This is a genomic window from Mesorhizobium sp. B2-7-3, assembly GCF_006440715.1.
Lineage (GTDB): Bacteria > Pseudomonadota > Alphaproteobacteria > Rhizobiales > Rhizobiaceae > Mesorhizobium > Mesorhizobium australicum.
In genome coordinates this window covers 332,966-388,782 of the sequence record NZ_VFTY01000002.1, presented here as the reverse complement: position 1 = coordinate 388,782, position 55,817 = coordinate 332,966, and the positions used below count along the sequence as shown (strand labels likewise).

The following is a 55,817-nucleotide window of genomic DNA, read 5'->3' as shown; positions in this document are numbered from 1 at the left end:
ACCGACGAACAGACCGAGCCGCTGGGCGTCGCCAAGGTGCTGAAGGGCGTCGTCGATGCGGAACAGCCAGGCCTTGTCATTCTCGGCAAGCAGGCGATCGACGACGATTCCAACCAGACCGGCCAGATGCTGGCGGCCCTGCTCGGCTGGGCGCAGGGCACCTTCGCCTCCAAGGTCGTGATCGAGGGCGATCATGCCAAGGTGACGCGCGAAGTCGACGGCGGCCTGCAGACGGTGGAGCTGAAGATGCCGGTGATCGTCACCGCCGACCTTCGCCTCAACCAGCCGCGCTATGCCTCCCTGCCCAATATCATGAAGGCCAAGAAGAAGCCGCTCGACGAGAAGAGCCCGGCCGATTACGGCGCCGACGTCAAGCCACGCCTCAAGGTCATCAAGACCGAGGAGCCGAGCGGCCGCAAGGCGGGTGTCAAGGTCAAGAGCGTCGCCGAACTGGTCGACAAGCTCAAGAACGAAGCCGGCGTGCTCTGAGATCGGAAGGAACAGACAACATGGCAATTCTCCTCATCGCTGAACACGACAACGCCACCCTTTCCGACCAGACCGCCAAGGCGCTTTCGGCCGCCCTGCAGATCGGCTCGGACGTTCATGTGCTGGTGGCCGGCAAAGGCGCCAAGGCTGCCGCCGACGCAGCCGCCAAACTGAAGGGCGTGAGCAAGGTGCTGCTCGCCGAAGCCGACGAACTCGCCGAGCGCCTGGCCGAGCCGACGGCGGCACTGGTCGTCTCGCTGGCTGGCGCCTACGACACAGTCATCGCGCCGGCGACGTCGGCCGGCAAGAACATCGCGCCGCGCGTGGCGGCCCTGCTCGATGTCGCGCAGGTCTCCGAGATCATCGAAGTGGTCTCGCCCGATACCTTCAAGCGGCCGATCTATGCCGGCAACGCCATCCAGACGGTGCAGTCGAGCGACGCCAAGAAGGTCATCACCGTGCGCACCGCCTCCTTCCAGGCCGCGCCCGACGGTGGCTCGGCTTCGGTCGAGACGGTCAATGCGGCAGCCAATCCCGGCCTGTCCACCTTCGTCGAGAACAAGCTGTCGGAGACCGACCGTCCGGAGTTGACCTCGGCCAAGATCATCATCTCGGGCGGCCGCGCGCTCGGTTCCTCGGAGAAATTCCAGGAAGTCATCCTGCCGGTCGCCGACAAGCTCGGTGCCGCCGTCGGCGCCTCCCGCGCCGCCGTCGATGCCGGGTACGCGCCGAACGACTGGCAGGTCGGCCAGACCGGCAAGGTCGTCGCCCCCGATCTCTACATCGCGGTCGGCATCTCCGGCGCCATCCAGCACCTTGCCGGCATGAAGGATTCCAAGGTCATCGTCGCCATCAACAAGGACGAGGAAGCGCCGATCTTCCAGGTTGCCGACTACGGCCTCGTCGGCGACCTCTTCGTCATCCTGCCGGAGTTGCAGAAGGCGCTTTGACGCTTCCGCGCAACCGTATTAAATTGCGAAGGGTGGGGTAGACGAAGTCGCCCCACCCTTTTAGTTTGCACCGCACAATAAGCAGGCCACAAAGGCTGAAAGCAATTCCAGCAGCAGTGCGCAGGGGTTTTTGCGCCGGGAATTGCGGGAAAACAAAGAGATGGGGCGGTTCGCGATCCAGCGAAAAACGCTCCGGACGGGATCGGGTAATGAGCAAGATCGAGACGATCGGCATCATTGGTGCGGGCCAGATGGGCGGCGGCATCGCCCACGTCTCCGCGCTTTCGGGCTATAAGGTGCTGATCTACGATATATCGCCCGACCGCATCGAGAAGGGCATTGCCACAATCAGCGGCAACATGGCCCGTCAGGTGGGGTCCGGCAAGCTCGACGAGAAGCTGCGCAATCAGGCCATGGCACGCATCGCGTCGGCACCGACGATGGCCGATCTCGCCGGCGCCGATCTGGTGATCGAAGCGGCGACCGAGGACGAAACCGTCAAGCGCAAGATCTATGCGCAGCTCTGTCCGCAGCTCAATCCCGAAGCGATCCTGGCGACCAACACCTCGTCGATTTCGATCACACGGCTAGCTGCCCAGACCGACCGGCCGGAGCGGTTCATCGGCATACATTTCATGAACCCGGTACCGCTGATGAAGCTGGTCGAACTGGTGCGCGGCATCGCCACCGAGGACCAGACCTTCGAGGCGGCCAAGACCTATGTGAAGCAGCTCGACAAGACGATCACCGTCTCGGAAGATTTCCCGGCCTTCATCGTCAACCGCATCCTTCTGCCGATGATCAACGAAGCGATCTACACGCTCTATGAGGGCGTCGGCTCGGTCGATGCCATCGACACCGCCATGCGGCTCGGCGCCAACCATCCGATGGGACCGCTGCAGCTTGCCGATTTCATCGGCCTGGATACCTGCCTGTCGATCATGCAGGTGCTGCATGACGGCCTGTCGGATTCGAAGTACCGGCCTTGCCCGCTGCTGGTCAAATATGTCGAGGCCGGCTGGCTCGGCCGCAAGACCGGGCGCGGCTTCTACGATTATCGCGGCGAGCATCCCGTTCCGACGCGCTGACGTGATTGCCGCTCACGAGGCCGCGGCGAGTGGCTTGGGCGGTTCTGACCTGTCGTCGTCGCTGATCTTGCCGTCCGGCGCCACCGAAACGCATCCCCGGCCGGCGGCCTTGGCCGCGTAGCAAGCGGCGTCGGCCCTTGCGATGATCTCGTCGACTTCGCCGCAATTGGCGCAGATCGCCGTCAACCCGATGCTGGCGCCGATCCCGTGCGGCCGGCCATCCCAGATGAAGTTCAGGCCCGCTATCGCATCGATGATGGAACGCGCCGCGATCCTCGCGCCGGTGATGGAAGCCGATTTCAGGATCACGGCGAATTCGTCGCCACCCAGGCGCGCGACGATGTCTTCAGGACCAAGCACGCCGCGCACGGCGTCAGCGACCCGCTTCAGCAGGGCGTCTCCGGCAGCGTGACCTCCCGTGTCGTTGACCAGCTTGAAATGGTCGAGGTCGATGAACATAAACTGATGGCGACCCCCTGTCGTCGTGCCGTCCTTGCGCGCCTGATCGACCATCCCCTCCATGGCGCGGATGAAGCTCGAGCGGTTGGCAAGGCCCGTCAGTGCGTCGTGCGCGGCGGCATGGGCAAGCTGTCGCTGCAGGGCACGCGCATCGGTGAAGTCCTGGAAGACGATCACCAGACCGCAGAATTCGTTGCGTTCGTTGAGGATCGGCGACACGACCTGGCGGATGCTGCAGCGCGTGTCGTCGCGGCGGATGAGGACCGCGCGGCTGTTCTGGTCGGAGCGCGCCTCTTCGCCTGTCACCGGCCGCGTCATCCCGATCCTGTGGCCCGTCTCCTCGTCGACTGCCCAGTAGACATGGCTCAGCGTCTTGCCCAGCGCATCGTCACTGGAAACGCCGGTCAACTTTTCGGCCACCGGGTTCATGAAAGTGACGCGGTTCGCGGCATCGGTGCAGATGACGGCATCACCGATCGATTGCAGCGTCACCCTCAGCCGCTCCTTCTCGTCGGCCAGCATCGCCGCCGAGACGATGAGCCGTTCTTCGGCCTGCTTTCGCCGGGTAATGTCCATCAAGCTGCCGATCGCTCTGACCAGGTGTCCGTCCGCATCGCGCTCGATGGCCTTGCCGCGGTCGAGGATCCAGATCCAGCGGCCGTCCTTGTGGCGCATGCGGAACTCGGCTTCGAAAAATTCCGTCTCGCCGGCGAGATGGGCGCGATCGGCCTCCGCGACCGTGGCGCGATCGTCTGGATGGATCATCGTCAGCCAGCGATCGGGGTCACCATCGAGCTCGCCATCCCCGTAGCCCAGCATCTTGACCCAGGTGGAGGAATAGGTGGTGCCCCCCTTGCGCATGTCGAAATCCCAGACACCTTGACCGGCGCCGGCCAGCGCGAAGTTCCAGCGCGTTTCGGCCTCTGTGATGCGCGCCTCGGCCTGTTTGCGCGCGTCGATGTCCTCGATCTGCGAGACGAGATAGAGCGGCCGGCCGCTTTTCTCGTCGCGAATAACCGAGCCGGCAAGATGAGCCCAGACGGGTGTGCCGTCCTTCTTGAGATAACGCTTCTCGAAGTGGAAGGCATCGACGGTGCCCGCCTTCAGGCCGGCCATCGTTTCGCTGCCGATCTGCACATCGTCGGGATGCGTGAGCTGGAAGAAGGTCAGCGCCTCGATCTCGTCGCGGCTGTAGCCAAGCATAGCGGCAAAGGCCGGATTGGTCTGGAGAATACGCCCGTCGAGACCGACGATAGCGATGCCGATCGCCGAGTCCTCCATGGCCCGGCGGAACCGCTGCCCGCTGTCCGTGATCTGCCTTCGATCCTCCGAGATTCGACCGATGAACAGATAGGCCGCGAAAAGCGCGCAGACCGTCACAGCGACCGATATTTGGAGGCAAAGTCTGAGGGCTTGCGCGCCAAGGTCCAGTCCTGACAGCACAAGCGAGGCGGCCACTACGGCCAGACCGGCCACAAGCAGCGCCAGAGCTGCATGCTTGTGCCGTCCCGGCCCGATGATACCTCGCAATGTCACGATTCGTGCCACCCCCGTGGGCAATCGCTTTTTCCCGTTAAAACCCTGAAGGATCGATTTTAAGGAAAGGTTGCGCCCAGGGCATAGGCGACATGGAAAACCGGCAAACAATTGCCGGCATGATTAAGGATCGGTATTCACGGGGTGTAGGCGTGAGTATCCTGCTACCAGCGCACGAAAAACCGCCCGCCGAGCGCACCAAGCAAAGCGAGAGCTGCGATGGCGATCGTGTACCAGGTGGCAACGAAAAGCGGCGAATCGTCGAAGCAGTGCGCCGCATAGAAAGTCGCCGCCAGCCCGCCGGCAAGCAGCCCCGCGACCGCGCCGGCAAGCACCGGCCGTGTCGGCGCGCCATAGCGCAGCATCCACAGGAAGATGGCCAGCGGGCCGATGCCGATCAGCGGGATGAAGCCCATGCAGATCATCATGTTCGAGCCGATCATGCGCGTGCTCCACAGGGCCTGCGGCACCATGAAGAGCTCCAGCACCACGGCTAGCGCGACCAGCAGCGGCGCCGCGATCATCGCCGCCATAGCCCGGCCTGTCGCCGCGCCCGGCGTCGACAGGGCACGGATCAGGGCAAAGGCGCTGATGGCGAGCACGATGGTGAAAACGAATTTGGACAGGAAACGCACCGTGTGCGCGGCCACCATGAAATCGGGGCGCGGCCCGATCGTCATCATGAAGACAGCCGCCGCGACCAAGGCGGCCGCGCCAGCCGCCAGCCACCAGGCCGAGCGCAATGGCATCGCCTTGCTGCGGGCATCGGCGTCGAGCGCCTTGATGAGATCGTCGGTCTTCATGTCATTCCCGCCCGAACCGCCCCTGCCCGAATCGCCTGGCTATGGCGGTAAGTCCCCGGTGCAGCGACACCCGCACCGCCGTCTCGCTGATGCCGAACTTAGCCGCCGTCTCCCCGATCGAGCGGCCCTCCACGGATACTGCTGAAACCACGGAACGCTGTGCCGGCGGCAGCCCGTCGAGCGCCCGGTTGATGTCCCGCTCGCTGACGGTTTCCGTTTCGGGCTCGGCGAACGTCTCGGCGATGTCGTCGACATCGATCTCGATGCGCCGTCCGCGCCGCCGGAACGCATCGATCAGCTTGAAACGGGCAATCGCATAGACCCAGGGCAGCACCGGCGCGTCCTGGCGCCAGGTGTGCCGTTTCACATGAATGGCCAGCAAGGTTTCCTGCACGACATCCTCGGGATCGACCCCGCCCTGCACGATCTTGCGCCTGACGAAACCGCGCACCAGCGCGGCAATCCGGTGCAGAAAGTCGGCATAGGCCTTTTCATCCCCCGCGATCGCGGCCCGCATCAGCCGGGAAAGCTCGGCCTCGTCCTTGCCGCTCACAAGAGTTCACTCCCCGATCTTCGCGCCTCGGCACTGATTTGTTACGTGGCCGGCGAAATAATGTCCAAGCCAAACTACGGGCAAATCACGAAAGTTTGCGGGATGGCCCGCTAAATTCCCTGACTGGGTTCTCTGGTTCCCAGCTCATGCGTGAGGAGCGGCGCGGGACAACCTTCGATTGACGTAAGGTAAACCCTTCTGTAGCGTCAAGGGATCGGAGGGCGGCCGAAATGGATTTCATTGAACGCATTTTTGGATTTTCTCCCGACAATGGCTCGGGAACTTTCGAGAGCAGCCTTGTCATTGCGGCCATAGTCCTTGTCGCCGCCGTCTACTTCTACAGAAGACAGGGATCACTGAAGAAATAGCCTCTGGACAACCGGCGGAGACAGGTCCGCCAGGAAAACATTACCGTTGCGTCCTCTCAGCGTGGGAAACACGACATGGCAGGATCTCTGGTCAACCACATCAGAACCGCGGCCTTGCTGTTGTTCGCCGCCGAATTCTGGAAGCGTCTGGCCGCCGGGCTGAAGGTGCTGTTTGCCACGATATGCAGGCTGCTGTGCCGGCTGGCCAAGGACCAGCGGCTGCCCAGCCCGGCGCAGAATGACTGCTGCATCCAGCTACCGCCCGACATCTACAAGCGCGCCGATCCTCTTCTATACGCCCAGTATTATCTGATGGCACAGGGGCTCGCGGTCACCTGGGACAATCCCGACATCGACATTTTCGACGGCACCTTGCCGGTCAGCGGCGCGCTTCAGCCAGCACATGCATATCGCGTTCGCGTGCGCGTCTGGAACGGGTCCTATGACGCCCCAGCGGTGGGCGTCGGGGTGGCACTGTCCTACCTGTCATTCGGCGCCCAGACCATTTCCCGTCCGATCGCCAACGTCGCCATAAATCTCGGAGCCAAGGGCACGATCGATTGCCCTGCCTATGCCGAGTTCAGTTGGACCACGCCCGCCACCGGCGGCCACTACTGCCTTCAAGCACAGCTTTCCTGGGGCGATGACGCCAACCCCAGCAACAACCTTGGCCAGAAGAACGTCAACATTGCCGAGATGCGCTCACCGGCGAAGTTCGTCTTCAGCGTGCGCAACGAGGCCTCGGTCGTCCGGCGTTTCCAGATCGAGGCGGACTGCTACGCTCTGCCGAAGCTGCGGCCATGTATCCCGCCACGCGGCCAGGGTCGAGACGAGCGCACGGACACCCCACAGCCGCGGCTCGCCGAAAGCAAGGCGCGCTGGGCCGAGGCCCTCGAGGAACAGGCGTATGGCCGGTTTCCCGTGCCGGACGACTGGTCGGTCAGGATCGTCCCAAGAACGCTTTTGCTGCAGCCGCGCCAGCTGACCGAGATCGCTGTCGAGATTGAACCGAAGGACTCCGCCTTTCGCGGCTCAAAGACCTTCAACGTCCACGTCTTCACGATCGGCGAGAGCGGATCGCGCACCATGACCGGCGGCGTGACGCTCACCGCCACGAAAGGCTGAGGCGCCCCGATGGCTTACAAGCACTATACGAGCTGCTTTCTCTATTCGGCCGGTGGCAAGCCCTACAACGAGGACGATCGGCTGGCTTTCCTCGCCGGCCAGGCGCTGCAGATCATCGTGATCACCGGGCTGGCGGCCGCCTTCGGCCTGCTGCTGGGGCCGGTCGGTGCGGCACTTGCCGCGGCAATCGCATTTCTGGCGTCCGCTACCGCGACGATCGACAAGGCCGCCGGGGAATGGCTCAACCATCGCCTGGTCTGCCTCGACAAGGACAATCCGAAATGCGCCGTCGGCATCGTCTCCTACAATCCGTTCCGCAGCGATCTCGGCGCCTTCGACAACGACCAGTATTTCGACGTCATACTGATGCCGCATCCGACGACCGAAATCCTCAACGCCGAGACAAACGAGGCGGCCTTGGCGGCGGCCAATCGCTACAATGCCGACGGCACCGTCGTGGCGGAATTCGCCGCCAGCGTCGCGGCCCATCCGGCCAACGATATTCTCAATGACGGCTTTCAGGGTCATGAGCTGCTGTTGCCACGCGACGACCTGAAGACGGATCTGGGCTACGCACCCGCCGACGATCATGCCCGCTGGAGCCTGCACTGCGAGGCCGAGGGCGACTTCTGGATCAAGATGCGCCAATGGGCGCCGGCCATCGTAATCCTGCTGACGGCGGCCCTGGTCGTCACGGTGGCCGCGGCGGCCGCCGGCGCCAGTGCCGGAGCGGCTGTCGGCTGCGCCATAGGATCGTTCTTCCTGGGTGCGCTGGGCTGCGCCATCGGCTCGTTCCTGGGAGGATTGCTCGGAGCGGCCATTGGCGGCGCCATCGGCGGAGCGGCATCCTATTTCGGCGGGGTCAAGCCGGTCCTGCAGGGATTGTTCAACTGGAACCCCGGCAATGTCGAGGACGCCAATGTCGGCGACAAGGCGCTCGGCCCCATCAGGATGGGCGATCATGTCGCCGTCCTCGGCGAACATGTCTATGACGGCTACCACAAGGGCTGGCACGAGTTTCATCCGCTGATGGCGGTGGTCAAATTCGATGCGGCCGCCAGTGTCGACGCGAAACACTATCTGCAGTGGGATCCGGACTTTGCCGACACGGGCACGGTTCCGCCCAAACCGCCGGGCGAGACCACCGACCTGACCGCGCAGGATATCCGTGACGGGCTTGGCAGCGCGGCGTTCCGGACGCGCTGCGACAATCTGCGCAGGACCTGGTGCGCCATGCTGAACGAAGCGTTCGATCCCGAGACCAAACGAACACAGCAGGGGCTGGACCAGCGGTGGACCATTCATCCCATGGTCGATGGCTGCATCCCGCAGGAGCAGCCACCAGCCCCGCATATCGGGTGATGCCATCGGCGTCCGACACGCGAAACCGTGATGATGCCCGTCGTCTTTCAATCTTGACTAGTGTATTCATGAATTGGTACTCGGACGCACCCCAGTGCGGGACAACCCGAGGAGTACCCTTATGAAATCCCCCCTTCTTGCCCTTGCCAGCGTAGCCGCGCTTGCAATCAGCCTCGCCGCTGGTCCGGCGACGGCCGAAGATGCCGGCATCGTCGTCTATAACGCCCAGCATGAAAGCCTGGCGAAGGAATGGGCGGAAGGGTTCACCAAGGAAACGGGGATAAAGGTCACCTTGCGCAACGGCGGTGACAGCGACTTCTCCAACCAGATCGTCGCCGAAGGTGCTGCCTCGCCCGCCGACGTGTTCCTGACGGAAAATTCGCCGGCCATGGTGCTGGTCGAGAATGCCGGCCTGTTCGCGCCGGTCGACGCCGATACGCTGGCTCAAGTCCCGCAAGACTATCAGGCCACCAGCGGCAAATGGGTGGGCGTGGCCGCGCGCAGCACCGTGTTTGCTTATAACACCACCAAGCTCAAGGCAGACCAGCTGCCCAAGTCGATGCTCGATCTCGCCGACCCGAGCTGGAAGGGCCGCTGGGCGGCTTCGCCTTCCGGCGCCGATTTCCAGGCCATCGTGAGCGCTTTGCTGCAGCTCAAGGGCGAGCCCGCCACGGCCGACTGGCTGAAGGCGATGAAGGAGAACTTCACCGCCTACAAGGGCAACAGCACCGTGATGAAGGCGGTCAATGCCGGTGAGATCGAAGGCGGCGTGATCTACCACTACTACTACTTTGGCGATCAGGCCAAGACCGGCGAAAACTCCAAGAACGTCGCGCTGCACTATTTCAAGAACCAGGATCCGGGCGCTTTCGTATCGGTTTCCGGCGGCGGCGTGCTGGCCTCGAGCAAGCATCCCAAGGAAGCCCAGGCCTTCCTGAAATGGGTGACCGGCAAGAACGGCCAGGACGTGCTGAAGAACGGAACCTCCTTCGAATACGCGGTCGGCAAGGGCGCGCAGTCCAATCCGAAGCTGGTGCCACTGGCCGACCTGCAGGCGCCGAAGGTCGATGCCACGACGCTGAACTCCAAGAAGGTCGCCGATCTGATGACAGCAGCCGGCTTGCTTTAGTTGCCGTTCTTCCTAATAAGGACGTCAGATCGTGCTCCCGCGGGAATTCACCTTTCGCGGGAGCGTTTTGTTTCGAGATGCATTCGTCCATGACGACACGCTTCGTTCCTGACCGCGACCGTGGTCCCATGATTGCCGCTGCCGCGTCGCAACGGTATGGCGCCTGAACTGATGCAGTCCGCGGTCGATCTCGCGCATCCCGGCCTGCCGCCCAAGATGCGTCGACGGGCGCAGCGGCGGGCGGCGCCTTGGCTTGTCGCCGCCGCCATATTTGTCTCCCTGCTGGCGCTGCTGCCGCTCGCTTTCATCATCTGGATCGCGGTGCAGACCGGCTGGGAGACGGTCTCGGCACTGGTCTTTCGGCCGCGTGTCGGCGAACTGCTGGTCAACACCGGCCTGCTCGTCCTGCTGGCGGTGCCGATCGCCATCACCTTGTCGGTGACGCTGGCCTGGCTGACGGAACGCAGCGACCTGCCCGGTGCCCGGCTCTGGTCCTGGCTCTGCGTGGCGCCGCTCGCCATCCCCGCTTTCGTGCACTCCTATGCCTGGATCACCCTGGTGCCCGGGCTGCACGGCCTGTGGGCTGGCGTGCTGGTGTCCGTCATCGCCTATTTCCCTTTCCTCTATCTGCCGGTGTCGGCGGCCCTGCGCCGTCTCGATCCCGCTCTCGAGGACGCGGCCGCGGCACTTGGCCATGGACCCTGGCGCGTGTTCTGGCGCGTCGTGCTGCCGCAGCTCAGGCTCGCAATATGCGGCGGCTCGCTGTTGGTCGGCCTGCATCTGCTGGCCGAATATGGCCTCTATGTCTTCATTCGCTTCGACACCTTCACGACCGCGATCGTCGATCAGTTCCAGTCGACCTTCAACGGCCCGGCCGCCAACATGCTGGCCGGCGTGCTGGTGACCTGCTGCTTCGTGCTGCTCGGCCTCGAAGTGCTGGTCCGCGGCGAGGAGCGTTATGCCCGTGTCGGCTCGGGTGCCGCGCGATACCAGCAACGAATGAACCTCGGCCGCGCCACCCTGCCCAGCTTGCTGCTGCTCGCCGTCACCACATTGCTGGCGCTTGGCGTTCCGTTCGTGACCATCGGGCGCTGGCTCGCCGCCGGCGGCGCCGATGTCTGGCGCTTCGACGAGATCGGCCTGGCACTCGGCCAGACGCTGTTCCTGTCCCTCGCTGGCGCCCTGCTTGCCACTGTCGCGGCCATGCCGATGGCCTGGATCTCTATCCGCGCGCCGGGTCCGTTGCAGCGCTTGCTCGAGGGATGCAATTACATCGTCGGCTCGCTGCCCGGGGTCGTGATCGCGCTGGCGCTGGTCACCATCACGGTGCGCATCGCACTGCCGCTCTACCAGACCCTGTTCACCATCCTGGTCGCCTACGCACTGATGTTCCTGCCGCGCGCGCTGGTCAGCCTGCGTGCATCGATCGCGCAAGCGCCGGTCGAGCTCGAACGCGCCGCGTCCAGCCTCGGCCGGCGGCCGCTCAATGCGCTGTGGTCGACGACGATCCGCCTGTCGGCGCCCGGTGCGGCGGCTGGCATGGCGCTGGTGGCGCTCGGCATCATGAACGAACTGACCGCGACCCAGATGCTGGCGCCGAACGGCACCCGCACACTGGCCATGGCGTTCTGGTCCTACAGCAGCGAGATCGATTACGCCTCGGCGGCTCCTTACGCCTTCATCATGGTGGCGATGTCGCTGCCCCTGACCTGGCTGCTCTACGTCCAGTCGAAGCGGATGGCAGGACGATGAGCTTTCTCGAACTCGGTAATCTGCACAAGCACTACGGCCCGGTCGCCGCACTAGCCGGCGTCAACCTGAACGTCGCCAGCGGCAGCCGCACGGCGATCGTGGGACCTTCCGGCTGCGGCAAGACGACCTTGCTGCGGCTGATCGCCGGCTTCGAGGCGCCTGACCAAGGCCGCATCGTACTCGACGGCCAGGAGCTGGCCAATGGCGGCGCCGCTGTCCCGGCGCATCGCCGCGGCATCGGCGTGGTGGCGCAGGACGGCGCCCTGTTCCCGCATCTGACCATCTCGGACAATATCGGCTTCGGCATGGCACGGGACGACGACAGGCGCGCCGAGCGCATCGTCGAACTTGCCTACATCGTGGGACTCGACAAGGCGATCCTCAAACGCCGCCCGCACGAGCTCTCCGGCGGCCAGCAGCAGCGCGTGGCGCTGGCCCGCGCCATGGCGATGAAGCCGCGGCTGATGCTGCTCGACGAGCCGTTCTCGGCACTCGACACCGGCCTGCGCGCCTCGATGCGCAAGGCGGTGGCCGAACTTCTGGAGGCGGCCGGCATCACCACCATCCTGGTGACGCACGACCAGGCCGAGGCGCTGTCCTTCGCCAGCCAGGTGGCTGTAATGCGCGATGGGAAATTTTCCCAGGTAGGCACGCCGCGCGAGCTCTATCTCAAGCCGAAGGACAGGATGATCGCCGAGTTCCTCGGCGATGCCATCATCCTGCCGGCGAGCATTTCGGGCGGCTTCGCCAGTTCGCCGCTGGGCCGCATCGCCGTCGACGCGCCGGACAGCCGCGATGTCGCCCGTATCATGCTGCGGCCGGAACAGATCGGCCTGAAACGCACCTCGCGCGAGGGCATGTCGGGCACATCGGACATGCCGTTCGGCGAGGTGACGGAATCGGAATTCGCCGGCTCGACATGCACGATCGCGGTGCGGCTCCTGAACAATTCCGATCCGCCCGACGCCGCGGCCATCGGCGGCACGCCGCTGATCCTGCGCAAATCCGGCATGGACGCGCCGGCGGTCGGCGAGATCGTGCGGCTGACCGTATCGGGCAAGGCGCACGTCTTCGTTTGAGCCCGACGATTTTAAGCCGCTGAACCCAAGCGAAGTGGCAAGCTTACGCCGTGATGCGTTCGCCGGTTTCGGCTGAATAGATCGGCCATTGCTCGATAAAATCGCAACCGTGCACCACCACGCACACGTTGGCGCTGTCGATGAGGATGACGGCGTAGGACGGCGGCGCTTGTTCGACGATCTCGCTCGATCGCTCGAGAGCAAGCTCGAAGCGGGCATGCAGGCCGCGCTGCGCCGAGAACGGAATGCCGGCAACGGTGCCGGCAATGTCGCGATGCACATGGCCGAAGAAGATATGGCGGACGTTGCCATGGGCCCGCAACAGGCCGAGCAACCGATCGGGCTGTTGAAGCGCCAGCGGGTCGAGTTGCGGCAGGCCGAGCGCGACCGGCGGATGATGCAGGAATATGTAAGCGGGCCGGCCGCCCGACTGTTCCAGCCGGGCTTCGAGCCAGGCAAGCCGCCTCTCGCACAGTTCGCCCTCGATGCGCCCTTCCGCCAGGCAGTCGAGAAACAACAGCACTTCGTTGCCGGTATCGTGGACCGATTGCACGAAGCCGTTTTCGTCGACCGGAACGTCGGGAAACGCAGCGATGAGATTGGCCCGCCGGTCGTGGTTGCCCGGCAGCAGCCTATACGGCACCGACAGCGTGGTCAGGGCAGCGCGCAAATCGGCATAGCTCCGCGGCGCACCGGTCTCCGTCAGGTCGCCGGTGAAGACGCAAAGCGCGGCGTCGGCGTGATGCGCATTGATGTGCGCGATGCACTGATCCAGCCGCTGGTGCAGGTCGGCCCCAAAGCGGCGCTCACCTTGCCGACCGAGATGCACGTCGGTGACCTGGATGATTTTCATGTACGTCTCTTTGGCGGCGCGCGTGCTGGAAATCAAAGCGCTGGCTCTGGCACCGAAGCCTTGAAGACATCGAGACGGGTGCCTGTCTCCGACGAGAAGAAGTGCATGTCGTCAGGCGAGATCTTCAAGCCGACGGTGCTGCCGGGCTCGGGGTGAACGGGCTCCGAGGTCATCACCGAAAACGGCGCGCCGTCGAGGTCGACATAGATCACCCGCCCCGCGCCCAATTCCTCGACCAGGTCGACAGTGGCATGGAGCGCGCCGGCCGTGCCTGGTGCCACCAGCCGGACCGCTTCCGGCCGGATGCCCATCGCCACTTTCGTGCCGACCGGCAGGCCGGCGCGAGCCATCGCCAGGCGCCGGCTGCCGCCGAGCAGCGACAATCCGTCGAGTTCGGCGGTGCCTTCGAGGATGTTCATGGCCGGCGCGCCGACGAAGGTGGCGACGAAGCGGCTGGCCGGGCGGGTGTAGATTTCACCTGGCGTGCCGACCTGTTCGACCCGTCCCCCATTCATCACCACCAGCCGGTCGGCCAATGTCATGGCCTCTACCTGGTCGTGGGTGACGAAGACGGAGGTGGCATTCAGCCGGCGATGCAGCTTGCGGATCTCCGAACGCATCTGCACGCGCAGCTTGGCGTCGAGATTGGACAGAGGCTCGTCGAACAGGAACACCTTCGGCTCGCGGATCATGGCGCGGCCCATGGCGACGCGTTGCCTCTGGCCACCCGAAAGCGCCATCGGCTTGCGGTCGAGCAGTTGCTCGAGTTCCAGTGTGCGGGCCACCGCCTGGATGCGCTGGTTGCGCTCGGCCGAGGGAACACCGGCGACTTTCAGCGAATAGCCGATGTTCTGGGCCACGCTCATATGCGGATAAAGCGCGTAATTCTGGAACACCATGGCGCAGCCGCGCTCGCGCGGCTCGAGTTTGTTGACCACCGTGCCGTCGATGGCGATCGTGCCGTCGGAAATTTCTTCCAGCCCCGCGATCATCCTGAGCAGCGTGGACTTGCCGCAGCCGGACGGCCCGAGAATGACGACGAATTCGCCCGAGGCAAAGTCGAGATCCACGCCGTGCACGACCTGCGTCTTGGCATAGTTCTTCTTGACGCCGCGTATTGCGATGGAGGCCATTTTTTGTCTCCTTGTTACTTCTCGGTGGCGATCAGGCCGCGCACGAACCAGCGCTGCATCAGCACCACGACGATCATCGGCGGCAGCATAATGATGAGAGTACCGGCCATGGCGATATGCCACTCCGGAGTGCCGCCGACATTGGGGATGAGCTGCTTGAGCTCGGTCACCGCCATCGCATGCGACTGGTCGGTGGTGATGAGCAGCGGCCATAGATACTGGTTCCATGCCCACAGGAACATGATGGTCCCGAGCGCCGCCATGTTGTTGCGCGACAGCGGCAACAGGATATCGATGAAGAAGCGCAGTGGCCCGGCGCCATCCATGCGTGCGGCTTCCGTCAATTCGTCCGGCACGGTCAGGAAGAATTGGCGATAAAGGAACGTCCCGGTCGCCGTGGCGACCAGCGGCAGAATTAGGCCGGGATAGGAGTTGAGCAGCCCAACGCTGAGCTGGACCTGCACGCCCGAAACCGTTTCGATCAGCCAGCTCAGGCCGGTCACGTCCAGGATAGCCTGATACGGCTCGAGCACGTTGGCGACCACTGCGTAGGTCGGCACGATGCGCACTTCAAGCGGCAGCATCAGAGTGATGAAGATCAGCCAGAAGATCAGCGTGCGGCCGGGAAATCGGAAGTAGACGATCGCGAAGGCGGTCAGCGCCGAGACGATCACTTTGCCTGCGGCAACGCCGGTCGCAACGATGAAGCTGTTCAGCAGCTTGGGACCAAGGTCGGCCGTCACCCAGGCGGTCTTGATGTTGATCCAGAAATCGCTGCCCGGCAGCAGCGACATCGGCACGTCGTTGACATCCCTGAGATTATGCGAGGCCGCGATCGCCACGATGGCGAACGGCGCCACGCAGAAAACGAAGCCGACGAACAAGATCAGGTGCGTGAAAAAATTGAGGAACGGGGTGCGCTCGACCATATCAGTCTCACCTGTAATGGACGCGCCGCTCGATGAAGCGGAACTGGAAAATGGTCAGCACGATGATGAGCAGCATCAGGATGATGCTCTGCGCGGCGGCACCGGAGTAATCGAGGCCTTTGAAGCCGTCGGAGTAGATCTTGTAGACCATCAGATTGGTGGCATTCGCCGGCCCACCGGACGTCATGATGTCGACGATGCCGAAGGAATCCTGGAAGCTTTCCGTGATGTTGATGACAAGCAGGAAGAAGATGGTCGGGGTGATCAGCGGAAACTGGATGTCCCAGAAGCGCCTCATGACACCAGAGCCGTCCATCGCGGCGGCTTCGATCAGGGAACGCGGGATCGCCTGGAACGCGGCGAGGAAGAAGATGAAGTTGTAGCCGACATACTTCCAGGAAAAGGCGATGATGATCGAAGCCATGGCGTCGGCGCCGTCCAGGCCGGGATCCCAGAAGCCGGGCCAGACCTGGTTGACGACGGCCATGAAGCCGGCTTCCGGCGCCAGGATGAAGCGGAATGCCAGCGCCAGGGCGGGCGCGGCGATGCCATAGGGCCAGATCAGCACCACGCGATACAGCCATGAGCCGGCTAGCTGGCGGTCGGTGAGCGCGGCGAGCACGAGCGCGACGAACATCGCAAGCCCGGTGCTGATGCCGGCAAAGACAAGGCTGGCTGTGATCGAGTTCCAGTAATCGGCGTTGGCCAGGATCGAGCGGAAATTGTCGAGACCGACCCAGATGTTGCCGCCGCCCCAGGGCTGCTGCAGCGTCAGCGACCAGTATACGGCCTGGCCGGCAGGCCAGTAGAAGAAGGTGAAGATCAGCAGGAGCTGCGGCACCGCGAAAAGAATGCCGATTGTCCAACTGCCGAAAGTGACGCGTTTTTCCATCGGTCCGCCGTTGCCGCAGGGTGGTCAGCTTAAAGCAAGCGAGAGATTAATAACGAAATGCCCGCCCGTCGACCCAGGCATGATCCCGAAAACTGGAAACCGGTCTTCGGGATCATGCTCAAATGGGTCGGCGGGCGGTCTGGGAAATCCCTGGATCAGGGCAGGGTCTTGCCTGGATATGTCTGCTGGAAGCGGTCGAGGATGGCGTCGCCGTTCTTGACCAGCGTGTCGAGACCTTCCTGCACGGTGACCTTGTTGGCGAAGATCGCCTGCATCTGGGTGCCGAACTCGGCGCGGATCTGGGTGAAATTGCCCAGGCGGATGCCGCGGGTGATTTCGGTCGGCTCGGAGGCGGTCAGGCTGGCGATCGCGACTTCGCGGCCCTTGTAAGGCGCCTTGTCGTAAAAGCCCTGGCCCTTCATGTAGTCGAAGCCCGACTTGGTCACCGGGATGTAACCGGTGTTGGTCGACCAGAACAGGGCGGTCTTCGGATCGTGGATGAAGTTGAGGAACGCGGCCGCGCCCTTGTATTCAGCATCCGACTTGCCGGAGAGAACCCACAGCGATGCGCCGCCGACGAGCGAGTTCTTGCGCTCCGTGCCGGCATAGACGGGCAGTTCGGCAACGTCCCAGTTCATGCCTTCCTTCTGCGTACGGCCAACCGTGCCGTGATCGCCGACCGAGGTCAGGATGACCTGGCAGGTGCCGGTGGCAAAGGCCTGGACCATATCCTGGCCGAGATCCTTCGACTTGATCTTGATCAGGCCGGCATCATACCACTTCTTGAGGTCGGTGACGTACTGCACGAACTTGGTCTTGTTGACTTCGAGGCGGGCGTCGAGGCCGTCATAGCCATTGTTCTTGGTAGCGATCGGCTGGTTGTGAATGGCGGAGAACTGCTCCATCAGCTGCCAGCTTTCATTGGCGGAGATGTTGATGGCCATCGGGCATTCATAGCCGGCGTCCTTCATTGCCTTGAGGTCGGCGCCGACGTCTTCCCAGGTCTTCGGCGCTTCGGTCTTGCCGATCTTGGCGAAGGCGTCCTTGTTCCAGTACATCAACGCCGTAGACGAGTTGAACGGGAAGGACATCATCTCGCCTTTCGAGGTGGCGTAATAGCGGGCGATGCCGGGGAAATAATCGGCGTAGTCGATCTTGTAGCCGTTTTCTTCCATGAGCTTGTCGGCCGGCTTGTAGGCACCCGACAGCATCATGGTGGCGGTGCCGACGTCATAGACCTGAACGACGGTGGGCTGCTTGCCGGCGCGGAAGGCGGCAATGGTGTTCTGCAAGGTGGCGTCGTAATTGCCCTGGCTGGTGCAGACGACTTCATAGTCCTTCTGCGAGGCGTTGAAATTCTTGCACAGCGTGTCCACGACCCGGGCGAGATCGCCCGAAAGACCAAACCAGAAATCGAATTTTGTCGGTTCCGCGAAGGCAGGCATCGCCAGCGCGGAGCTGAGCACGCCAGCGGCAAGGGCAGCAAAGCCCCGCTTGATGATCGTCATGATTTCTTCCCTCTTGAATGACTGTTGACAAGGGTCTTGCGCAAGTCCTTGCCCGCTCTCTTAGAGAAGGTATGTGACAGTTCTGTTGTGGCCTCCCGGGCCTGTGCACAGCTGGTCTTTTCTCCCCTCCGGCGGCTACAGCGGCATGAAAACGTCACACCGGCGCCTTAGGTAGCTAGGGCGACTTCCAAGGACGTAAAGGCCGTCATTGTTATCCGGCTAAAAGGGATGATGAAATGCTGGTGAAGCAGCTGGCGCACGTGCCCATCACCGACAGGCAGGCGATGCGCGAAGGCCCCCGCGACAGCGCCACGCATTTGCGGCATGCAGCCGCCATTCCGGCTCTTGGCCAGATCGAAATCGGCGGCAAGGCGTCGCGCGCGAACGTCGGCGAGGCCTTGAAGGTGGTGGCCTGGAACGTCGAGCGGCTCCGTCATGTCGATGCCATTGCACGAACGCTTGCCGGGCAGGCCCCCGAAATCGTGCTGTTGTCCGAGGTGGACAAGGGCATGGCACGCTCCGGCAACGGCCATCCGCTCAGCGTGCTTGCCGACCGGCTCGGCCATGCCTTCGCCTATGGTGTCGAGTTCGTCGAACTCGCTGGCGGAAACGAGGCCGAGCGCATGGCAACCGGTGAAGCCGCCAACGCGGAAGGCTTTCACGGCAATGCCGTGACCAGTGGCATGCCGCTGCTGCGACCCTTCCTGGTGCGCCTGGACGCCGCCGGCGGCTGGTTTCGGCCGGAGCGCGGCCAACCGCGCATCGGCGGACGCATGGCGATCGGCGGCCAGGTGCGCATCGGCGACCGGAGGATGACGGTCGTCTCGGTGCACCTTGAAAACCGAACCGATCCGGCTGGCAGGGCCGCTCAGACACGCAAACTCCTCGACGCGATCGACAACTATGATGCGCAAGCGCCGGTACTGCTCGGCGGCGATTTCAACACGCTGACGGCAAGCCACGAGGAGCGCCATGACGACCCACGGGCGTGGATGGCTCGGGTCACGGCCGAACCGGACCGGCTGATCCATGCCGAGCGTCACGAGCCGCTGTTCGCGGCCCTTGCCGAGCGCGGCTATGATTGGCAGGCCGCCAACAATTTGGACCTGCCCACCCAGCGTCGGCCCGCCGGCACCCCGGTTGGCCGAATCGACTGGTTCTTCACGCGCGGCCTCGCGGCCAGCGCGCCGGCGGTTCTTCCGGCGGTGTTGCCGGATGGCAGCCCAAGCTCGGATCATGACGCCCTGACAGTGACCGTCCGCCTGAAATAACCGTCGTCTTCAATCGATGCGGCTGACCTGGCCTGTGCTCTTGCAGTCAGCTTGCGCCGCAAAAGCACGCTATGGTTGCAGGCGGCTTTATCGATCCTTCAACAGCCAAGCATTAATCAGTCATATTTCTTTCTTTATTTCCTGCGGGCCAGGGGGAATAAGATGCTGACGGTCTATAACTGCATCGTGAACCAGCACGATCTGAGGCTGGTTGCACTGGCAGCGCTGATTTGTGGAATTTCCTGTTTTTCAGCCGTCAATCTTCTTCATCACATAGGTCGCTCGACGGATCGAAATCGGCTTGCCTGGCTGACGATCGCCTCCACCTCGACCGGTTTCGGCATCTGGGCAACGCACTTCATCGCCATGCTTGCCTTCACGCCGGGAATCCCCAACGCCTATGATCCCGGACTTTCAGTACTCTCGCTCGCTGGCGCGGTGGCGGTTACGGCGGCCGGCATGTGGGTCGCCACCTTGCGCGACGAGCTTGATTACCATCTGGTCGGCGGCGCCGTTCTGGGCGGCGGTATTGCCGCCATGCACTACATCGGCATGGCGGCATTCGAGGTCGAGGGCCGGATCGAATGGAACCTGCTCCTCGTCGCCGTCTCCTTGCTGGCCGGCGTGACGCTCGCGGCGCTGGCTTTGCGCGTCGTCCTGCGCGGCTCGTCGCTGCCTGCGACGCTTGCCGGTGCGGTCTTGCTGACGCTGGCAATCTGCGGCCTGCACTTCATCGCCATGGCTGCCGTCTCGATCTTCCCGGATTCCTCGATCGCCATATCCCAAAACACCGTCGCACCGACCTCGCAGGCCTTCGCCGCCGCTGCGGCCACTCTGGTGATCCTGGTGCTTTCGGCCACCGCGCTGTGGATCGACCTTCGCTTCCGCCGCCAAAAGCTTGAGGTCGACCGCATGCACGGCTTGGCCAACGCCGCGGTGGAAGGCCTGATCGTCTGCGATGGCAATCGCATCGTCAGTGTCAACGACAGCATGGCCAGGCTGACCGGCATGGTCGCCACGACACTGAACGGAAGGGAACTTGGCGACCTCTTCGATGAGCGCACCGCATCCGACCTGATCAACTTCCAGGGACAGCCGTGGGAGGCGGAACTAAGCAATCGCGACGGGATGAGAATTCCCGTCGAACTGATCGCCAGAAGCATCGACTATTGCGGCAAGCCTCACAATGTCGTCGCCGTCCGCGACATTCGCGAACGCAAGAAGGCGGAACAGGAAATCCTTCGCCTCGCTCATTTCGATCCGCTGACGGGGCTCGCCAACCGCCGTAGCTTTTCCAGCCGGCTTGATACCGAAATCGCCGCCACGAGCCGAGACGCAAAAGCCGGCAAGGGCGCGAGGGGCGGGCATCTTGCGCTTCTGCTGCTCGACCTCGACCGGTTCAAGGAGGTGAACGATCTTTATGGGCATGGCGCCGGCGACGCGATGCTTCAGAAGGTGGCGAACTGCGTCTCCGGCGTTCTTCGCCACGGACAGATGCTGGCGCGCCTGGGCGGCGACGAATTCGCCATCATCGCCCCCAACCTGCCCGACCCGCAGGCGGCGAGCCGGATCGCCGACGCGGTGCTCGCCGCGATGCGCGAGGAGAACCGGCTCTCGGCGGGTGGCGGGCTGGTATCGGGGAGCATCGGCATCGCGCTCTATCCGCTGGACGCGGAAGACCAGGCCAGCCTCATCAGCCATGCGGATACCGCGCTCTATCGCGCCAAGACCGAAGGCAGGGACACCTATCGCTATTTCGAGGCGTCGATGGGCGCCGAGGCTCGCGACAAGCGCGTCATGGAGCACGAACTGCGCCAGGCAGTAGCGCGCGACGAATTCTATCTCGTCTACCAGCCGCAGAAAGAGATCAGCAGCGGCAAAATGGTCGGCTTCGAAGCCTTGATCCGTTGGCGGCATCCCGAACGCGGCGATGTTCCCCCGTCCATATTCATTCCGCTGGCGGAGGACAGCGGCGCCATAGGCCAGATCGGAGATTGGGTGCTGACCGCAGCGTGCCAGGAGGCCGCCAGTTGGGAAAATCCACTGACGGTGGCCGTCAACGTCTCCGCGGTGCAGTTGCACAATCCGAACTTCAGCCGAAAGGTGCACGAGACCTTGCTCAAGTCCGGTCTCGCGGCAGCCAGGCTGGAACTCGAAATCACCGAGACGGCGCTGGTGAAGGACATGCCGCGCGCGCTGGCGAGTTTGCGACAGGTCAAGGCGCTTGGCGTGCGCGTGGCCATGGATGATTTCGGAACCGGCTATTCCTCCCTCTCCAACCTTCGCGCCTTCCCTTTCGACAAGATCAAGATCGACGGTTCCTTCATCAAGTCCGTCGACACCAACGGCCAGGTTGCGGCGATCGTGCGCGCCGTGCTCGGGCTGGGGCGCGGCCTGGGTCTGCCGGTGCTGGCGGAGGGCGTCGAGACGCTCGGCGAGTTGAAGTTCCTCGACGCCGAGGCCTGCGAGATCGGCCAGGGCTATTATCTCGGCAAGCCGGCGCCGATCGAGGCGTTCGGAGACCTGACCGGCCACGGCAAGCGTGTTCGGGCGCGAGGCGCCGACCGCCAGGATGGCAGCCTCGTATTGCTCAAGCCGAGCGTACGCTCGGCCTAGAGCTCTTTGTTTTTACGCAATTCCGGACGGAGAACCGTTACACACTATCCTGGAGGTGCTCTGGCTCACGACCCGAGCGCCGTCTCGACCAGCCGCTTTGCATCGGGGCCGGCCCATTCGGCTGGACCGTTCATGTGGGCGATCAGGCAGCCTTCGCCGTCGATCAGCATGGTGACGGGCAGGCCGAGCGCCAGACCGCGCGTCTTGAGGTCGTTGAACAGTGTCATCGTCGAATCGCGGTAGTAGCCGAGCGTGTGCACACCGGTATCGGCGAGAAACTTCTTCGGTTTCACGTCGTCGCCGGCATCGACGTTGACGGCGACGACCTGAAAGGCGTCGCTGCCTTTCTCCTTTTGCAGCGCATCGAGCGCCGGCATTTCGGCACGGCAGGGCGCGCACCATGTGGCCCAGAGATTGAGCAGCACGGTCTTGCCGGCATGATCGGCGATCGTCATCGGCTTGCCGTCCGGACCGTGGAAGGCGAGGCTCCTCATCGACTGCGGCGGATCGGCCGGCAAAAGTGCCGCGACCTCGCCGGTGGCCGCGGCCGCGACCTTCTTGGCGCGATCGCTCTTGGCGGCGCAGGCGACATCGTCCTTGCTGTCGCCGGCGGCTGCTTGGGGCGCGGCGTTGTTGCCAGACCGGCTCTCGCTGACATATACCGCGACCGCGCCGGCCAGCGCTCCCGCCACCAGGGCGGCGAGGATCAGGCCCCGGGCCGGGAAAAATCTGTTTCCGTCTGCCATATTCTCAAACTGCTCCGAAGCACGGGTTATAGCCATGAGCGACAAGAAGACCAGCAACCAGATGTGGGGCGGACGATTTGCCTCGGGTCCGGCCGCGATCATGGAAGCGATCAACGCGTCGATCTCGTTCGACCGCAAACTCTACGCGCAGGACATAAGAGGCTCGATCGCTCATAGCGAGATGCTGGCGCAAACGGGCATTATTTCGGCGGCCGATCAAGAAAAAATCGCTCACGGTCTGAACACGATCCTGAAAGAGATCGAGGGCGGCAGCTTCGAGTTTTCGACGCGGCTGGAAGACATCCACATGAACATAGAGGCCCGCCTTGCCGATCTCATCGGTCCGGCGGCCGGCCGGCTGCACACCGCCCGTTCGCGCAACGACCAGGTGGCCGTCGATCTGAGGCTCTGGGTCAAGGACGAATGCTTTCGTGTCGCCGAGGCGTTGAAAGGCTTGATCATGGCCCTCCTGGCGCGAGCCGAGGAACATGCGGCGACCGTCATGCCGGGTTTCACCCACATGCAGGCGGCGCAGCCGGTCACTTTCGGCCATCATTGCATGGCCTATGTCGAGATGTTTTCGCGCGACCTGTCACGCGTGCGCGACGCCATCGAACGGATGGATGAGAGCCCGCTCGGTGCCGCCGCCCTTGCCGGCACCAGCTTCCCGATCGATCGTCACCAGACCGCGAGCGCGCTCGGCTTTCGCGAGCCGATGCGCAATTCGCTGGACAGCGTCTCCGACCGCGATTTCGCGCTGGAATTCCTTGCCATGGCGGCGATCAGCGCCACCCACCTGTCGCGGCTGGCGGAGGAGATCATCATCTGGTCGACGCCGCAATTCGGCTTCATCAGGCTGTCGGATAGCTTCTCCACCGGCTCCTCGATCATGCCGCAGAAGAAGAACCCCGACGCGGCCGAACTGGTTCGCGGCAAGACAGGCCGCGTCAACGGCCATCTGGTCGGCCTGCTGACGGTGATGAAGGGCATGCCTTTGACCTACGGCAAGGACATGCAGGAAGACAAGGAATCGGTGTTCGACGCGGCCGAGACGCTCGACCTGATGCTGGCCGCGATGACCGGCATGGTTGCGGACATGACGGTCAATGCCGCCGCGATGAAGAAGGCCGCCGGCTCCGGCCACGCCACCGCCACCGACCTCGCCGACTGGCTGGTGCGTACCTTGGGCCTGCCGTTCCGCGAGGCGCATCATGTCACCGGCCGCGCGGTGGCGCTGGCTGAACACAGGAAGGTCAGCCTGGAAAAGCTTTCGCTGGAGGATCTGCAATCGATCAACCCAGGCATCACTTCCGACATATTCTCGGTGCTGGCGGTGCAGAACTCGGTCAAGAGTCGCACCAGCTTCGGCGGCACCGCGCCATCGGAAGTGAGAAAGCAGATCCGCTATTGGAAAAAGCGTCTCGCCAAGGCGTAATGCCGGATATCGCGATCAGCAATATCCGGGGTGCAATGCACCGAGAACTCGGCTAAAAGCAGCGGCGGACAGAGAGTTTCGGACGGATGGATCGATGACCGGAAGCAGGATTTTGGTGACGCTGACGCTGCTTGCGGCGCTTGCCTTCGTGACCGCCTGCGGCCGCAAGGCGGGCCTGGACACGCCCTATGAGGCGGCTGTCCAGGCGCGCAAGGACGCCGAGAAGGCCCACCAGCCCGTGCCGCCGGAACCGGAAAAACCGGTCGTGGACAAGAAGTTCATTCTCGACCCGCTGATCTAGCTCCGATGAAAGCGGGATTGGTCTTTCCAAACCCGATCGCATCGTGCCTCAACTTCCGGAACCACTCTCGTGAACCATTTCGACTACCGCGACGGCGTGCTGCATGCCGAGGACGTGGCGATCCCTGACATCGCCGCACAGGTCGGCACGCCGTTCTATTGCTATTCGACGGCGACCCTGACCAGGCACTACCGTGTCTTCGTCCAGGCCTTTGCCGGGCTCGATACGCTGGTCTGCTACGCGATGAAGGCCAATTCCAACCAGGCGGTGCTGAGGACCTTGGCCAAGCTCGGCGCCGGTGCCGACGTGGTCTCGGAAGGCGAATTGCGCCGGGCGCTGGCCGCCGGCGTTCCGGCCGGCAAGATCCTGTTCTCGGGCGTCGGGAAGACCGCCCGCGAAATGGACTTTGCGCTCCAAGCCGGCATTCTCTGCTTCAACGTCGAATCCGAGCCGGAACTCGAGCTGTTGTCGGCACGTGCCGTGGCGCTCGGCAAGGTGGCGCCGATCTCGCTGCGCATCAATCCCGATGTCGACGCCAAGACCCACAAGAAAATCTCAACCGGCAAGGCTGAAAACAAGTTCGGCATTCCCTGGCAGCGGGCGCGCCAGGTCTATGCCCGCGCGGCAACGCTTCCGGGCATTAAGGTCACCGGCATCGATACCCATATCGGCAGCCAGATCACCGAGTTGCAGCCCTTCGACGACGCCTTCGCCCTGCTGGTCGACCTTGTCGGAGCGCTGCGCGGCGACGGCCACGCCATCGAGCATGTCGATCTCGGCGGCGGTCTCGGCATTCCCTACCGCGTCGACAACAACCCGCCCCCCTTGCCCGACGCCTATGCCCAGATCGTCCGCAAGCATGTCACCAAATTGGGTCTGAAGGTGATGTTCGAGCCGGGCCGGCTGATCGTTGGCAATGCCGGCATCCTGGTCTCTGAAGTGATTTTCGTGAAGGAGGGCGACGCCAAGAATTTCCTCGTCGTCGACGCTGCCATGAATGACCTGATCCGGCCGACGCTCTACGATGCCTTCCACGAGATCAGGCCGGTCGTGCAGCCGCCGGCCGACGCGCCGCGCATGGTGGTCGACGTGGTCGGCCAGGTCTGCGAGACCGGCGATTATCTCGGCCTCGACCGCGACCTGCCCCGGCTGATGGCGGGCGATCTCGTCGCCGTTTCCACCGCCGGCGCCTATGGCGCGGTCCAGGCCGGCACCTACAACACCCGCCTGCTGGTGCCGGAGGTGCTGGTCGACGGCGACCGTTTCCATGTCGTGCGTCCGCGCCTGACCTATGACGAGCTGATCGGGCTGGATTCGGTGCCGGACTGGCTTGCGTAAGCCGCCCTGCCGCGACGCTATAACCGGTTCTGCGCTATAACCGGTTCTGGATGAGTGCCCTTGCGTCGGCGATCCTGTCCTCGTCGCGGCGGTAGAAGGTCCATTGCCTGATGCGCTTGGTTCTGAGCAGGCCGGCCTGGACGAGCACGCGCATATGCTCGGAAAGCGTCGCCTGAGTGATGCCGAGCTTCTCGGCGATCAGCAGCGCGCAGACGCCGTCCTCGACCAGATCGCCATCCGCCTGTGCCCGGAAATGCGCACGTGGATTCTTGAGCCAGTCGAGAATCTGCAGTCTGCGCTCGTTGGCGATCGCCTTGAAGACATCAACCTCTTGCATTTAGCCATTTTGCCAAGTTACTAATTGCTGTCAATCCCAAGGAGATTTTGATGTCGCAGGGCAACGTCGTCACACGCGGACGCATCGCCGCGATGGAACCGCGCATCCGCCCCTATATCAGGCACACACCGGTTCTGCGCGTCGACATGGCCGACTTCGATCGGGGGCCATTGGCGATCGACCTCAAGCTCGAATGCCTGCAGCATTCCGGCTCGTTCAAAGCCCGCGGCGCCTTCACCAACCTCCTGGAGCGGCCGGTTCCCGAGGCCGGCGTCGTTGCCGCATCGGGCGGCAATCATGGCGCTGCCGTCGCCTACGCCGCCATGCGGCTTGGCCACAGAGCAACCATCTTCGTTCCCGAAGTGAGCCCGCAGGCCAAGCTGGACCGCATCCGGGCCTATGGCGCCGACCTCGTTGTCGGCGGCGCCCGCTATGCCGAAGCGCTGGCCGCCAGCGAACGGTTCGCCGAGGAAACCGGCGCCTTGCAGATCCACGCCTTCAACCAGGAGGAGACGCTGGTCGGCCAAGGCACTCTCGGGCTCGAAATCGAACGCGATCTGCCTGAGATCGACACGCTGCTGGTCGCCGTCGGTGGTGGCGGCCTGATCGGCGGCATCGCCGCCTGGTATGCCGGCCGCATCCGCATCGTCGCCGTAGAGCCCGAGGGTGCGCCGACGCTTCATCGCGCCTTCGAGGCCGGCCATCCGGTGGACGCGCCGGCGGAAGGCATCGCCGCCGATTCGCTGGCGCCGAAGCGGGTCGGCGAGATGATGTTCCCGATCGCCGAAGCCTTCGTCGAACGCTCCATCCTGGTCAGCGACGACGACATCATCGCCGCCCAGAAGGCGCTCTGGAACCGCGTGCGCATCATCTCGGAGCCGGGTGGTGCCGCCGCCTTTGCCGCGATCCTGTCCGGCCGCTACGCGCCGACACCGGGCGAACGGGCCGCCGTGCTGGTCTGTGGCGCCAACGCAAACCCCGCCAATTTCTGATTGCAACCATTTCGGCAGGCTTCACGTTTTCTCAAACTGCCTCGCCTTTGCCGTGTTTACTGGTATTCTTCGAGTCGTGAGGCTTGGGCTATCCTGTCCGCCTCGCCGCATGATCCGAAAAGTGGACTCCAAGTTTCGGAACAGATCATGTCCAAAGAGATAGAAGCCCATTGCGGTCCTTCAGGACGGAACAGGGCTCTAGGAAGGGCCGATGACCGAACGACCCACCTTCAGCAGTGATCGCGGCCTGGCCGGACGCCTGGCCTTGAGCCGGCTGGCGACGCGGGTCTCGATGGCGATCGAGCGTGGCTGGCCGCTGCTGCTTCCGCTCATTATCGTCGTCGGCCTGTTTCTCAGCGTCTCCTGGTTCGGTATTTTTCCCCGGCTGCCGGACGTGGTGCGCATCGGCCTTATCGCCATGTTTTGCCTGGCAGGTCTGGCGGCGCTTTATCCGCTGCGCTTTTTCCGCATACCTGGCGCGGCCGAGATCGATCGCCGCATCGAAGCCGCCAACAGACTGCTGCACAGCCCCGTACAGGTGCAGAGCGACCGGCCCAGCGGCCAGGAAAGCAGTTTCTCGCAGGCGCTCTGGCGCGAGCACCAGAAGCGAATGGCTGGAAAGCTCGACTATCTCGGCGCCGATCTGCCGCGCACGCGCGTGCCGGAGCGCGACCCGTGGGGATTGCGCGCCGTGGCGGCGCTCCTGCTGGTCACTGCCTTTGCCTTCTCCTTCGGGCCGACCGGCGGCCGGCTGACAGATGGGTTCAGCGCACATGGCACGCTCGACGCCGTACCGCCGCGCATCGACGCATGGGTGACGCCGCCGGCCTATACCGGCAAGCCGCCGATCTTCCTGACTGCCGACGCCAACCAGGCGACGCCGACTTTTCATGTCCCCGAGGGAAGCGACGTCTCCCTGCGCGTTACCGGAGGCTCGGGCGAGGAAACGCTTGCCTATGCCGACAAGGACGGCAATGCGCGCGCCATCGACCCCGCAAGCCCGCAAGCCGCCGCCAAGCCGGCAGCAAGCCCGGCGGTGTCGTCCGCCTCGCCTTCGAAGGTGCGCCAGTTCGCCAGCAAGCTGACCGGCGACGGGGCGCTGACGCTGAAATCGGGGGAGGATCAGCTTGGCCGCTGGGCTTTCGCCGTCATCCCGGACAAGCCGCCGCAGATCCGCTTCGTCGGCGAGCCCAAGCGCGCCGCCAACGGCGCCTTCGAGCTCAACTATCAGATCGATGACGATTACGGCGCCGCCACCGCCAAGGCGGTCTTCGCGCTGGCCGACCCGCAGCCGCCGGGTGCGCATCCGCTCTATGGTCCGCCCGAAATGCCGCTGACACTGCCGCGCCGCGGCGGCAAGTTGAATGCCGCCAAGACCACGAAAGACCTGACCGAGCATGTCTGGGCCGGCAGCAGCATCAAGCTGACGCTGGTCGCCACCGACGACGCCGGCCACACCGCCTCAAGCGAAACCAAGACGCTCGCGATGCCCGAGCGGCCGTTCACCAACCCGCTGGCACGCGCGGTGATCGAACAGCGCCGCCTGCTTGCGCTCGACGCCAATGCCAAGCCGCGCGTGCTCGACCTGATGGAGGCCATCACGCTGCGGCCCGAAGACACGTTCGATACCATGTCCCACTACCTCGCCATCATGAGCGCAATGAGCCGGCTGAAGCTGGCGGTGAACGACGATCAATTGCGCAGCGAGGTTGCCTACCTCTGGGAGATCGCGCTTGGTATCGAGGAGGGCAACCTCTCGGCGGCCGAAAAGCGGCTGCGCCAGGCCCAGCAGGCACTGCAGGACGCCATCAAGAATGGCGCCAGCGATGCCGAGATCGAGAAGGCGATGAAGGAACTGCGCGAGGCGATGAACCAGTTCCTGCAGGAGTTCGCCGAACGCGCCAAGCAGAACCCGAACGCGCCGCAGATGCAGCAGAACGGCCAGGAGCTGCGCCAGAGCGACATCGACCGCATGATGGACCAGATCGAAAATCTGGCGAAGTCCGGCGATCGCGACAAGGCCCAGCAATTGCTGTCTCAGTTGCAGGACATGATGAACAACCTCCAGGCCGGCCGCCAGCAGCAGGGGGGCGAGCAGGACAGCCAGATGCGTCAGCAGATGGACAAGCTTGGCGAGATCCTGCGGCGGCAGCAGGAGATGATGAACGACACCTTCCGCATGGATCAGATGCAGCGCGGCGAGCGCCAGCGCGGCCGCAACCGCGACGAGCAGCTTGGCCAGAACGATGAGCAAGGTCAATCTGGCGAAAACGGCAAGCCCGGCGAGAATGGCGAGCCAAAGCCTATGACGCCGCAGGAATTCGCCGATGCGCTGAAGCAGCTGCAGGAGGGCCAGGGCCAGCTGAAGAGCGATCTGGAGCAGCTGAAGAAAGGCCTCGAGGGCATGGGCATGGAGCCCAATGAAGGATTTGGCGAGGCCGGCAAGTCCATGGGCAGCGCCGAGCAGGCGCTTGGCGAGGGCCAGGGCGACGAGGCCGTCGGCCACCAGGGCCGGGCGCTTGAGGCGCTGCGCAAGGGCGCCAAGGACATGATGAAACAGATGCAGGCCATGCAGGGCGATCAGGGCGGCAGCCAGGAAGGCGGCCGCCAGCAGGATGCCGACCGCGACCCGCTCGGCCGGCCGCGCGCCAGCCAGGGTCCCGATTTTGGCGATTCGGTGAAAGTGCCCGACGAGATCGACGTCCAGCGCGCGCGCCAGATCCTGGAAGCGATTCGCAAGCGGCTCGGCAATGCGCTCAGCCCCGACATCGAGCGCAGCTATCTGGAACGGCTGCTGGAGCTGAAATAGGAAGCGGCGAGAGGGGCCAGCTTCATTTCCATGGAGCCGTCTACCTGTTGACGAACGCCTCGCGGATTGCCTCCTGCATGCCGTCGATTGCTTCGCCTGACGCATTCGGGTTGCGATGCATCACCACATTGGAGGAATCGATGTCGCCGAACCCGTCCGCGGACGTTAGCTCTCGGCAATCCGCCGGAATGTTGCTGCGTGAGATCGGCGCGATCGCCAACCCCGAGGTGACGGCAAGCTTCAGGCCGCCATTGGTATCGCTTGTATAGGCGACGCGATAGGCAAGGCCGCGCTGCTCCAGCGATTTGATGGCGAAGTTCTTACACCAGCCGGCGCGGTTGTAGAGCGCGATCGGCACCGGGCGCTCCTCATGCATGTGATGCAGGTTCGACGTCACCCAGACCGTCGGATCATGCATCAGCACTTCGCCGCCGGATGGATCTTGCCATTCGAACACCACGCATAAATCCAGCTCGCCGGCGGCGAGCGCCGCGATCTGCGCCTCCGAATGCGCGTAGCGCACGGTGACCTCAACCTTGGTGTGGCGCTTCGAAAATGCGCCGAGCGCGCGCGACAGGATGGCATGGCCATATTCCTCCGGAATGCCTATGCGCACCGGCCCACCGAGCGGCGCCGCCGCCATCGACGCCGCCGTTTCGTCGAGCAGCGAAACGATACGGCGGGCATTGACGATGAGTTCGCCGCCACGCCGCGTCAGCGCGACGCCGCGTGAACCTCGCTCGAACAGGCTGTCGCCGACCAGCTCTTCGAGCTTCTTCATCTGCATCGACACGGCCGATTGCGTGCGGCCGGCCTGCTCGGCGGCCCTCGTGAAATTGCCGGCCTCGGCTATGGCGACAAAGGTACGCAGGAGATCACTGTCGAGGGTTGGCCGCATGGCATCCATCATAAGCAGATTTGATCGCTGGCATCATTTCAATTCGTTTGCAACATGTCAAACGCCGAACGATAATCGCCTCACCCATTGGATATGCAGTCGCGAAATCGGCTGCGGACCAATCAAGAGTCCTCACTCGTGCCCGCTACCCGAAAACGGTGGCGGGTTCTTTTTGATCTGGTGAGCGTCGCCGGATCGGATGCGCGGGAGCCTGAACGGATGCAGAATAGGATGGTGCGTGGCATCCTGAGCCTGTGCCTGGGCGTGCTGGTCTTCTCGCTGCAGGATCCGCTCGTCAAAGCCGTGTCGAGCGGCTACCCGGTGACCGAGGTGATGGCGATCCGCTCGATCGTAGCCTTGCCGATCCTGATCGTTCTGGTTCACGCCGATGTCGGGCTGCGGGCAATCCTGTCGAAACGGTTCGGCCTGCTGACGATACGCGCCTTCATCCAGTTCACCTCCTACACGGTCTATTACCTGGCCATCGCCGCCCTCCCGCTGGCCGACGCCGTGGCGCTTTATTTCATGGCGCCGCTCTGCATCATGGCGATGGCCGGCCCCTATCTCGGCGAGCGCGTTTCCTGGCGGACGCTGTCGACCGTGCTGATCGGCATGCTTGGCGTTCTGGTGATGCTGCGCCCCGGCGCCGGACTGTTCGACTGGGCGGCCTTGCTGTCGCTGGGCTCGGCCGTGCTCTACGCCTTCTCGCAGCTGATGGCTCGCAAGATCGGCGATACCGAATCGTCCACTGTCATGGCCTTCTACCAGAACGGCGCCTATCTTACCGGCGCGGCCGTCGTCGCCGGCACGTTTCACCTTGCGGGCATAACCCACGCCGTCCACCCGAGCCTCGAATTCCTGGTGCGACCATGGATCTGGCCGACGCTGCCGGATTTCCTCAAGATGGCCGCCTGCGGTTTCGTCGCCTCGGCCGGCATGATCCTGCTCTCGCAAGGCTACCGGCTGTCGCCGGCCAACCGCGTCGCCACCTTCGAATACACCGGTATCCTGTGGTCGCCGCTGTGGGGTTTCCTGTTCTTCGCCGAGGTGCCCAGGTCAGCAACGGTGATCGGCGCGGCGCTCATCATCGGCGCCGGCCTGCTGGCACTCAACACCGAGCGCCGCGCCAGCCCGGCACCGGCGCTTGTCGCCAGGGATCCAGCCTGATCAGGCGAAGCAGATCAGCGCCCGTTCGACGCGAGAGCGAATCTCGGCGAGCGTGAAGGGCTTTTGCACGACATCGAGGATGATGCCGTTCAATTCATCGGCGCGCTCGCGCTGGTCGGCATAGCCGGTCATCAGCATGATCTTCATCGCGGGAAAAAGCGCGGCTGCCGCAACCGCCATCTCGATGCCGTCCATCTCGGGCATGCGTATGTCGGAGACGACGAGATCGTACCCGCCTTTTGCGGCGCGGATCAGCGAAAGCCCCTGCGCGCCATCGGCGGCGATATCGATTGCGTGGCCGGCGCGTTCGAGCGCGCGGGCTGCGAGGGTGCGGACGGACTCATCGTCCTCGACGATCAAAAGCTTTGCCATGGCCGGCATATTTGGTGGCGAAACGTTGACTTTTCCTGAAAACCCAGGCGCTCGCCCAGACTAATTTTCCTGACACCGTTAAGGCCTTTTTCAGGATTCACCGGTGCGAGGCACTCGCCTTACACATCGCCTTTCACCACACCCACGAACGGCAATTCACGGAAAGCATGCGCCACATCCATGCCATAGCCGACGACGAAATAATCGGGGCAGTCGAAGCCGACATAATCGGCATTGAGCGCGGTCTGGCGGCGCATGCGCTTGTCGAGCAGCACGGCGATGGAACAGCTTTTCGCGCCACGCGACAGCATCAGGTCGCGCGTGAAGCTCAGCGTCTTGCCCGATTCCAGAATGTCGTCGATCAACAGCACGTCACGGCCTGCAACCTCGTTGTCGATGTCGCGCAGCACCCTCACCTCGCCACTGGTTGTGCCGGCGCCATAACTGGAGATGAAGATGAACTCGACTTCCGGCGACAGGCCGACATCATGCATAGCGCGGATCAGGTCGGCGGCGAAGATGAACGAGCCTTTCAGCACCGAAATCACCAGGAGATCGTGATAATCGTGCCCGGCGATCTCCTTGGCAAGTTCGAGATTGCGCCGCGCGATCGCCGATGCCGAAAACAGGACTTCGATGTCCTTGCCGCGCACGTTTGGCATTTCTCGCCCCCTCCAGTTTTTTTCCGAAACGCCTTCACACCGAGCGTGTGTTGAGAGTCAGGTCAGACCGAGCCGAAAGCAGTGGTTTCCGAGAACCGGAGCGGAGCGTACGTGAGCACCGGAAGCGCAGGGAACCACCGTTTGCAGGCCGGCTTCACCTGAATATCGACACACGCTATTCGGCGAAGGTGACCAAAACGGTCCTTACCCCGTTCTTAGGCACGTCGAGCCGGCTGGCAAAGCCGAATCTTTCGCCCGATGCCAGCGAATGGCCAGATGTCCCCAGCGTATAGCGGGTTGTCCGGCCGTCATTGCCCGTCACCCGGATTTCGAGTGGCGGCATTGTCGCGGGCCTCGTCCCGTCATTGGCGGCCTCGCCGTCGACGAACAGCACCGGATTGGCGCCGGAGGCATCGATGCGTGACGTCACGCCTGAAATGGTCAGCGCCGACGCTCGCGCGCCGGGCAGGAACGGTGCCTGGCGCACCAGCGCATGGCCGCCCGAGACCCAGAAGGCGGCAAGGGCGGCGCCGATGCCGGCGATCCAGAAGATCGGACCGCCGCGCGAGGCCGGCGGCCGTTCCGCTGGCATTTCCGGCTTGCGCAGCATGTCCATGCCTTCGATGGCCGGGGGGACAATCGCACGCGGCAGCGGCGTCACATTTCCGACTGGTGGGGCCGGCCGCGGCAACACCATATAATCCGCATCGATGATATCAGCCGCCGGGGCGCGCAAGATCCGGTCCGCCGCGGCAATTGCCGCGGGATCGGTCATGATTTCGCCGGAAACCGGGCGCGCGGTTCGTTCGTCAGCCATCATGGCCCCAGTATTGCGCGTGCTTTTCGTTTCTTTTGCGTAAACACAAATGGTTAACGCTTCCCCACCGGAGCCCTCTTGAAGAGCCTAAACGAGCCAGGAATTAACCGCCGGTTAACCATGCCGGCCGATGGTCTTTTCACAAAACAGGCCGGTTCGCCGCGGCCAGGAAATTCAGGTCGTCGAAATTGATTCGCTTCGAAAATGTCGGCCTCCGCTATGGCATGGGTCCGGAAATCCTCCGCGACATCTCCCTGCACATACCGGAGCGCTCCTTCCAGTTCTTGAGCGGGCCTTCGGGTGCCGGCAAGACGACATTGCTGCGCCTTTTGTTCATGTCGCTGAAACCGACGCGTGGACTGATCACCATCTTCGGCAAGGACCGCTCGCGCATCTCGCGCACCGAACTGCCGCATCTGCGCCGCCGCATCGGCGTGGTGTTCCAGGACTTTCGCCTGCTCGACCACATGACCACCTATGAGAATGTCGCGCTGCCGCTGCGCGTGCGCGGGCGCGAGGAAGCGAGCTACCGCACCGATGTCACCGAGTTGTTGAAATGGGTGGGGCTGGGCGAGCGCATGCATGTGCTGCCGCCGGTCCTGTCCGGAGGCGAGAAGCAGCGCGCCGCGATCGCGCGCGCCCTGATCGAGCAACCGGAGATCCTGCTCGCCGACGAGCCGACCGGCAATGTCGATCCGCCGCTGGCGCGGCGGCTGCTGCGGCTGTTCATCGAGCTCAACCGGCTTGGCACCGCCGTTGTGATCGCCACGCATGACCTTGGCCTGATGGAGCAGGTCGACGCGCGCCGCATGATCCTGGCTGGCGGAAGGCTTGATATCTATGACTGAGCTGTCGGCCGACCATTTCGAGGAGCAGGATGCCGAGGCGGTGGAGGCGAGGCCGCGCGCGCAACGCAAGATGGCGCCGATCGTGCCGGCGCAAAACATTGCCGGCCGCGCGCTGGTGCTGGTCATCGCCATCATGACTTTCCTGTCCTGCCTGACCTTCGGCGCGGTGACCCTGGTGCGCGACACAGCCTCGGTTTGGGAAAACCAGATCTCGCGCGAGGCGACGATCCAGATCAAGCCGGCCGACGGCCTCGACATGGAGGCGGCGCTTACCCAGGCGTCACGGATCGCCGGTGAATTCCCTGGCGTGAAGTCGACCCGGATCATCGACCGCGAAGCGACCGCAAGGCTGCTGGAGCCCTGGCTGGGTTCGGGCCTCAACATCGACGACCTGCCCGTGCCGCGCCTGATCATCGTCACCATCGACGAGAGCAGCCCGCCTGACTTCGCCGCCATGCGCGCCGCGATCACGCCGAAACTGCCGAGTGCATCGCTCGACGACCACCGCACCTGGGTCGACCGGCTGGTGGCCATGGCCCGTACCACGGTGACCATAGGCGTTGCCGTTCTGGCCTTGATGCTGTCGGCGACGGTGCTGACCGTGGTGTTCGCGACCCGTGGCGCCATGGACGGCAACGGCCACATCATCGAGGTGCTGCATTTCGTCGGCGCCGAGGCGCGCTTCATCGCACGCGAATTTCGCCGGCATTTCTTGGTCACCGGCATGAAGGGCGCAGCCGCCGGCGGAGCGGCGGCGGTGCTTGTCTTCATCGTGTTTTCCTGGTGGTCGTCACGCAACATAGCAACGCCGCAGGCCGATCAGGCGACTGCTTTGTTCGGTAACTTCGCCATCGGCTCGGCGGGTTACGCAGGTGTCGTCCTGATGGTGCTGGTGATTGGCGCGCTGACGGCGGCAACCTCGCACGTCACCGTCGTTGCCTATCTCAGCGACATCGACGTTCGCCAACCCGATGCATGAAAGGACCTCGTCTTGGCTTGGACGGAAACAGGGCGATCACGGAGAAAGAATTCGCGTAACGCAAAGTGCGTCTTTTACCTATCAAAGGCCGCATTTGAGGATTAACTATATGACCATGGACGTGCGGGATTCGACCGGGACGGCTGGACAGTTGCCAGTGGTGGTTGACCGTTGGCGCGGCCGTGGCAGGGTTAGCCATCTAAGGACCGCCCTGCGCTTCTCCGCTCTCTCCCTGCTTGTGCTTGCAACAGTGTTCGCTGGCGGCTTTGGCTGGTTCGCCAGCAAGGTCAGTCATCTGACCACGCCCGCCAACCCGGCCAAGGCCGACGCCATCATCGTGCTGACCGGCGGCCAGTCGCGCCTCGACGCCGCGATGGAGCTGCTCGCATCCGGCAAGGGCGAGCGGCTCTTGATCAGCGGCGTGCACCCCTCGGCCAGCCGGCGCCAGCTTCAGGCGGCGACCGGCGGCGACAAGAAACTGTTTTCCTGCTGCGTCGACATCGATCGCGCCGCGCTCGACACGATCGGCAATGCCGAGGAAAGCGCCAAATGGGTGGAAAACCATGCCTATGGCACGGTGATCCTGGTGACCAACAATTATCACATGCCGCGCAGCCTTTTGGAGATGGGCCGGCTGCTGCATGGCGCCAAGCTCGAACCCTACCCGGTGGTCAATTCCAACCTGGATAATGGCAGTTGGCTGACCAAGCCACGGGCAGTGCGCGTGCTGTTCACCGAATACACCAAGTACCTGCTGGCGCTGGCTCGCGGGTTTATCCCGGTGAAGCCGACGCCTGAGGGAATCGCCCTGGCCGAGACCGCCGCCGGCGGCTGAGCCGCGTCATTGCTTGGCGACAGCCCCTGAAACGCCCTTGAGGCGCGCGATCTCTTGTTCAAGGTCTTGGATGCGCCGGTCGCGCTCGCCAAGCGCGGCTGCCACATCAGCCGCCTCGAAGCGCTGCGGTATATGTTGCGGGCAATTGGCATCCCATGCCGAGACGGTGAACAGGATGATCTGCTCGGGACGCGCCTTGTAGTCCGGCGGCATCAGCCTCGCCGTCAACTCGGCATCGTCCTCGACAACGCGCGCCGTACCCCAGATCTTGATGCGCTGGCGCATCATGTAGTCGATCAGGAACAGGAAGGCCCTCGGATTGTCGGCCAGATTGCCCTGCGTGATGAATTGCCTGTTGCCGGAAAAATCCGCGAAGCCGATCGTCTTCTCGTCGAGCACCTTGAGAAAGCCGGCAGGGCCGCCGCGGTGCTGGATATAGGGCTGGCCGTCGCCATTGGCCGTCGACAGGAAGATGCTGGTCTGCATTTCGATGAATGCGGCGAGGTCCGGTGTGATCGCCGACTGCCAGCCGCCGCGCTCCTCGACGCGGGCGTAGGACTGGCGCGAGCCCTTGCGCGCCTGGATCGCCTTGACCGTCGGCGTGAAGGCGACATCGCTGGTAAAAGCGTGTGCGTTCATCGAAACCTCCTTTGCCTGAATGCTTCTAAAGACCGAGCTCCGACAGCGTCGGATGGTCGTCCGGCCGCCGGCCGAGCGGCCAGTGATATTTGCGCTCGGCCTCGGCGATCGGCAGGTCGTTGATGCTGGCGATGCGCAGCCGCATCAGCCCGTGGTCGTCGAATTCCCAGTTCTCGTTACCGTAGCTGCGGAACCATGAGCCGCTGTCGTCGCGCCATTCATAGGCGAAGCGCACGGCGATGCGGTTGCCGTGGAAGGCCCAGACCTCCTTGATCAGCCGGTAGTCGAGTTCGCGGCTCCATTTGCGCGTCAGGAACGCCTGGATGGCATCGCGGCCTTGCAGGAACTCGGCGCGGTTGCGCCAACGGCTGTCCGCCGTATAGGCGAGCGCCACCCGCGCCGGATCGCGCGAGTTCCAGGCATCCTCGGCCATGCGCGCTTTCTGGGCTGACGTCTCGGCGGTGAAGGGCGGAAGCGGCGGGCGGCTCTCAGACATGGGATTTCCTCTGCGGCATGAAGGGTGGGGACCGGCGGGCATCGCCGCTCCTATCCGGATTCAGGCAGCATTGCGGGCGGAAACAACCGGAAAATCGATCTCGGTCTGGGCAACCTCATTGATATAGTTGGTCCAGACGTTCAGGGCGACATGCTGGACAATCTCGATGATCTCTCCGTCGTCATAGCCCGCGAGCCTGACAGCGGCGATATCCTCCTGGGCGACATGTCCGCGGCTTTGCGCAACCCGGGCGGCAAAACCCACCGCCGCGGCTGCCTTGGGGTCCATGGAGCCGCCATGGCGATTGGCCATCATCTCGGCATCGTCGAGGCTTGCGAGCGTCTTGCCGAGATAGGTGTGCGCGCACAGGCAGTAGTTGCAGCCATTGATCTCGGCGATCGCCAGCGCGATGCGCTCGCGCGTCGGCGCCGGAAGCCGGCCCTTGGCCAGCGCGCCCATCATGCCGAGATAGCCTTCCAGCGCCGCCGGACTGTTGGCGACCATCCGAAACAGGTTCGGCACGACACCAAGCTGTTTTTCCACCACTTGCAGCATGGGCTGCGCGGCGGCGGGAGCGGCAGCGATGGACGAAGGCGTAGCGATGCGGGGCATAGAGATTTCCTGGTTGAGGTGTGCCCCCGTTATATGCAGCCTTCCATGTTGCGGATGTAGATGCCATATTTGCAACCAACCCTTCCATTTTCTGGAAGAAATGATGGATCGTCTCGAAGCCATGTCCCTTTTCGTCGCGGCGGCGGAGGGCGGCAGCCTTTCCGCCGCCGCGCGCCATTCGGACGTTCCGTTGGCAACAGTCAGCCGCAAGGTCTCCGAACTGGAGCGGTACCTGAAGACACGCCTGTTGAACCGCTCGACGCGGCGGCTGACACTGACCGACGCCGGCCATGCCTATCTCACTGCCTGCCGCCGCATCCTCGACGAGGTCGGCGACGCCGAACGCACCGCCGGCGGCGAATACAGCGCCCCGACAGGGGAATTGATCGTCACCGCGCCGATCGTCTTCGGCCGCCTTCACGTGCTACCGGTCGTCACCGACTTCCTCGCCGCCTATCCCCTGGTGGATATCCGCCTGACGCTCGGCGACAGGATAAGCCAGTTGGCCGAGGATCATATCGACCTCGCCGTCCGTATCGGCAGGCTGCCGGATTCGCGCATGGTCGCCATCAGGGTCGGTTCGATCGGTCATGTTGTCTGCGCGAGCCCTGCCTATCTGGCCGGACGCGGCATTCCAGAAATTCCAGGAGATCTCGAGGCGCACAGCTGCATTACCTTCGAGGGCCTTGGCTCGCTCGCCACCTGGACCTTCACCGTGGACAAGGCTGATTTTGTCGTGCCGGTCCGATCAAGGCTCCGGGTCAACACCGCCGAGGCGGCGATTGATGCGGCGATCGCCGGTGTCGGAGTGACACGGGTGCTTTCCTACCAGATTGTCGCCGCCGCACGCTCGGGAACACTGCGCCCCGTGCTCAGGGATTTCGAACCCGAGCCTTGGCCGGTAAACCTGGTGCATGCGGGCCAGGGCCGGCTGCCGGTGAAACTGCGCGCCTTCCTCGACTTCGCCGCCCCCCGCCTGAGGGAACGCCTGGCGCAGGCGACCTGGTAGGACGGGCAGTATCGCACCGTTTCCTTTTTCTCCGCGCTTGGTGTAACCAACGCACACTTCCTCACCGGACCTCCCCCATGCTCTATGTCAGATCGCTGGCGTTCAATTTCGTCTTCTACGTCAATCTGATCGTCCAGATGATCCTCTGGACCCCGTACTATTTCCTGTCGCCCCGCCACCGCGCCTGGTTCGTGCCGAAATTCTGGTCGCGCACCTCGATGTGGCTCTATGACAAGATCGCCGGCACCAAAAACGACATCACCGGGCAGGAAAACCTGCCCGAGGGCTCCTTCATCCTGGCGCCCAAGCACCAGTCGTTCTGGGACGCCATCGCCTTCTTCCCCTTCCTCCAGGACCCGCTCTACATCCTCAAGCGCGAGCTGACCTGGATCCCCTTCTTCGGCTGGTACATCTTGAAGATGCGGATGATCCCGGTGCATCGCGGCAGCCGCTCCAAGGCCTTGAAGGCGGTGGTTGCGGCGACCAAGGAAGAAATGGCGCGCAACCCGCGCCAGCTGATCATCTATCCCGAGGGCACCCGTCGGGCGCCGGGCGACGAGCCGGCCTACAAATACGGCATCGTCGAAATCTATTCGCAGCTTGGCGTTCCGGTCGTGCCGGTCGCCCATGTCGCTGGCCTCTATTGGCCGCGCCGCAAGTTCCTGCGCTATCCCGGCACCGTCAAGGCGCGCTTCCTGCCGCCTATACCGCCTGGCCTAGGCAAGGACGAGTTCATGGCGCGGCTGATCGGTGAGACCGAAGCTGCCTGCGACCAGCTTCTCCTCGAGGCATCTCGCGCATCCAACCCGCCGGCCCTGCCGCCAACGGCGGTGAAACGGCTTCGGGAGCTCGGCGCGAAGGCCTGAAGCCTCCTGACCACGGGCCGTCAGCCGTACACCGCCAGCACCGTGGTCAGCACCAGCGTCGCAGCCTCAGGCGCTGGCCTTGTCGAGTTCGGCCATATCGTCCGCGGACAGCTTCAGCGACGCCGCGCGGATCAGGCTGTCCATCTGCTCAGGCTTGGTCGCACTGGCGATCGGCGCGGTGACGCCGGGCCGCGCGATAACCCAAGCAAGCGCCACTTCCGCCTGTTTGGCCGAATGCCTGGCCGACACCGCGTCCAGCGCCGCCAGGATGCGCATGCCACGCGCATTGAGGTAGTCTTTCACCCCGCCGCCGCGCTCGCTTTGGCCGAGATCGGCCTCGCTGCGGTACTTGCCGCTGAGAAAGCCCTTGGCCAAGCTGAAATAGGTGATGACGCCGATATCCTCCGCCACGCAGAGATCGCGCAGTGGGCCATCGAAGGAGGAGCGGTCATAGAGATTGTATTCCGGCTGCAGCACCTCGTAGCGCGGCAGGCCGCGCAGGCTTGCCACGTCAAGTGCCGCGCGCAACTGGCCGGCGTCGAGGTTGGAACAGCCGGCATAGCGGATCTTGCCCTTGGCGAGCAGTTTCTCATAGGCGCCGAGGGTTTCCTCATAGGGCGTGGTCGGATCCGGCCAGTGCGACAGGTAAAGGTCGATGAATTCGGTCTGCAGCCGCTTCAGCGATGCATCGACAGCCTTTTCGATATAGGCGGCCGACAGGTCCTTGTGGCCCTGCCCCATGTCTGAGCCGACCTTGGTGACCACCACGACCTTGTCGCGATTGCCACGATCCTTCATCCATTTGCCGATGATGGTTTCCGATTCACCGCCCTTGTTGCCGGGAACCCAGCGCGAATAGGCGTCGGCCGTGTCGATGGCATTGAGGCCGGCTCCGACAAAGCGATCGAGCAGATCGAAAGAAGTCTTCTCGTCGGCGGTCCAGCCGAAGACATTGCCACCCAGAACCAGCGGCGCGATGGAAAGGTCGGTGCGACCGAGACGGCGTTTCTGCAAGACGGATCTCCGTGGTGATTGGGACCGGGCGGATGCCGCCCGCTGGCTGGGTTCGGAGCCTAACCTAGGTCTTGCCGCATCGAGGTCAAAGGCCTGGCTACCCTTTTCCGCGGAGCCAGCGCTTCACAAAGTCGCTATCCGGTGCGCCACATCCTCCAGCCAGTGGTCGCGAATCTTGAGCGCTTCCAGATGCTTCAGCGTGCTCAGCACATAATCCTCGTTGTCACCGGATCGGCCGACCGCGCCGCGCACCACGGCCGCCGCCTCCGCCGCGTCCAGCGCGCCCGCATATTGCTCATGCTTGCGGTCGACGACGTAGGCCACGGCTTCCACCGTGCCACCGGCGTCGAGGCGAACCTTGAGCGTCCGCTCGAGATAGACGCTGGTGACGAGTTCGCGCTCGCGCAGATAGGCAATGACCTCGTCGCGCAATTCGCCAGGGACGCGGTACGCAAGGCCGACGCAGGAGCCGCCATGGTCGAGGCCAAGCACCAGTCCGGGCCGCTGGCGCGTGCCGCGATGCACGAAGGAATAGACGCAGAGCGAGCGGCGATAGCCATGCAGGCGGGCGCGTCGTGTCTCGACATGAGCGAAACCCGGCCGCCAGATCAGCGAACCGTAGCCGAACACCCAAAAATCGCCCATATCACCGCGCCTGATTGCAAAAAGAATGGCAGCACCGCACCGGTAACCGGTGTTTTTTCCATCCGTCTCTGTCTACCTAGTGTTCGGAACCTGAGAATCCGTCCACACCATCCATGCGTTAATGAGAGCCAAAGCATGACGTCAAGTGACGAACGCCAACCGGGTAACCGTCGCCGTCTGTGGTGGCTTGCCGCGTTCATCCTCGTGCTGTTCGCCATTTACAGCGCCGGCTGGTTCTATCTGGCCAACAGGGTCCGGTCCGAGGCCGACAAGGCGGTTGCCACGCTCAACAAGAGCGGCATCGAGGCCGGTTGCGCCAACCTCCAGGTCGGTGGCTATCCACTGAGCTTTGCCGTCTCTTGCGACAACCTCGCCTACGAGGACGACGCCAAGAGCATTGCTGCCTCGGCCGGCTCCTTCAACGCCGTCGCCCAGATCGTCCAGCCCTTGTCGCCTGTTGCCAATCTACGCGGTCCACTCCGGACCTCCGTCCCCGGCATGATGCCGCTCTGGATCGACTGGGACAATCTGCAGGCCAACGTCAAATTGTGGTACCCGCTGCCCCGGCGTGTAGCGCTGCAGGCCGAGGGCCTGTCGGGCCAGACCGACCCGGCCGACGACACCGATCCGGTGGAACTGTTCAGTGCCGGCAAGGCGTCAGGCCAATTGCAGCCCAACAACGGCGATCTCGATTATGTCGGCAGCTTTGGCGATCTCGAGATCGATGCCGACGCGATCGGCGGGCGGGTGTTGCCGGCGCTCGATGCCAGCGGCGACGTGACACTGAAGAACGGCGTGGCGCTGATCGGCACGCAGGTGAAAAGCCTGCGCGGCCAGCGGATCGAAATCCGCAACCTCGATCTGTCGTCCGGCACGGCGCGCGTCACCGTTTCCGGGCCGCTGTCAGTCGATGCCGAGGGTCTCGTCGACGCCGACCTGATGATCAGGATCAAGGATCCCAAGGCGGTGGCATCTATTCTTGCCGGCGCCATACCCGAGCAGAAGAATGCGATCGAGCAGGGTTTTGGCGCCCTGGCGCTGCTTGGCAGCGAACCGTCCATGCCGCTGAAAGTGGTCAAGGGCAAGGCTTCCCTCGGCTTCATTCCGCTGGGCAAGATCAAGCCGGTCAACTAACGGATGGCGGGGCCGGCAAAGCTGCTGAGCGTCGGCGCACTGACGCTTGACACCATTCTTCGTGTCGAATCACTGCCCACGCATCAGGGAAAATTCATCGCCTCGGACGGCATCCAGATCGCCTCGGGCATGGCGACGAGCGCGGCCTGCGCCGCGCATCGCCTGGGTGCCGAGGTGTCGCTATGGGCTAGCGCCGGCGACGATCCGGTCGGCGATCTGCTGATTGCCGGGATAGAGGCCGAGGGCGTCGATTGCAGCCATGTACGCCGCGTCAGCGGCGCCCGCTCGGCACTGGCCTCGATCCTGGTCGATGCGCATGGCGAGCGGATCATCGTGCCTTTCTACGACGCGCGCGCGCAGGCCGATCCCGAGGTTTTGCCGTTCACCGACATAACGGCATTCGACGCCGTACTGGCCGACGTGCGCTGGCCGGGCGCCGCGGCGCTTGCCCTTAAGGCGGCGCGCGCCGCCGGCCGCCCAGCCATACTCGATGCCGATACCGCGCCCCTGGCGGTACTGGAGCGATTATTGCCGCTCGCCTCGCACATCGTCGCCTCGGAGCCGGCGGTCCGCATCATATGCGGCCACGCGCTGGATCTGGAGACCGCCTGCACCGATTTGGCGTCCCGCACCGATGCGTTCGTCGCGGTCACCGGCGGCGCGGCGGGTACCTGGTGGTTCGACCGAAGCGCCGGATCATCCCGCCATGTCGAGGCACCGAGGGTCAAGGCGGTCGACACGCTGGCCGCCGGCGATGTCTTTCATGGCGCCTTTGCCGTCGGGCTGGCGGAAGCCATGGCGGTCGAGCACGCACTGCGCTTTGCCAGCGCGGCCGCCGCGCTCAAGTGCCTGCGCTTCGGCGGCCGGCTGGGCGCGCCGGATCGGGCGGAGACGCTCGCCATGATGGCAACCGCCTGGCCGGTTGAAATCACCTAGCTCTTTGCCGGATGCTCGACCGCCTGGCGGCCAAAATCGGGCGCGTCGATATCCTGGCCCGCCTCGATGATCGAGCGGCGCACGGCGCGGGTGCGGGTGAACAGGTCGAAGAGCTTGTCGCCGTCGCCCCAGCGGATGGCGCGCTGCAGGAACGCCAGGTCTTCCGAGAACCGCGCCAACATTTCCAGGATGGCATCCTTGTTGTGCAGGCACACGTCCCGCCACATGGTCGGATCGGAGGCAGCCAGACGCGTGAAATCGCGAAAACCGGAGGCGGAATATTTGATCACTTCCGTCTTGGTCACCGATTCCAGATCGTCGGCGGTGCCGACGATGTTGTAGGCGATGATGTGCGGCAGATGCGAGACGATGGCCAGCGTCATGTCGTGATGCTGCGGGTCCATCGTGTCGATGTTGGCGCCGCAGCGGCGCCAGAATTCCGACAGCCGTTCCAGCGCTTCCGGATCGGTGCCCGGCACCGGCGTGAAGATGCACCAGCGGTTGTCGAACAGGTCGGCAAACCCGGCATCCGGGCCGGATTTTTCGGTGCCCGCCAGCGGATGGCCAGGAATGAAATGGACGCCTTCAGGCACATGCGGCTGCATCTGCGCGATGACCGAGGCCTTGGTCGAGCCGACATCGGTGAGGATCGCCCCCTTTTTCAGCGCCGGCGCGATTTCCACCGCTACAGCGCCGGATGAGCCGACCGGCACCGAGACAACGACCAGATCGGCATCACGCACCGCGTCCCCGGCATCGGTGGTGTAGGAATCGCCAAGGCCCAGTTCCTCGGCTCGCTTGAGCGTTGCCGCACTGCGCGTCGAGATGGCGACATGGCGAGCCAAGCCCTCGCGTCGGATGACGCGGGCCAGAGACGAGCCGATCAGGCCGATACCGACCAGCGCGATCTTTTCGAACATCGGTGATGCCATGGTGTTCCAGCTCTTTAGACGTTCTAGCTTTTCAGGAATGTCGTGAGCGCGGCGACAACGCCGCGATTGGCCTCTTCAGTGCCGACGGTCATGCGAAGCGCGTTGGGAAAGCCGTAACCTGAAACGCGCCGCAGAATATAGCCGCGCGCGCTCAGATAATCGTCAGCCGCCGCCGCGGAATGCTTCTGATCGTCGGGAAAATGAATGAGCAGGAAATTGCCAACGCTCGGCGTCACGCGCAGCCCGAGCCCGGTCATTTCGCCGCTCAGCCAGGTGAGCCAGGTCTCGTTATGCGCCACGCTGCGCTCGACATGGGCACGGTCGCGGATCGCGGCGATGCCGGCCTCGATCGCTGTCGCATTGACGTTGAAGGGGCCGCGCACACGATTGATGGCGTCGATGATATGCAGGGGACCATACATCCAGCCGATGCGCGCGCCGCCGAGCCCGATCTTGGAGAAGGTGCGGGTCATCACCACGTTCTCGGCGCTGCCGGCCAGCTCGATGCCGGCTTCGTAGTCGTTGCGGCGGACATATTCGGCGTAGGCCGCGTCGAGCACCAGCAGCACGTTTCCCAGCAGTCCGGCATGAAGGCGGCGCACCTCCTGGAACGGCACATAGGTGCCGGTCGGGTTGTTGGGATTGGCCAGGAACACGATTTTCGTGCGCGGCGTGACGGCCGCCAGCATCGCATCGATGTCGGCGCGCTCGTCGGTCTCCTTGACCACGACCGGGGTGGCGCCTGCCGACTGGATGTAGATCTTGTAGACCATGAAGGCGTGTTCGGTGAACATAGCCTCGTCGCCGGGCGCGAGATAGGTCTGCGCCAACAGGCCGAGGATTTCGTCCGACCCGTTGGAGCAGATGATGTTTTGCGGGTTGAGGCCATGCACCTCGGCGATTGCCTCGCGTAACCGCCTGGCGGTGCCGTCGGGATAGATGTCGAGCTTGCGGGCGACCTCGCGCGCGGCCTCGATCGCCTTCGGCGAAGGCCCAAGCGGATTCTCATTCGACGACAGCTTGTAGACCTTGGCGACACCGGCGGGCGCCGAGCTTTTGCCGGGCACATAGGCCTCTATGTCCATGATGCCCGCGCGCGGAGTTGGACGTGCCTGATCCGGTGTCTGGTTCATATCTTGCAAAATCCATCGAAAACGCCTCCATCCGGAGGCCGCTGCGGAAATACAAGCCATGGCACGCAATGTCGAGAGTGGCAGTGGTGCCAGCCGCCGCCATTGACGGCGAGGCAGGCGGGTTCTAGAAAGACGATTGACAGTTCCGTGGTGATTTGGCCGGTCGGCTTGCAGCCACGTTAAACAATTCGCTAAAGGGCCGTTTGCGTGACGTAACCGGCTTTGCGAAGGCAATGCCGGTTTTTTGTTGTCCGCGACCGGCCGGACGGACGCATCGGCGGCGGAGATCGGCAACGATTTCCACGAGCGCACGGTGCAGCAAGAGAGACGTGATGGCCGCTCTGCGTGCAGGAAAGACCAACAACGAGGCCGACCAACCGTCGAGCCCGGTGTTGCGTTTCGGACCCGACAAGCCGCTCAAGCTCGACGCCGGCACGCTGCTGTCGCCGTTCCAGATCGCCTACCAGACCTATGGCACGCTGAATGATGCCCGCTCCAATGCCATCCTCGTCTGCCATGCGCTGACCGGCGACCAGCATGTCGCCAGCACCAATCCGGTAACCGGCAAGCCCGGTTGGTGGGAAGTGCTGATCGGACCGGGCAGGATCATCGATACCAGCCGTTTCTTCGTCATCTGCTCCAATGTCATCGGCGGCTGCCTGGGTTCCACCGGTCCGGCCTCGACCAACCCGGCCACCGGTAAACCCTATGGCCTCGACCTGCCGGTCATCACCATCCGCGACATGGTGCGCGCGCAGCAGATGCTGATCGACCATTTCGGCATCGAGAAACTGTTCTGCGTGCTCGGCGGCTCGATGGGCGGCATGCAGGTTCTGGAATGGGCGTCGAGCTATCCCGAGCGCGTGTTCTCGGCGCTGCCGATCGCCACCGGGGCGCGCCATTCGTCACAGAACATTGCCTTCCACGAAGTCGGGAGGCAGGCCGTGATGGCGGATCCGGACTGGCATGGCGGCAAATATTTCGAACACGGCAAGCGCCCGGAGAAAGGGTTGGCGGTGGCGCGCATGGCCGCCCACATCACCTATCTGTCGGAAGCCGCCTTGCATCGCAAATTCGGCCGCAATTTACAGGACCGCGAAGCGCTGACCTTCGGTTTCGATGCCGATTTCCAGATCGAGAGCTATCTGCGCCACCAGGGCATGACCTTCGTCGACCGCTTCGATGCCAACTCCTATCTCTACATGACGCGGTCGATGGATTATTTCGACCTCGCCGCCGACCATGGCGGCCGGCTGGCCGACGCCTTCGCCGGCACGAAAACCCGCTTTTGCCTGGTGTCCTTCACATCGGACTGGCTGTTCCCGACCGAAGAGAGCCGCTCCATCGTCCACGCACTCAACGCCGCCGGCGCCTCGGTATCCTTCGTCGAGATCGAGACCGATCGCGGCCACGACGCCTTCCTGCTCGACGAGCCGGAACTGTTTGCCGCCATCAACGGCTTCATCGGCTCGGCCGCGCGCGCCAGGGGGCTCAGCGCATGACCCCGAAAAGTTGCAGACGTTTCGGATCAAGCTCGTGCGCCAAACAGAACGGCGAAGCCATGACCCCGAAAAGTTGCAGACGTTTCGGACCAAGGCCATGCGCCGTCCACGAGGCGAAGCCATGAGCGTCAACGGCAGCCAACGCGTCGACCTCGAGGTCGTCGCCAACCTCATCCCGCCGCAATCGCGTGTGCTCGACGTCGGCTCGGGCGACGGCTCATTGCTCGAATTGCTGCAGGACACCAAGCAGGTCGACGGTCGCGGACTCGAGCTGTCGCAGCGTGGCGTCAACGAATGCGTGGCGCGCGGTCTCAGTGTCATCCAGGGCGACGCCGACACCGATCTCGAATTCTATCCCGACAAGGGCTTTGACTTCGTTGTCCTGTCGCAGACCCTGCAGGCCACCCGCAACCCGAAGCTGGTGCTCGACGAGCTGCTCAGGATCGGCAACCGGGCAATCGTGTCTTTCCCCAATTTCGGTCACTGGCGGGTGCGCCTGTCGCTGTTCGTCAAGGGCCGCATGCCTGTGACCAGCGACCTGCCCTATTCCTGGTACGACACGCCCAACATCCACTTCTGCACGATCCGAGACTTCGTCAATTTGTGCGAAGAGCTTGGCGCGACAGTGGAGAAGGCGACCGCGCTCGACGCCAACGGCCAGAAGATCGGCCTGTCGATGCCATGGTGGTTCTGGAATTTCTTTGGCCAACAAGCAGTGTTCCTGCTGAAGCGATAATGAAATGGGCGCCGCCCGCAGGCGCGACTGCCAATCCTTGAGGGTGGCCGCGCGTCTTTCAGCAGGTGCGAAAGTGTTGCAGTTGAAGCGCCATGAGCTGGAATTCATCATGCCTGGTCGGTCGAACGACGGCACGACGGGGTGACATGGCAGGTTGTTTTTTGTAGCGTCGCACCGAATCCGATGAGGCCCATCCAGGGGGAAGTCCGATCCATTTAGCCATCCCGATGATCAAAGGACCTGGCGCGAAGGGTGTTTACGCGCTGGAGGCGACCGACGTGATATGATCGGGAAGACCGAACAGGCGCCCCTCGTCACGGTGATCACGCCCACTCACAACCGGCGCGAAACGGTGCTCCGCGCCGTCGAAAGCGTGCTTTCCCAGAGCATGCCGCGATTTGAACATATCGTCGTCGACGATGGTTCGACGGACGGGACCGAGGCGGCGCTCGCCCGCATCCATGACCCCCGGCTGATCTATGTCGGCGCGAAGTGGCGCGGCGCCAATGCCGCCAGGAATGCCGGCATCGAGCTAGCCCGGGCGCCCGTGGTGACTTTTCTTGATTCGGACGATCTCTTCCTGCCGCACCGGCTCGAACGGACGCTGGCATGGTTCGACGACAATCCAGCGCTCGAAGTCCTGCTCTCCTCATATGTCTCGGTGAAGGGTGGCCGCGGCACCGCCTGCGTTAACCGCGGCGCTTTCCTGAACCCGCCAATGCTGGAGCGGGCGGTGGTCGCGCAGACGGCCTTCATAGCCGGATCGGCTATAACAGCCAGACGCGAGGCTTTGCTGGCCATCGGCGGCTATGACAGCGACATTCCCCGGATGCAGGACCGCGAGCTTCTGCTGCGCTTCGCACAGCGCTTCGGCGCGCAATTATCGGAAGATATCGACTGGACGAAGCACAATTCGCAGAATTCGATTTCAGGCCGCAGGGACGGCTATGTCGAAGCCTACGCGATCCTGATGAGTAAGCATCCGCACATCGCTCGCTCCTACCCCCATGTCCCTCCCTTTATGATCACGCGGCAGATCATCGCCGATATTCTCCGGGGGCGAATACCACAGGCATTTGCAGGATACATGGCCAACCGCTCGTCTGATGCGCTTGGTTATTCATTGCCGGAACTGATCAACGGTTATCTCCACGGCCGCCGCTGGCGGCGCGACCTCTACGACGAAGTTCGTGGCAAGTTTGGAATTCCACCGGCCTGACCGGCGACAGCTCAGCGATCGAGCACGGCGCGTTGCAGGGCGCATTCCTTCTCGTCCCGCAGCGAGATGCCGACCGCAGGGCCTTGGCGGCCAGGCAACGGGCCGCAACGGGGGAAAAACTGCTACTTCCTGTGGTGGAGGCTTGCCGCGGCTGGCGGCGGCTCGATGGCACCCGCCCTGACGCGGGCAGGTTTCAGCGCGGGCGCGTCGGAATCCTTAACGATCGTCAGGGAACGCGGGAAGAACTGATTGTTGTGCTGGCCGCGCCCGATGTTGATGATCGCGGCGCCGGGCAGGCGCTTCTCCAGCAGCGACAGCACGCGCCGCAGCGAGGGTCCGTCGAACGCATCCATGGCTTCGTCGATGATCACCCATTTTGGCTGTCGCAAGGCGAGCCTGGCCACGCCCAGCAATCGCTGTTCGTCATCGCCCAACTCATGGTCCCAGCGTCCGACGCGGTCGAGCGACGACGACAGCCGTCCAAGACCGACCTCGGCAAGCACCGCTGAAATGTCGGCGTCGTTCGCCGGCGCATGCCCGTTCGGGTGATTGAGGACCTCGCGCAGCGTGCCGGCCGGCAAATAGGGCACACGCGGCACGAAGATGATGGTTTCCCCCGCCGGCAGGCCGATCCGCCCGCTGCCCCACGGCCACAGCCCGGCAATGGCGCGGAAGAACAGCGTCTTGCCGGCGCCCGGTTCACCGGTGATCATGACGCGCTCGCCGGCATGGATTTCGACATGCTGGTCGGCGAGCTTGGTGCATCCGTCCGGCGATGCCACCTGAAGCTTCTCGAACGTCAGGTTGCCATTGGCGTTGTCGGCGAATTCGATGCGCTTCTCCTTGTCGTGCAGCACATCGGTTTCATCGAGCGCGATGCGGAAGTCGGCGACACGCATCAGCGTGGCGCGCCAGTCGGCAATGCTGCCGATGTTGTTGATGAACCAACGCAGGGAGGAGTGGACCTGGTTGAAGGCCCCGACCGCCATCATCAGCCCGCCAAAGCTGATATCCCCCGAGAAATAGACCGGCGAGGCGACCAGGATCGGCGCCACGACCGTGATCCAGCCATAAGTATCGGTTACCCAGGACAGATTGATCTGGGCGGTGTAGATGCGCCGCATGGCGCCCAGCACCGTGCCGAGGTCGAGTTGCAGCCGTCGCTTGGCGTCATCCTCCCCACGGTACAGCGCGATGGCATCGACATTCTCGTTGACGCGCACCATCGAGGAGCGCAGTTCCGCTTCGCGCGTATAGCGGTCGCTGTTGAGGCTGATGAGCGGCCGCCCGACCAGCCAGCTCAGCCACGAGGCGGTACCGGCATAGAGGAACGCGGCCCAAACCATGTAGCCCGGTATCGCCAGCGACCAGCCGTTGACGTGGAAGACGAAGCCCGAAGACAGTTCCCACAGCACACCGACAAAGGACACGAGCAGGATGAACGACTGCAGCAGGCCGACACCAAGATCGGTCGACAGGTCCGAGAGATGCGCGGCATCCTGTTGCATGCGCTGGTCGGGATTGACGCCGATGGCGCCGGCATTGGCCAGCCGGAAGGCGCGCGCCGGCCGCATCCATTGGTCGATCAGGTCCAGCGTCAGCGCCTCGCGCAACTTCAGCCGGATCATCTGGTTGAGCCAGGTCTGGCCGATATTGAGCACCAGCAGTCCGCCGGCGATCATGGCAAAGACCATCAGCTGATGCAGGAAGGCCGCCATGTCGCGGCGCGCGAGGGCATCGTAGAACGGCTGGTTCCAGCGGTTGAGCAAGACCTGGCCGATCGACGTCGCGATAATGACGCCCATGATGCCGAGCAACGTCCACAGCAACCACTTGCGAACCGGTGATCCGATCAGCGCCCGCTTGATCGTCGCCACCTGATCGCGCAGGCTGCTGGCGACGGCGACCGGCTGAATGGTGGCCTGATTGTCCAATTGATCAGCCATGGCCGAGGTCCTTGCGTTCAGTAGCGAAGCTGAAACCGGATGAAGGGAGCCGACGGCGGCAGCCCCTCAACCACTCCGCGAGCCCAGCACGACAGATAGGTCGGAAAGACGCGGCGCGATGCAAGTTTCCATCGCGATCACGAAGGTGTCACTTGCCGGGGCGATGCCACACCCCTTGCCTCGGCCCGCCGGCCGAGCCGTGTCGCGCCATGCGGCGACAGCACCGGCACGAAGACGCGGCGGGACGCACGCTGGGCCACCGGCACGCCTTGATAGAGCCGTTTCTGCGCTTCGACGACAATGACGCCGGAAAAGATCGGCCACAGCCTCCGGCCGGCGCGCTCCAGCACATTGTGGAAGCGCATCATGAAACGCCGCCGCGATGGCGGGAAGAACAGCGCATCCGACCAGGCGGCGGGCGTGAAATTCGCCTCACGCAGCAATTCGGTGAGCTGCCCGCGTGAGAAGGGCCGCCCATTGCCGAACGGCGTATGTTCGAAGCGCGCCCAGACACCGCGCCGGTTTGGCACGACGATGACGACGCGCCCGGCCGGCGACAGCACCCGCCAGATCTCGTTCAGCGTTTCACGCGGGTTTTCGACGTGTTCGAGCGAATGGACGAGCAGCATGCGGTCGATGCAGGAATCGACCAGTGGCAGTTCCTCGTCGAACACCAGGGCCGTCGCCGTTGGCCCGGCCGCCGGCCAGACCACGGCGCCCTGGGTCGCCGGCATGAAGGCGAAGACCCGCTCCGCGTCGGTGCCGAAGCGTTCCAGCCAGGGCAAGGTATAGCCCAGGCCGACCAGCCGCTCATTGGGCACCGCGGCCCATATCGACGACAGCGCCATGGTGATCGAGCGCTCGGCGAACCGGCCGAGCGTTGTCGAATAGAAGGAACGAAGGTCGACGATGTCGGAATGCATGTCAGGGATGTAGCCGTGATGTCAGCCGGATTCAACAAAAGGCCAAAGCGGCCGGCACGGCGGATGTCAATTTGACATCCCACGATAACATTCGCTTTGCTCGCCATCCGGGATGACATTCGCTTTCTCATCCGGGATGACATTCACGCAGCGGCGCCCTATGTCTGCGGCGGCAAATGGAGAAATGCGATGCCGGTCGAAATCGAACAGTTCATGTGCCGCACCGACAATTTCGGCGTGCTGGTGCATGACCCCGAAAGCGGCCAGACCGCGATTATCGACGCGCCCAAGGAAGCGCCGATCCTGGCCGCGATCAAGCGCACCGGCTGGACGCCGACGATGATCCTGACCACGCATCATCATATGGATCACGTCGAGGCCAATCTGGCGCTCAAGGAGCGCTTCAAGCTGCGCATCGTCGGCCCGGAGGCGGAAAAGGCCAAGATCCCCGGCATCGATGAAACCGTCGAAGAAGGCTCCGTCCTGCATCTCGGCCATGAGCGCATCGAAGTGATCGCCACGCCCGGGCATACCGCTGGCCATGTCTCCTACCATCTGCCGTTATCGAAAGTGGCGTTCACCGCGGATACGCTGTTTGCGCTGGGTTGTGGGCGGCTGTTCGAATGCAAGCCGCCGGTGATGTACGAATCGCTGAAGAAGCTCGCGGCTCTTCCCGCCGAGACGACAATCTATTGCGGCCACGAATACACGCTCGCCAATGCCCGTTTTGCACTGAGCGTCGACCCCACCAATTCGGCGTTGAAGGAGCGCGCCGCGCGGATCGAGGCGCTGCGGGTCGACAACATGCCGACGCTGCCGACGACGATCGGCGAGGAACTGTCGACCAATCCCTTCCTGCGCTGGCACGATCCGGCAATCCGCAGGCATCTCGGCATGGAAAAGGCCGGGGATGCCGAGGTCTTCGCCGAAATCCGCAAGCGCAAGGACAATTTCTGACCACCATGCCAGCTATCTGCCGATGACCAGTTCCGCGGAAATCATAGCAACGCTCGCCCTGAAGCCGCATCCGGAAGGCGGCTGGTACGCGGAAACCTTTCGCGACGAAGCCGGCGGTGCGCGCGGCCATTCGACCGCCATCTATTTCCTGCTGGAACAGCATCAGGTTTCGGCCTGGCATCGGGTCAGGGACGCCGCCGAGCTTTGGCACTTTTATGCCGGCGCGCCTCTGGCGCTGTCGATGTGGGAAGAAAGCGGCGCCATTATCGAGCAGGTGCTCGGCATCGAGCTCGCGGCGGGTGAACGGCCGCAGATCGCCGTGCCGGCGGGCTGGTGGCAATCGGCGCGCACACTGGGCGAATGGACGCTGGTCGGCTGCACGGTGGCGCCGGGTTTTGATTTCGCCGCCTTCGAACTGGCCGAGCCGGGCTGGCAGCCGAAGCCGATTTAGCCCAGCAGGAATCCCAGCGTGACCGCCAGTTGGGCGGCATAGTACAAAACCCACACGGTGAAACGCATCCAGGCGCGATGCTGCGAGACGGCCGCCACTAAAAATTTCTCCATGGCGAGCAGCCCGTCCGATGCCATGAACAGCACGGCGCCACCGATCACCCAGACGTTGCTTGTCGTTAGCGCCGACATGCCCATCGCCAGGATCGCCACGACATAGACGGCGATCGGTATACGCAAGCCGGGACCAACGCGGCGCCAAAGCGCCGCCAGCATGACGATCGCGAACACCGCCATGGCCAGCGCGATCGCGCTGCGCCAGGGCTCGGCGCCAAGCAACTCCAATCCGGCACCGCTGCGCAGCAACAACGCGACATAGACGATGTGGGCGACGAGAAAACTGGCCAGTCCACCCAGAAAGGCTTTTTCGCCGTCGCGCGACAAGAAGGCATCGCCAATGGCGCTCAGCGCAAGGGCGGCGACCAGCAGCAGCGGCCCGCTTTGTATTGCGGCGAGTACGGCGAGCATCGCAACGGCAATTGTCTTTGCCGCCGAGCGGGCCAGCGTCGGCGGCATGCCAAGCGTGAAGGCATAGATCACCGCCGCCACCAGCGAAAAGATCAGCGTCGCATTGGCGTTGGCGTCGATGCCCCCAGCAAACGGCATCGTCATGCCCTGGCTTCGCCTTCGGATGCCCTGGCTCCGTCTTCGGATGCCCTGACTCCGCTCTCCGTGGCCGGCTTGCGCAGGAACAGCGATTTTGCCGCTAGCGCCGCGCCGCCGGTGATGAGCACACAGGCGGCCAGAATGCGCAGCGACGGTTCGGCGACGCCGGCCGCGATCAGCACCAGCGTCGACAGCAGCGGCGCCGCGTAACTCGCGGCACCCAGCACCTGGATGTTGCCGCGCTTGACACCGATGTCCCAGGCATAGAAGGCCGCGCCCACCGGCATCAGGCCGAGCCCGAGCACGGCCAGCCACTGGCCGGCGCCGTCAGGCAGAACCGTTTGTTCCAGCGCCAGGTGGCAGACGAGCGACAGCACGGCGGTTGCCGCGCAGAACCAGGTGACGATGCTGGTCGGCACCGACGGGAAACGTCGAGACAGCAAGGAATAGGACGACCATAGCAGGGCGCAGACGGCGGCCATGGCGTAACCGAAGGCGTGGCGCGCATCGAAAGCCAGGCCGCCGCCCTTGGTGACGATCAGCACGGTGCCGGCAAGGCCGAGCAGCGCGCCGACGACATGGTTCCAGGCCAGCTTCTCGCCCGGCATCAGCGCCGAGCCCAGCACGATCAGCAACGGCCAGAGATAGGCAATCAGGCTCGCCTCGACCGCCGGCGCGTTGCGCAGCGCGGTGAAGTAGAAGAAGTGGTAGCCGAAGAGGCCGGCAATGCCGATCACCCAGACCTGAGGAGGGATCTTTTGGCTCCTGTCGGTGGCCGGCATGAACAGTCGCGCGACAAACCCTACGCCTGTGCCGATCGAGAAGGTGATGGCCGACAACAGGAATGGCGGCACCTTGCCGGACGCATCCGTCAGCAACGCCAGCAATGCCCACATGGCGACCGCCGAAAAGCCGATCAGTGTTGCGCGCCCCATTTTGTCTCCAGTGGCGCGCCCGTTCTGTCCCCGGTGGCGTGCCTTATTGTACCGCTTCGAACCGTCTGGCGCTGATGGTCAAGGTGCCGATCTGCGTTCCGACCGTGGCGTGGATCGGCGCATATACGCCGGTTTGGCCGAGCGGTGCAAACGTCACCATCATGCGGCTTTTGTTCTTGAGATAATTGAGCGCCTTGCGGCCCTTGCGATAACCCGCCACCGGCTCGAAACCCATCTGGCAGGTGACGGTGTCGCCCTTGTAGCCCGGCACCGAGATCGTTCCTTTCGAGGCGTAGGTCAGCGTCAGGTCGGCGCGCATCTCACCATCGTAGAACTTGACCTTGCGGCCACAGACCTGGTCGAGGCTGTCGGCATGGATGACGGTCGCCGCCATCGGATCGAGCACCGATGCCAGGTCGCCGGCGCCGAGTGGCACCCAGGCCTTGGGATCGCGCTTGCCCGGAGCGGGGATAACCCGCGTCGAGGTCACGTTGCCATTGCTAAAGCGAATGTCGATCGAAGACGCCTTCTTGCCGGAAGTGTAGTCGGCCCGAAACGCCTGCGGCACCATTTTCTGGCCCGAAATCGTGCCTTTTGACGAGATCGTGCCCCGCGTGTCGTCGAACAGCTTGGCCA

54 protein-coding genes and 1 riboswitch (2 of these 55 running past the window's edge) are annotated in these 55,817 nt (G+C 63.8%); of the genes, 28 read left to right on the top strand and 26 right to left on the bottom strand.

Translation table 11 applies throughout. The features are described 5' to 3' along the window. The 3 genes from FJW04_RS05905 to FJW04_RS05895 all read left to right on the top strand — a co-directional run. Positions 1–489, top strand: partial view of an electron transfer flavoprotein subunit beta/FixA family protein gene (locus FJW04_RS05905; protein WP_140662808.1) — the 3' portion only. It extends 261 nt beyond the left edge of the window; 489 of the gene's 750 nt are visible here — the last part of the coding sequence; its start codon lies off the left edge, out of view; the stop codon is at positions 487–489. Between the two features lie 20 nt (positions 490–509). After that, positions 510–1,439: an electron transfer flavoprotein subunit alpha/FixB family protein gene (locus FJW04_RS05900; protein WP_140662810.1), complete on the top strand. Its 930-nt coding sequence runs from the start codon at positions 510–512 to the stop codon at positions 1,437–1,439. 209 nt (positions 1,440–1,648) lie between these two features. After that, positions 1,649–2,527: a 3-hydroxybutyryl-CoA dehydrogenase gene (locus tag FJW04_RS05895; RefSeq protein ID WP_015315562.1), complete on the top strand. Its 879-nt coding sequence runs from the start codon at positions 1,649–1,651 to the stop codon at positions 2,525–2,527. A 12-nt stretch (positions 2,528–2,539) separates the two neighbouring features. Here the strand turns inward: FJW04_RS05895 and FJW04_RS05890 are convergent, their stop codons facing one another. From FJW04_RS05890 to FJW04_RS05880, 3 genes are all read right to left on the bottom strand, one after another. Next, entirely contained in the window at positions 2,540–4,522 is a 1,983-nt protein-coding gene (locus FJW04_RS05890; RefSeq protein WP_181172886.1) for a PAS domain S-box protein, read from the bottom strand. Positions 4,523–4,686: 164 nt separating this feature from the next. Beyond that, on the bottom strand, positions 4,687–5,325 hold the full coding sequence (locus tag FJW04_RS05885; protein WP_140712900.1) for an NrsF family protein: 639 nt from the start codon (positions 5,323–5,325) through the stop codon (positions 4,687–4,689). A gap of 1 nt (position 5,326) precedes the next feature. Continuing rightward, positions 5,327–5,878, bottom strand: a complete 552-nt coding sequence (locus FJW04_RS05880) for a sigma-70 family RNA polymerase sigma factor (RefSeq protein WP_015315559.1) — start codon at positions 5,876–5,878, stop codon at positions 5,327–5,329. Between the two features lie 443 nt (positions 5,879–6,321). Between FJW04_RS05880 and FJW04_RS05875 the strand changes: the two genes are divergently transcribed. From FJW04_RS05875 to FJW04_RS05855, 5 genes are all read left to right on the top strand, one after another. Continuing rightward, positions 6,322–7,371 carry a hypothetical protein gene (locus tag FJW04_RS05875; RefSeq protein WP_140712898.1) on the top strand — a complete coding sequence of 350 codons (1,050 nt, stop codon included), beginning with the start codon at positions 6,322–6,324 and terminating at the stop codon, positions 7,369–7,371. Positions 7,372–7,380: 9 nt separating this feature from the next. Further along, positions 7,381–8,733, top strand: coding sequence for a hypothetical protein (locus FJW04_RS05870; RefSeq protein WP_140712896.1), 1,353 nt, complete (start codon positions 7,381–7,383; stop codon positions 8,731–8,733). A 121-nt stretch (positions 8,734–8,854) separates the two neighbouring features. Next, positions 8,855–9,862 (top strand): iron ABC transporter substrate-binding protein, encoded by a 1,008-nt coding sequence (locus FJW04_RS05865; protein WP_140712894.1) that lies wholly within the window; start codon positions 8,855–8,857, stop codon positions 9,860–9,862. Between the two features lie 171 nt (positions 9,863–10,033). Beyond that, positions 10,034–11,614: an iron ABC transporter permease gene (locus FJW04_RS05860; protein WP_181172885.1), complete on the top strand. Its 1,581-nt coding sequence runs from the start codon at positions 10,034–10,036 to the stop codon at positions 11,612–11,614. Continuing rightward, positions 11,611–12,693, top strand: a complete 1,083-nt coding sequence (locus FJW04_RS05855; RefSeq protein WP_140712890.1) for an ABC transporter ATP-binding protein — start codon at positions 11,611–11,613, stop codon at positions 12,691–12,693. The genes FJW04_RS05860 and FJW04_RS05855 overlap by 4 nt, the downstream gene beginning before the upstream one ends. 43 nt (positions 12,694–12,736) lie before the next feature. Here FJW04_RS05855 and FJW04_RS05850 read toward each other — a convergent pair whose 3' ends face one another. The 5 genes from FJW04_RS05850 to FJW04_RS05830 form a co-directional block, all read right to left on the bottom strand. Further along, positions 12,737–13,546, bottom strand: coding sequence for a phosphodiesterase (locus FJW04_RS05850; protein WP_140712888.1), 810 nt, complete (start codon positions 13,544–13,546; stop codon positions 12,737–12,739). A 32-nt stretch (positions 13,547–13,578) separates the two neighbouring features. After that, positions 13,579–14,679: a sn-glycerol-3-phosphate import ATP-binding protein UgpC gene (locus FJW04_RS05845; RefSeq protein WP_140712886.1), complete on the bottom strand. Its 1,101-nt coding sequence runs from the start codon at positions 14,677–14,679 to the stop codon at positions 13,579–13,581. A 14-nt stretch (positions 14,680–14,693) separates the two neighbouring features. Beyond that, positions 14,694–15,608 carry an ABC transporter permease subunit gene (locus FJW04_RS05840; RefSeq protein WP_140712884.1) on the bottom strand — a complete coding sequence of 305 codons (915 nt, stop codon included), beginning with the start codon at positions 15,606–15,608 and terminating at the stop codon, positions 14,694–14,696. Positions 15,609–15,615: 7 nt separating this feature from the next. Further along, a complete protein-coding gene (locus FJW04_RS05835; protein WP_015315549.1) occupies positions 15,616–16,500 on the bottom strand; it encodes a sugar ABC transporter permease in 885 nt (294 codons plus the stop codon). 155 nt (positions 16,501–16,655) lie between these two features. Further along, on the bottom strand, positions 16,656–18,008 hold the full coding sequence (locus tag FJW04_RS05830; RefSeq protein WP_140712882.1) for an extracellular solute-binding protein: 1,353 nt from the start codon (positions 18,006–18,008) through the stop codon (positions 16,656–16,658). A 236-nt stretch (positions 18,009–18,244) separates the two neighbouring features. Here FJW04_RS05830 and FJW04_RS05825 point away from each other — a divergent pair, with 236 nt between their 5' ends. Together FJW04_RS05825 and FJW04_RS05820 are read left to right on the top strand one after the other, a co-directional pair. Further along, on the top strand, positions 18,245–19,279 hold the full coding sequence (locus FJW04_RS05825) for an endonuclease/exonuclease/phosphatase family protein (RefSeq protein ID WP_140712880.1): 1,035 nt from the start codon (positions 18,245–18,247) through the stop codon (positions 19,277–19,279). A gap of 162 nt (positions 19,280–19,441) precedes the next feature. Beyond that, a complete protein-coding gene (locus FJW04_RS05820; RefSeq protein ID WP_140712877.1) occupies positions 19,442–21,895 on the top strand; it encodes an EAL domain-containing protein in 2,454 nt (817 codons plus the stop codon). Positions 21,896–21,960: 65 nt separating this feature from the next. On the opposite strand, the gene FJW04_RS05815 is transcribed toward FJW04_RS05820, so the two are convergent. After that, the gene (locus tag FJW04_RS05815; protein WP_140712875.1) at positions 21,961–22,641 is read right to left on the bottom strand and encodes a TlpA disulfide reductase family protein; all 681 of its coding nucleotides are present in this window, start codon (positions 22,639–22,641) and stop codon (positions 21,961–21,963) included. A gap of 34 nt (positions 22,642–22,675) precedes the next feature. On the opposite strand from FJW04_RS05815, the gene argH reads away from it, so the two are divergent. From argH to lysA, 3 genes are all read left to right on the top strand, one after another. Further along, on the top strand, positions 22,676–24,076 hold the full coding sequence (gene argH, locus FJW04_RS05810) for an argininosuccinate lyase (protein ID WP_140712873.1): 1,401 nt from the start codon (positions 22,676–22,678) through the stop codon (positions 24,074–24,076). Between the two features lie 94 nt (positions 24,077–24,170). Continuing rightward, positions 24,171–24,377 (top strand): lipoprotein, encoded by a 207-nt coding sequence (locus tag FJW04_RS05805; RefSeq protein WP_023770782.1) that lies wholly within the window; start codon positions 24,171–24,173, stop codon positions 24,375–24,377. 69 nt (positions 24,378–24,446) lie between these two features. Next, on the top strand, positions 24,447–25,715 hold the full coding sequence (lysA, locus tag FJW04_RS05800; RefSeq protein WP_140712871.1) for a diaminopimelate decarboxylase: 1,269 nt from the start codon (positions 24,447–24,449) through the stop codon (positions 25,713–25,715). A gap of 34 nt (positions 25,716–25,749) precedes the next feature. On the opposite strand, the gene FJW04_RS05795 is transcribed toward lysA, so the two are convergent. Then, complete coding sequence (locus FJW04_RS05795; RefSeq protein ID WP_015315541.1) at positions 25,750–26,052, bottom strand: metalloregulator ArsR/SmtB family transcription factor; 303 nt, start codon at positions 26,050–26,052, stop codon at positions 25,750–25,752. A 50-nt stretch (positions 26,053–26,102) separates the two neighbouring features. Between FJW04_RS05795 and FJW04_RS05790 the strand changes: the two genes are divergently transcribed. Together FJW04_RS05790 and FJW04_RS05785 are read left to right on the top strand one after the other, a co-directional pair. Then, complete coding sequence (locus FJW04_RS05790) at positions 26,103–27,044, top strand: threonine/serine dehydratase (protein ID WP_140712869.1); 942 nt, start codon at positions 26,103–26,105, stop codon at positions 27,042–27,044. Between the two features lie 211 nt (positions 27,045–27,255). Then, complete coding sequence (locus FJW04_RS05785) at positions 27,256–29,853, top strand: TIGR02302 family protein (RefSeq protein ID WP_140712867.1); 2,598 nt, start codon at positions 27,256–27,258, stop codon at positions 29,851–29,853. A gap of 40 nt (positions 29,854–29,893) precedes the next feature. On the opposite strand, the gene FJW04_RS05780 is transcribed toward FJW04_RS05785, so the two are convergent. Beyond that, positions 29,894–30,751: a LysR substrate-binding domain-containing protein gene (locus FJW04_RS05780; RefSeq protein ID WP_140712865.1), complete on the bottom strand. Its 858-nt coding sequence runs from the start codon at positions 30,749–30,751 to the stop codon at positions 29,894–29,896. Between the two features lie 219 nt (positions 30,752–30,970). On the opposite strand from FJW04_RS05780, the gene FJW04_RS05775 reads away from it, so the two are divergent. Continuing rightward, the gene (locus tag FJW04_RS05775) at positions 30,971–31,918 is read left to right on the top strand and encodes a DMT family transporter (protein ID WP_140712863.1); all 948 of its coding nucleotides are present in this window, start codon (positions 30,971–30,973) and stop codon (positions 31,916–31,918) included. Here the strand turns inward: FJW04_RS05775 and FJW04_RS05770 are convergent, their stop codons facing one another. From FJW04_RS05770 to FJW04_RS05760, 3 genes are all read right to left on the bottom strand, one after another. After that, entirely contained in the window at positions 31,919–32,290 is a 372-nt protein-coding gene (locus tag FJW04_RS05770) for a response regulator (RefSeq protein WP_015315536.1), read from the bottom strand. A gap of 119 nt (positions 32,291–32,409) precedes the next feature. Further along, positions 32,410–32,952: a hypoxanthine phosphoribosyltransferase gene (hpt, locus tag FJW04_RS05765; protein WP_015315535.1), complete on the bottom strand. Its 543-nt coding sequence runs from the start codon at positions 32,950–32,952 to the stop codon at positions 32,410–32,412. 175 nt (positions 32,953–33,127) lie between these two features. Next, positions 33,128–33,772 carry a cadherin-like beta sandwich domain-containing protein gene (locus tag FJW04_RS05760; protein WP_140712861.1) on the bottom strand — a complete coding sequence of 215 codons (645 nt, stop codon included), beginning with the start codon at positions 33,770–33,772 and terminating at the stop codon, positions 33,128–33,130. A 185-nt stretch (positions 33,773–33,957) separates the two neighbouring features. Between FJW04_RS05760 and ftsE the strand changes: the two genes are divergently transcribed. The 3 genes from ftsE (at position 33,958) to FJW04_RS05745 (ending at position 36,431) form a co-directional block, all read left to right on the top strand. Then, the gene (gene ftsE, locus FJW04_RS05755; protein ID WP_010911739.1) at positions 33,958–34,617 is read left to right on the top strand and encodes a cell division ATP-binding protein FtsE; all 660 of its coding nucleotides are present in this window, start codon (positions 33,958–33,960) and stop codon (positions 34,615–34,617) included. Next, the gene (locus FJW04_RS05750; RefSeq protein ID WP_140712859.1) at positions 34,610–35,596 is read left to right on the top strand and encodes an ABC transporter permease; all 987 of its coding nucleotides are present in this window, start codon (positions 34,610–34,612) and stop codon (positions 35,594–35,596) included. The genes ftsE and FJW04_RS05750 overlap by 8 nt, the downstream gene beginning before the upstream one ends. A 109-nt stretch (positions 35,597–35,705) precedes the next feature. Further along, positions 35,706–36,431 carry a YdcF family protein gene (locus FJW04_RS05745; RefSeq protein WP_140616823.1) on the top strand — a complete coding sequence of 242 codons (726 nt, stop codon included), beginning with the start codon at positions 35,706–35,708 and terminating at the stop codon, positions 36,429–36,431. 6 nt (positions 36,432–36,437) lie between these two features. Here FJW04_RS05745 and FJW04_RS05740 read toward each other — a convergent pair whose 3' ends face one another. Genes FJW04_RS05740 through FJW04_RS05730 form a run of 3 tightly spaced genes read right to left on the bottom strand, consistent with a single transcriptional unit; the run spans position 36,438 to position 38,178 of the window. Then, positions 36,438–37,070: a pyridoxamine 5'-phosphate oxidase family protein gene (locus FJW04_RS05740; protein WP_140712857.1), complete on the bottom strand. Its 633-nt coding sequence runs from the start codon at positions 37,068–37,070 to the stop codon at positions 36,438–36,440. Between the two features lie 25 nt (positions 37,071–37,095). Continuing rightward, positions 37,096–37,566: a DUF1348 family protein gene (locus FJW04_RS05735; protein WP_015315530.1), complete on the bottom strand. Its 471-nt coding sequence runs from the start codon at positions 37,564–37,566 to the stop codon at positions 37,096–37,098. 60 nt (positions 37,567–37,626) lie between these two features. Next, positions 37,627–38,178 carry a carboxymuconolactone decarboxylase family protein gene (locus FJW04_RS05730; RefSeq protein ID WP_140712855.1) on the bottom strand — a complete coding sequence of 184 codons (552 nt, stop codon included), beginning with the start codon at positions 38,176–38,178 and terminating at the stop codon, positions 37,627–37,629. A 103-nt stretch (positions 38,179–38,281) separates the two neighbouring features. Between FJW04_RS05730 and FJW04_RS05725 the strand changes: the two genes are divergently transcribed. Further along, on the top strand, positions 38,282–39,187 hold the full coding sequence (locus tag FJW04_RS05725; protein WP_015315528.1) for a LysR family transcriptional regulator: 906 nt from the start codon (positions 38,282–38,284) through the stop codon (positions 39,185–39,187). Positions 39,188–39,264: 77 nt separating this feature from the next. Further along, a complete protein-coding gene (locus tag FJW04_RS05720) occupies positions 39,265–40,053 on the top strand; it encodes a 1-acyl-sn-glycerol-3-phosphate acyltransferase (RefSeq protein ID WP_015315527.1) in 789 nt (262 codons plus the stop codon). A 66-nt stretch (positions 40,054–40,119) separates the two neighbouring features. Here FJW04_RS05720 and FJW04_RS05715 read toward each other — a convergent pair whose 3' ends face one another. Together FJW04_RS05715 and FJW04_RS05710 are read right to left on the bottom strand one after the other, a co-directional pair. Beyond that, positions 40,120–41,067, bottom strand: a complete 948-nt coding sequence (locus tag FJW04_RS05715) for an aldo/keto reductase (protein WP_140662851.1) — start codon at positions 41,065–41,067, stop codon at positions 40,120–40,122. Positions 41,068–41,190: 123 nt separating this feature from the next. After that, entirely contained in the window at positions 41,191–41,712 is a 522-nt protein-coding gene (locus FJW04_RS05710; RefSeq protein WP_140712853.1) for a gamma-glutamylcyclotransferase, read from the bottom strand. A 135-nt stretch (positions 41,713–41,847) separates the two neighbouring features. On the opposite strand from FJW04_RS05710, the gene FJW04_RS05705 reads away from it, so the two are divergent. Beyond that, positions 41,848–42,846, top strand: coding sequence for a DUF2125 domain-containing protein (locus tag FJW04_RS05705; RefSeq protein WP_140662853.1), 999 nt, complete (start codon positions 41,848–41,850; stop codon positions 42,844–42,846). Between the two features lie 3 nt (positions 42,847–42,849). Further along, positions 42,850–43,782: a sugar kinase gene (locus tag FJW04_RS05700; protein ID WP_015315523.1), complete on the top strand. Its 933-nt coding sequence runs from the start codon at positions 42,850–42,852 to the stop codon at positions 43,780–43,782. Here FJW04_RS05700 and FJW04_RS05695 read toward each other — a convergent pair. Both FJW04_RS05695 and hisC read right to left on the bottom strand, forming a co-directional pair. Beyond that, positions 43,779–44,714 carry a prephenate/arogenate dehydrogenase family protein gene (locus tag FJW04_RS05695; protein ID WP_181172884.1) on the bottom strand — a complete coding sequence of 312 codons (936 nt, stop codon included), beginning with the start codon at positions 44,712–44,714 and terminating at the stop codon, positions 43,779–43,781. The two genes, FJW04_RS05700 and FJW04_RS05695, sit on opposite strands and share 4 nt — an antisense overlap. 23 nt (positions 44,715–44,737) lie before the next feature. Further along, the gene (gene hisC / locus FJW04_RS05690) at positions 44,738–45,847 is read right to left on the bottom strand and encodes a histidinol-phosphate transaminase (RefSeq protein WP_140712849.1); all 1,110 of its coding nucleotides are present in this window, start codon (positions 45,845–45,847) and stop codon (positions 44,738–44,740) included. Between the two features lie 137 nt (positions 45,848–45,984). After that, positions 45,985–46,062: riboswitch (SAM riboswitch) on the top strand. Between the two features lie 117 nt (positions 46,063–46,179). Here hisC and FJW04_RS05685 point away from each other — a divergent pair. The 3 genes from FJW04_RS05685 (at position 46,180) to FJW04_RS05675 (ending at position 49,304) form a co-directional block, all read left to right on the top strand. Further along, positions 46,180–47,349, top strand: coding sequence for a homoserine O-acetyltransferase (locus FJW04_RS05685; RefSeq protein ID WP_015315520.1), 1,170 nt, complete (start codon positions 46,180–46,182; stop codon positions 47,347–47,349). Between the two features lie 121 nt (positions 47,350–47,470). Then, on the top strand, positions 47,471–48,085 hold the full coding sequence (gene metW / locus FJW04_RS05680) for a methionine biosynthesis protein MetW (RefSeq protein ID WP_015315519.1): 615 nt from the start codon (positions 47,471–47,473) through the stop codon (positions 48,083–48,085). Between the two features lie 283 nt (positions 48,086–48,368). After that, positions 48,369–49,304, top strand: coding sequence for a glycosyltransferase family A protein (locus FJW04_RS05675; RefSeq protein WP_140616813.1), 936 nt, complete (start codon positions 48,369–48,371; stop codon positions 49,302–49,304). A gap of 122 nt (positions 49,305–49,426) precedes the next feature. Here FJW04_RS05675 and FJW04_RS05670 read toward each other — a convergent pair whose 3' ends face one another. Beyond that, positions 49,427–51,250, bottom strand: a complete 1,824-nt coding sequence (locus FJW04_RS05670) for an ABC transporter ATP-binding protein/permease (protein WP_140712847.1) — start codon at positions 51,248–51,250, stop codon at positions 49,427–49,429. Between the two features lie 137 nt (positions 51,251–51,387). Then, positions 51,388–52,173, bottom strand: coding sequence for a methyltransferase domain-containing protein (locus FJW04_RS05665; RefSeq protein WP_015315516.1), 786 nt, complete (start codon positions 52,171–52,173; stop codon positions 51,388–51,390). A gap of 189 nt (positions 52,174–52,362) precedes the next feature. On the opposite strand from FJW04_RS05665, the gene gloB reads away from it, so the two are divergent. Beyond that, positions 52,363–53,130, top strand: coding sequence for a hydroxyacylglutathione hydrolase (gloB, locus tag FJW04_RS05660; RefSeq protein WP_140712845.1), 768 nt, complete (start codon positions 52,363–52,365; stop codon positions 53,128–53,130). 22 nt (positions 53,131–53,152) lie between these two features. Next, positions 53,153–53,581: a cupin domain-containing protein gene (locus FJW04_RS05655; protein ID WP_140712843.1), complete on the top strand. Its 429-nt coding sequence runs from the start codon at positions 53,153–53,155 to the stop codon at positions 53,579–53,581. Here FJW04_RS05655 and FJW04_RS05650 read toward each other — a convergent pair. The 3 genes in view from FJW04_RS05650 to FJW04_RS05640 are tightly spaced (at most 43 nt apart) and all read right to left on the bottom strand, a layout consistent with a single transcriptional unit that may run on beyond the window. Next, positions 53,578–54,252, bottom strand: coding sequence for a lysoplasmalogenase family protein (locus tag FJW04_RS05650; protein ID WP_140712841.1), 675 nt, complete (start codon positions 54,250–54,252; stop codon positions 53,578–53,580). The two genes, FJW04_RS05655 and FJW04_RS05650, sit on opposite strands and share 4 nt — an antisense overlap. Then, positions 54,249–55,181 carry an EamA family transporter gene (locus FJW04_RS05645; protein WP_140712839.1) on the bottom strand — a complete coding sequence of 311 codons (933 nt, stop codon included), beginning with the start codon at positions 55,179–55,181 and terminating at the stop codon, positions 54,249–54,251. Before FJW04_RS05645 ends, FJW04_RS05650 begins: the two co-directional genes overlap by 4 nt. Positions 55,182–55,224: 43 nt before the next feature. Continuing rightward, positions 55,225–55,817 carry the 3' portion of a DUF3108 domain-containing protein gene (locus tag FJW04_RS05640; protein WP_015315511.1) on the bottom strand. 196 nt of this gene lie beyond the right edge of the window, so 593 of the gene's 789 nt are visible here — the last part of the coding sequence; its start codon lies beyond the right edge, outside the window; its stop codon occupies positions 55,225–55,227.

Excerpts from the sequence above, each read along its gene's own strand:
- FJW04_RS05760 (WP_140712861.1), bottom strand. The coding sequence starts at position 33,772 with ATGATGGCTGACGAACGAACCGCGCGCCCGGTTTCCGGCGAAATCATG.
- FJW04_RS05895 (WP_015315562.1), top strand. The coding sequence starts at position 1,649 with ATGAGCAAGATCGAGACGATCGGCATCATTGGTGCGGGCCAGATGGGC.
- FJW04_RS05670 (WP_140712847.1), bottom strand. The coding sequence starts at position 51,250 with ATGGCTGATCAATTGGACAATCAGGCCACCATTCAGCCGGTCGCCGTC.
- metW (WP_015315519.1), top strand. The coding sequence starts at position 47,471 with ATGAGCGTCAACGGCAGCCAACGCGTCGACCTCGAGGTCGTCGCCAAC.
- FJW04_RS05835 (WP_015315549.1), bottom strand. The coding sequence starts at position 16,500 with ATGGAAAAACGCGTCACTTTCGGCAGTTGGACAATCGGCATTCTTTTC.
- hpt (WP_015315535.1), bottom strand. The coding sequence starts at position 32,952 with ATGCCAAACGTGCGCGGCAAGGACATCGAAGTCCTGTTTTCGGCATCG.
- FJW04_RS05865 (WP_140712894.1), top strand. The coding sequence starts at position 8,855 with ATGAAATCCCCCCTTCTTGCCCTTGCCAGCGTAGCCGCGCTTGCAATC.
- FJW04_RS05795 (WP_015315541.1), bottom strand. The coding sequence starts at position 26,052 with ATGCAAGAGGTTGATGTCTTCAAGGCGATCGCCAACGAGCGCAGACTG.
- FJW04_RS05770 (WP_015315536.1), bottom strand. The coding sequence starts at position 32,290 with ATGGCAAAGCTTTTGATCGTCGAGGACGATGAGTCCGTCCGCACCCTC.
- FJW04_RS05675 (WP_140616813.1), top strand. The coding sequence starts at position 48,369 with ATGATCGGGAAGACCGAACAGGCGCCCCTCGTCACGGTGATCACGCCC.
- FJW04_RS05705 (WP_140662853.1), top strand. The coding sequence starts at position 41,848 with ATGACGTCAAGTGACGAACGCCAACCGGGTAACCGTCGCCGTCTGTGG.
- FJW04_RS05665 (WP_015315516.1), bottom strand. The coding sequence starts at position 52,173 with ATGCATTCCGACATCGTCGACCTTCGTTCCTTCTATTCGACAACGCTC.
- FJW04_RS05860 (WP_181172885.1), top strand. The coding sequence starts at position 10,034 with ATGCAGTCCGCGGTCGATCTCGCGCATCCCGGCCTGCCGCCCAAGATG.
- gloB (WP_140712845.1), top strand. The coding sequence starts at position 52,363 with ATGCCGGTCGAAATCGAACAGTTCATGTGCCGCACCGACAATTTCGGC.
- FJW04_RS05825 (WP_140712880.1), top strand. The coding sequence starts at position 18,245 with ATGCTGGTGAAGCAGCTGGCGCACGTGCCCATCACCGACAGGCAGGCG.
- FJW04_RS05785 (WP_140712867.1), top strand. The coding sequence starts at position 27,256 with ATGACCGAACGACCCACCTTCAGCAGTGATCGCGGCCTGGCCGGACGC.
- FJW04_RS05845 (WP_140712886.1), bottom strand. The coding sequence starts at position 14,679 with ATGGCCTCCATCGCAATACGCGGCGTCAAGAAGAACTATGCCAAGACG.
- FJW04_RS05775 (WP_140712863.1), top strand. The coding sequence starts at position 30,971 with ATGCAGAATAGGATGGTGCGTGGCATCCTGAGCCTGTGCCTGGGCGTG.
- FJW04_RS05805 (WP_023770782.1), top strand. The coding sequence starts at position 24,171 with ATGACCGGAAGCAGGATTTTGGTGACGCTGACGCTGCTTGCGGCGCTT.
- FJW04_RS05790 (WP_140712869.1), top strand. The coding sequence starts at position 26,103 with ATGTCGCAGGGCAACGTCGTCACACGCGGACGCATCGCCGCGATGGAA.
- FJW04_RS05780 (WP_140712865.1), bottom strand. The coding sequence starts at position 30,751 with ATGCGGCCAACCCTCGACAGTGATCTCCTGCGTACCTTTGTCGCCATA.
- FJW04_RS05900 (WP_140662810.1), top strand. The coding sequence starts at position 510 with ATGGCAATTCTCCTCATCGCTGAACACGACAACGCCACCCTTTCCGAC.
- FJW04_RS05850 (WP_140712888.1), bottom strand. The coding sequence starts at position 13,546 with ATGAAAATCATCCAGGTCACCGACGTGCATCTCGGTCGGCAAGGTGAG.
- FJW04_RS05855 (WP_140712890.1), top strand. The coding sequence starts at position 11,611 with ATGAGCTTTCTCGAACTCGGTAATCTGCACAAGCACTACGGCCCGGTC.
- FJW04_RS05820 (WP_140712877.1), top strand. The coding sequence starts at position 19,442 with ATGCTGACGGTCTATAACTGCATCGTGAACCAGCACGATCTGAGGCTG.
- FJW04_RS05815 (WP_140712875.1), bottom strand. The coding sequence starts at position 22,641 with ATGGCAGACGGAAACAGATTTTTCCCGGCCCGGGGCCTGATCCTCGCC.
- FJW04_RS05720 (WP_015315527.1), top strand. The coding sequence starts at position 39,265 with ATGCTCTATGTCAGATCGCTGGCGTTCAATTTCGTCTTCTACGTCAAT.
- FJW04_RS05695 (WP_181172884.1), bottom strand. The coding sequence starts at position 44,714 with ATGGCATCACCGATGTTCGAAAAGATCGCGCTGGTCGGTATCGGCCTG.
- FJW04_RS05745 (WP_140616823.1), top strand. The coding sequence starts at position 35,706 with ATGACCATGGACGTGCGGGATTCGACCGGGACGGCTGGACAGTTGCCA.
- FJW04_RS05725 (WP_015315528.1), top strand. The coding sequence starts at position 38,282 with ATGGATCGTCTCGAAGCCATGTCCCTTTTCGTCGCGGCGGCGGAGGGC.
- FJW04_RS05870 (WP_140712896.1), top strand. The coding sequence starts at position 7,381 with ATGGCTTACAAGCACTATACGAGCTGCTTTCTCTATTCGGCCGGTGGC.
- FJW04_RS05700 (WP_015315523.1), top strand. The coding sequence starts at position 42,850 with ATGGCGGGGCCGGCAAAGCTGCTGAGCGTCGGCGCACTGACGCTTGAC.
- FJW04_RS05685 (WP_015315520.1), top strand. The coding sequence starts at position 46,180 with ATGGCCGCTCTGCGTGCAGGAAAGACCAACAACGAGGCCGACCAACCG.
- FJW04_RS05830 (WP_140712882.1), bottom strand. The coding sequence starts at position 18,008 with ATGACGATCATCAAGCGGGGCTTTGCTGCCCTTGCCGCTGGCGTGCTC.
- FJW04_RS05750 (WP_140712859.1), top strand. The coding sequence starts at position 34,610 with ATGACTGAGCTGTCGGCCGACCATTTCGAGGAGCAGGATGCCGAGGCG.
- FJW04_RS05650 (WP_140712841.1), bottom strand. The coding sequence starts at position 54,252 with ATGACGATGCCGTTTGCTGGGGGCATCGACGCCAACGCCAATGCGACG.
- argH (WP_140712873.1), top strand. The coding sequence starts at position 22,676 with ATGAGCGACAAGAAGACCAGCAACCAGATGTGGGGCGGACGATTTGCC.
- FJW04_RS05645 (WP_140712839.1), bottom strand. The coding sequence starts at position 55,181 with ATGGGGCGCGCAACACTGATCGGCTTTTCGGCGGTCGCCATGTGGGCA.
- FJW04_RS05885 (WP_140712900.1), bottom strand. The coding sequence starts at position 5,325 with ATGAAGACCGACGATCTCATCAAGGCGCTCGACGCCGATGCCCGCAGC.
- FJW04_RS05730 (WP_140712855.1), bottom strand. The coding sequence starts at position 38,178 with ATGCCCCGCATCGCTACGCCTTCGTCCATCGCTGCCGCTCCCGCCGCC.
- FJW04_RS05735 (WP_015315530.1), bottom strand. The coding sequence starts at position 37,566 with ATGTCTGAGAGCCGCCCGCCGCTTCCGCCCTTCACCGCCGAGACGTCA.
- FJW04_RS05710 (WP_140712853.1), bottom strand. The coding sequence starts at position 41,712 with ATGGGCGATTTTTGGGTGTTCGGCTACGGTTCGCTGATCTGGCGGCCG.
- hisC (WP_140712849.1), bottom strand. The coding sequence starts at position 45,847 with ATGAACCAGACACCGGATCAGGCACGTCCAACTCCGCGCGCGGGCATC.
- FJW04_RS05655 (WP_140712843.1), top strand. The coding sequence starts at position 53,153 with ATGACCAGTTCCGCGGAAATCATAGCAACGCTCGCCCTGAAGCCGCAT.
- FJW04_RS05740 (WP_140712857.1), bottom strand. The coding sequence starts at position 37,070 with ATGAACGCACACGCTTTTACCAGCGATGTCGCCTTCACGCCGACGGTC.
- FJW04_RS05840 (WP_140712884.1), bottom strand. The coding sequence starts at position 15,608 with ATGGTCGAGCGCACCCCGTTCCTCAATTTTTTCACGCACCTGATCTTG.
- FJW04_RS05875 (WP_140712898.1), top strand. The coding sequence starts at position 6,322 with ATGGCAGGATCTCTGGTCAACCACATCAGAACCGCGGCCTTGCTGTTG.